Genomic DNA, 55,617 nt, shown 5'->3' on the forward strand with positions numbered 1-55,617 from the left:
GCAATAGCGCGGTGGTCCCACCTGACCCCATGCCGAACTCAGAAGTGAAACGCCGTAGCGCCGATGGTAGTGTGGGGTCTCCCCATGCGAGAGTAGGACACTGCCAGGCATCAAATAAACGTTATCAGCGTGACGACTGGTAATGCGCAAATCGCAGAGCGCGATATTGCCGGCATCGAAAGATGCAACGTAAAAGAATCGGTGGAGCGGTAGTTCAGTTGGTTAGAATACCTGCCTGTCACGCAGGGGGTCGCGGGTTCGAGCCCCGTCCGTTCCGCCACTTAATTGATAAGCCCTGAGTCTCTGACTCAGGGCTTTTTCATATGCAAAATTCATAAAGCCTCGTCGAATTTGTCGCCGTTCCTGCCGCTTTCCTCAATATTGTTGCCTGTTGATCAAAAGTCTTATGCCGAACCTGGCGTTTTTGCTCACTAAAAATATTGCCATACTCTCTCGCATCGCTATTTATCCACTAATGAGAGAGCAAATATTGTGAGCATCCCTGTATTTGGTTTAGGTACTTTTCGCCTTCAGGATCAGGTCGTTATCGACTCTGTGAGCACGGCACTGGAATTGGGCTATCGGGCTATCGATACCGCACAGATCTATGAAAACGAAGCGGCAGTCGGCCAGGCTATCGCCGCTAGCGGTGTGCCGCGTGACGAGTTGTTCATCACAACCAAGATCTGGATCGCGAATCTGGCTAAGGGCGCCTTAATTCCCAGTCTGCGAGATAGCTTGGCCAAGCTGCAGACCCCGTATGTCGATCTGACGCTGATTCACTGGCCATCGCCAAATGATGAGGTGCCTGTCGCAGAGTTTATGGCTGAACTTCTGGAAGCCAAGCGATTGGGGCTGACCCGTCAGATTGGTGTATCTAACTTCACCATCGATCTGATGCAGCAGGCGGTTGATGCGGTTGGCGCCGATCAGATTGCGACTAATCAGATCGAACTGTCACCGTTCTTGCAGAATGAAAAAGTGGTGGCGTTCGCACGGCAACATGGTATCGCCATCACCTCTTATATGACGCTGGCGTATGGCAAAGCGTTGCAGGATGAGACGATCAAAAGCATTGCCGCCCGTCACAATGCGACGCCGGCACAGGTGGTTCTGGCCTGGGCGTTGAAGCTGGGCTACGCGGTGATCCCTTCTTCGACCAAGCGCGAAAACCTGGAAAGCAACCTGTTAGCGCAGCAACTGACGCTGAGTGACGAAGATATGGCGCAGATTGCGGCGCTTGAAAGCAACGGCCGATTGGTCAGCCCGGAAGGCCTGGCCCCTAACTGGGATTAATCTCTGGACATCATGATGCTAGGCGCCCCAAGAGGGCGCCTTTTTATCGCTTTAGCCGCTCGCTGATAAAATCGATAAAGCTGCGCAGGCGATTACTGACAGCGCTATCGCTGTAGTACACCGCGTTGATCGGCATTTCGAGTGGCAGCGTGTCTCCTACCAGAAGGGGAACCAGGTTCCCGCGTTTGACGTCTTCATCACTCATAAAGTCCGACAGGCAGGCGATACCGTTGCCGTGCAGGCACAGGTGGCGCTGGGTTTCACCGCTGTTGGTGGTCAGCCCCGGAACGATCTCCAGTTGTCGACCATCGGCACAGGTCAGCGGCCAGCGGTTCAGATTGGGCAGATCGTTAAAGCCGATGCAGCAATGATGCTCCAGGTCGGCTACCGTCTTTGGCGCGCCATATTGCGCCAGGTAGGCGGGGGAGGCCAGGATGCGTCGATAGCTGGCCATCAGCTTGCGCGCTTTCAGCGTAGAGTCCGTCAGCTCGCCGACGCGGATTGCGATATCCACTTTTCGTTCGATCAAATTGATGAAGTTTTCCGAAGAGACCAGCGACAGGGACATTTCCGGATAGCGTTCACGAAACTCGGCGACCAGCGGCGTCAACAGATGCAAGACGACCGGCGTTGCGGCATCGACGCGCAGCAGCCCCTGCGGGCGTTGACGGCTTTCCATCAACGCATTTTCCGCTGCGGCCATATCGCTCAACACTTTCTGCACCTGCCGAAAGTAGTTTTCGCCTTCTTGGGTCAGACTGATTTGGCGTGTCGTGCGGTTGAGCAGGGTTACCCCCAGCTTGCTCTCCAGCTTTTTTACCGTTCGACTGACCACGGAGTTGGCCTGCTGCAGGCGCTCCGCCGCCCGGCTGAAGCTGCCGCTTTCCACTACGGTGACGAAGGTGATGAGCTCGTCCGAATTCGCTTTCATTTTTGCTCCAAAGGCAAACTCTGTTCTAAATTTTTAGCGATTTCGTCATTTAAACACGTCGGAGCATCGTCGTCACCCACAGGAATCTGATTGCGCATATTCCTGTTTCCCCGTCTGCATTTTGCTGGCCCTTTCGCATTTTTCACCTCTGCTGCATCACCTTTACACTGCTATACCCTCAGAAGATTGAAATCGCCGCAGGCGACCCCTATAACTGAAAAGATTATGCCTGTAAAAGCCATGCCCTCTGTGCGGGGCAGGCGTATAATCAATTCACCGTTGGCGAAGTCTTCATCGCCAGTTTCATGCTAATGGGTTATAGGCGAATCGCGTGCCGAAACGAACTTATGCAATGAGGTATGTTGCAGGCCAGCCAGTTGAGCGAATCTTTCCTGGCGCCGTTAATCAGCCGTTGCCGCCAGGGGCGGCGCTGCCGACGACCGGCGCCTTGCGCGTTATGGTGTGGAATATTTTCAAACAGCAGCGAGCCGACTGGCTTTCGGTGCTGAAAAACCATGGCAAAGATGCGCAGCTGGTGCTGTTGCAAGAAGCGCAAACTACGCCGGAGCTGGTGAGCTACGCTACCGCCAACTATCTGGCGGCCGATCAGGTGCCGGCCTTTGTGTTGCCGCAGCACCCTTCCGGCGTGATGACGCTGGCGGCCGCTCATCCGGTTTACTGCTGCCCGCTGCGCGAGCGAGAGCCGCTGCTGCGGCTGTCCAAGTCGGCCCTGATCACCGTTTATCCGCTGTACAACGGTGAGCTGTTGATGGTGGTGAACATCCATGCGGTGAACTTTAGTCTGGGAGTCGACGTCTACAGCAAGCAGCTGGGGCCGATCGGCGAGCAGATCGCCAGCCACCGGGGGCCGGTGATCATGGCCGGGGACTTCAACGCCTGGAGCCGCAAACGTATCAATGCCTTGTATGACTTTGCCGGTGAGATGGCGCTGCGCGAAGTGAGCTTCGCCGACGATCACCGCCGTAAGGCTTTTGGCCGCCCGCTGGACTTTGTGTTTTATCGCAATCTTGGGGTCGTAGAGGCGTCGGTACTGGTGACCAGCGCGTCGGATCACAATCCGCTGTTGGTGGAGTTCCACCCGGAAAAAGATTCTCCCGTCTGGTGAATCGCAGGCAATAAAAAAGCACCCCGAAGGGTGCTTTTTTTGTGCCGGAAACTTAGGTGTCCGGCGTCAGCTTGTTGCCGACAAACAGGGTTAACTTCAGACCGGGTTGAAGGCTGTTGCCTTTACCGAGCGTTGAATTCCAACGCATCACGTCGTTAATATCGACGCCGTGACGACGTGCGATACTGGCAAGCGAATCACCTTTACGAACCTGATAGGTAATACTGCTGTTACCGCCAGTATTGCTGGCCACTTGCAGGGTTTGCCCAACTTTTATGGCGCTCTTGGCGCGTAAGTTGTTCCAACTCTGCAAATCGCTGGTCTTAACGTTCAGCCGCTTGGCAATGCCCGATAAGGTGTCGCCGGAGCGCACTTTATACGAACTGCCACCGGTCAAACCGCTGTTCTTCGCCAACTGCGTCGTTGGCTGAGTCACGGCGATCTGGCCATCGGCCAGCGAGTCTTTCAGTTGCTCGGCATGTCCTTTGGGAACCATGATGTAATGGGGCCCGTTGGGTGCCGTAACGCCTTTTTTGTAGCCTGGGTTATACGCTTTCATCTTGGTGACTGAAAGCCCCGCCATCTCAGCCGCCTGAGTCAGCTGGATCTGCTGCCCGACATCGATACGCGCCAGCGCACGGGTTTCATCCGTTTTCGGGAGTTTCACGCCGTACTTCTTGCTGTTCTTGATGATGTCGCTCAGCGCCAGCATTTTCGGGACATAGATTGACGTTTCACGCGGAAGCGACAATGCCCAGAAATTGGTTGGCTTACCCTGGCGTTTGTTTGCCTTCACCGCTTGCATCACGCGGCCTTCACCACTGTTATAGGCGGCTACGGTCAGTAACCAGTCGCCGTTAAACATACGGTTCAAGCGCTGCATCATGTTAAGCGCAGCGGTTGTCGAGGCGACGACATCGCGTCGACCGTCATACCACTGATTGTTTTTCAAACCATAATTGCGACCCGTTTGCGGCACGATTTGCCATAGCCCTGCGGCGTTGGCACTTGACGTGGCGTGGGGGTCAAAAGCGCTCTCCACTATGGGTAGCAGTACCAGTTCCATCGGCATATTACGTTTCTTAATCTGCCCGACTATCCAGTACATGTACGGCTCTGCCCGTAATGTTACATCGTGGAGATAGCTCTTACTTTTTAAGTACTTTCTTTTCTGATCACGGATCCGGGAATTTTCCGGAACCTCCATCTTCAGCTCGTCGCTAATGAAGTTCCACAGGTCCTGTTGCGTGGCGGGACTGTTGTTATCCAACCACCGCGCCGAGCTCGCTCGGCCATTTGCTGTGTACTCTCCTGCTTCACCATCTTGACCAGCTGAAGACAAACTCTGTGCATGCTGTTCTGGCGCCGGTGCGTCCTGCCTGGACGACTGGCAACCCACTAGCAAGACTGAGGCGAGAAATATCGCTTTAGCCTTCATGTGTGTGTCAATGTAGTTGCTTAAAAGACGAGCAATAATACTTTGCTTCGCCAAATAACACAACTAAAAGCTCAGAAGTTATCTTTCCGCAGGCGTAATTCGGAAAAAACTGAATGAAGGCTTTCCGGTGGTGAATTAAAGCCTAATTTCTTTTGTAAATCAGTGTCATGGCAACGTAAAAACAGGTTAATTTTGCGCTCTAATTGCAATGTGGTTGGCACGCTGGCTTGGCCTTTTGCCCTTAACGCTTCAACATGTTGTTGATATGTTTCAATCTCTCGATCTTCCGGCAAAATTACCCGCGCAAACTTAAGATTTGAAAGAGTATATTCATGCGCGCAGCAAATTAAGGTGTTATCGGGAAGTTGCGCGAGTTGTTGAAATGAGTCGTACATTTGTTTGGCGCTGCCTTCAAACAGCCTGCCGCAGCCGGCGGAGAAAATTGTGTCGCCGCAGAACAGATAAGGGGCACTATAGAATGCCACATGGCCCAACGTATGGCCGGGGACGGCGATAGTCTTGTATTGGCGGCCATCGATGGCAAAGGTGTCGCCGTCGCGTACGATGTGGTTGGCGCCTTTGTCCGCGGTTTCTTGCGGCCCATAGACAGCCAGGCCGGGATATTGCGCCACGATCTGCGCCACACCGCCGACGTGATCGTGATGATGGTGGGTCAGCAGGATCGCCGCCGGCGTCAGCTGCAGGCGCTGCAGCGCTTCGAGCACCGGCTGCGCCTCACCCGGATCGACGATAATGCAGCGCCCCTGCCGGTCATCCAATAACCAAATGTAATTGTCCTGGAAGGCGGGAATGCTGATAAGATTCATGGTGTACCTCTCGTTGGCAACGGCTTGAAAGAAGATAATAAATCATGAAACCAGCCCATACTCTACAAAAGCTCACCGGCCCGCAGTCTTGGGCGGAGCTGCCGTGGGGGGAATACTATCGTGAAGCCCTCGAGCGGCAGTTGCAACCCTGGTGGCCAAAGCTGTTCGGTTTCCATCTGCTGAAGATGGGCATGCTCAGCGCCGAGCTGGCCACGGACAAATGCGCGATTTCCCATCAGGTCAACGTAGGGTTGGAGGGGGAAGGGCTGCAGGTGATCGCCGATGCTTATCAACTGCCGTTTGCCGCCAAGTCGGTGGATGCCTGCCTGTTGGCGCATACGTTGTCCTACGCGGACGATCCGCACCGCATGCTGCGTGAAGTAGACAGGGTGTTGATCGACGATGGCTGGTTGGTTATCAGCAGCTTCAATCCGTTCAGCCTGCTGGGATTGGGCAAACTGGTGCCCGGATTGCGTCGCCGCCAGCCCTATGTCAGCCGCATGTTTACCCAGATGCGACTGCTGGATTGGCTCAGCCTGCTGAATTATGAGGTGTTGTACCAGGCGCGTTTTCACGTGCTGCCATGGCACCGCAAGGGCGGCAAGTTTTTATGCACTCATTTGCCGGCGCTGGGCTGCATGAGCGTGATTGTGGCGCGCAAACGCACCTTGCCGCTGACGCCCACGCCGATGAAACTGGGGGCGAGAAAACCTTCTCTCAGCCGCGCGGTGGGCGCGACCAAGAGCTATCGCAAACTGCCTTAGGCTTCCGGTTGGTAACCGACGTCTTCCTGCGTCGGCTTACCGGCCGCTTCGCGCGCCAGCACGTCACAACGTTCGTTCTCCGGGTGGCCGGCGTGGCCCTTGACCCATTCCCATTTCACCTCGTGGCGCTGAATGGCCAGATCCAACCGCTGCCACAGATCGACATTTTTGACCGGCTTTTTGTCGGCGGTTTTCCAGCCGCGCTTCTTCCAGTTATGGATCCAGCTGGTGATGCCCTGGCGCACATACTGGCTGTCGGTGCTGAGCGTCACGGCGCAGGGCACGGTCAGCGCTTCCAGCGCCACGATCGCCGCCATCATTTCCATGCGGTTATTGGTGGTCAGACGAAAACCCTCGCTGAAGGTTTTTTCCGTCTGCTTATAGCGTAATATCGCGCCGTAGCCACCGGGGCCGGGGTTGCCAAGGCAGGAGCCGTCGGTGAAAATTTCTACCTGTTTGAGCATCTCTGGTAGACTCTTCCTATCAGTTTTATAAAAGCCAAGTCTGACATAAACGAGCGCTGTGAGCACTGCAATATGATCTCTACAACCACCAGACAGATTGTCCTCGATACCGAAACCACCGGTATGAACAAGCTTGGGGTGCACTACGAAGGGCACCGCATTATCGAAATCGGTGCGGTGGAGGTGATTAACCGCCGCCTGACCGGGCGCAATTTCCACGTTTACATCAAGCCGGACAGGCTGGTGGATCCGGAAGCCTACGGCGTACACGGCATCAGCGACGACTTCCTGGCCGATAAGCCGAACTTCGATCAGGTTGCCGAGGAATTCCTCGACTTTATCCGCGGCGGCGAACTGGTGATCCATAACGCGGCGTTCGATATCGGCTTTATGGATCACGAATTCCGCATGCTGCAGCAGGGCATCCCGAAGACAGAGACCTTCTGCACCATCACCGACAGCCTGCTGATGGCGCGCCGCCTGTTCCCGGGCAAGCGCAACAACCTCGATGCCTTGTGCAGCCGTTATGAGATAGACAACAGCAAGCGTACGCTGCACGGCGCATTGCTCGATGCCGAGATCCTGGCGGAAGTCTATCTGGCGATGACCGGCGGTCAGACCTCGATAGCCTTCCAGATGGAGGGGGATACCCAGCAAAACGACGCCGCGCAAGAGATTCAGCGCATCGTCCGTCCGGCGACGGCGATGAAAGTGGTCTACGCCAGCGACGAAGAAGTGAAGGCGCACGAGGCGCGTCTGGATCTGGTGGCGAAGAAGGGCGGCAGCTGCCTGTGGCGCGGAGCGCCGGCCGAATAACGGCGTTTTTGCGTGAAAAAACCTCACCGGATGAACCTTCGTTGAAAAACTGTGCAAACGGTTCATTTGGTGAGAAAAAGGCGTTGACGGAACCGAAAGGCGTCCGTAATATGCGCCTCGTTCCCCCGCAAGAGGGAATGGCGCGGAGCGGTAGTTCAGTTGGTTAGAATACCTGCCTGTCACGCAGGGGGTCGCGGGTTCGAGCCCCGTCCGTTCCGCCACTATTCAGAAGCCCTGAGTTAGCGATAACTCAGGGCTTCGTCGTTTCTGCTCTCTGAAAAACGGTGCGGCTCAATGAACGGGGCCGGCAGACCGGCCCCTTATCCTCAGAATAACACCGAGTAGTTCAAGCCGAAGGTGCGTCCACGGCCTTTATAGCTGTACAGCTCAGGCGAACCGTAGGTTGGGCTGTACAGTATCGGCGCGCGTTGGCCCCAAACGGTGGTGTACTCCTTGTCCAGCAGGTTTTCCACGCTGAAGCTGATTTTCCCCACCGGCAGGGCATAGCTGCCGAGGAAGTCGAGGGTGTTGTAGCCATCGATCTTGCGGCCCTGAGTGGAATTGGCCTTGGTGTAATCACCGTCGTCCGACACGTCGAAGGTCTGCTGCGACTGTAAGCGCAGATTCCAGTCGCCCGGCGCCCAGCCGACATAGGCGGTGACTTTCGATGGGCTGGCGGTATCCACCACCAGCTTCTTCCATTCGCCGTTGACCTTGGTTTCGGAACGGATAACGTTGAAGTTGGTGCCGGCGCTCCAGTCGCTGTCTTCAAAGAAATAATCCACCGCACCTTCTACCCCGTAGATGCGGCGCTTATCCGCATTGACGTTGATGGTCATGTCGGTTTTGTTGATGGCGATGCTCTTGTCGGACAGCGAGTAGTAGGCGGCGATTTGCGTGCGCAGGTTATCGCCGGTATAGCGCCAGCCCAGCTCGTAAGCATTGACCTTGATGCCTTCCAGCCTGGAATCGCCGACGTTAACGCTTTTCAGCAGTTGGTAGTGGCCGCCGTTCAGCGCGTAGGTGCCGTTGCCGTAATACTTGCCCGGATCCGGGATCTCGAAGCCCTGAGAGAAGTTGAACCAGGTTTGCTGGCGCTCGGTCAGGTGCGCCAACAGGCCGGCGTTGAACAGCGCATTGTTGTAGTCGGTTTTCCCTCCCGGAATGGCGTCGGCGGAGGCGGCGGCGCCGGTAGCGATCGCCTGCTGCTGGTTATAGCCGACGAAGTCGTCGATTTTGTTTTCGGTGTACTGGTAACGCACGCCGCCGCTCAGGGTGAAGATCGGGTTGATGTCGTAACTGGCCTGCAGGAACGACGCCAGATTGCTGGTGGTATAGCTCGGGTAGCGGCCGGTGCTGTAGGCGTTCTCCAGCGTCATGCCGCCGGACTGTTGCGCCTTCGCCAGGTTAAAGAACTGTTGGTTGGCGTTGAAGCTCTCATGCTCGGCGTCGATGCCGTAAGTCAGCGTCAGCGCGTCGACAGGTTTGCTGTTTAACGTCAGTTTGCCGCCGTAGAAATCGGTTTTTTGCTGCGAAGCGCCAATGCTGCTGACGTAATAGTTCGGCGCTTTGCCCGCCAGCGTTGGGAACGGGTAGAAGGTCAGGGTTTCGTCGCGGTAATAGACCTGCGCCACCAGATCCTGGCCGAGGAAATCGGTGTTGGAATATTGCAGGTTGATCAGATGGCGTTCGGTGCCGGGGATGCGGTCGGAATCTAAGCTACCGCTGTTGTAGGCCTTGGCGTTGCCGGTCACCGCCGCGAAGTTTTCTCCCAGGAACAGGCCGTGGTCGCCGTCGGACTGGCTTTTGTAGTATTGGGTGGTCAGCTGCAACTGTTGATGATCGTCGATGTTGAGGGTGCCGGTGCCCATCACGTCGAGGCGATCGGAATACTGCAGGCTGGTTTGGGTGTTGTCGATCAGTACCTCATTGCCTTTGCCGTCGTACCAGCCGCCATAGCGTTGGTAAGAAACGGACAGGCGCCCCGAGGCGTTGTCGTTGCCGCCGCTGACCGCCGCCGCCACGTTCTCGTCGTGATCGTTATGGCCGCCAAAGCCGGTTTTACCGCCGATCTGTAATTCGACCTGCTGTTCCGGTTGCCCCTTTTTGGTGACGATGTTGATCAGGCCGCCGGTGCTGCCGCCGCCGTACAGCGAGGTCGCGCCGGAAATCACCTCAATATGATCGATATTGAACGGATCGATAGAATCCAATTGGCGGCTGTCGCTGCGCGATGAGTTCAGGCGTACGCCGTCGATCATCACCATCATCGAACGGCCGCGTATATTCATGCCATAGTTGGTGCGGCCCTGGCCGCTGACGTCCATGCCGGGGATCAGCTGCGCCAACATGTCTTTGATCTCTTTGCCGCCCTGGACCTGCTGTTCGATCTCCTGGCTTTCGATGACCCAAGTGGTCTGCGCCATTTCCGCCACGCTGCGGTGCGAACGGCTGGCGGAGACCACCAACTGCTCTTCGTTGCCGGTTTTCTGATCTTCTGCCCAAGCCGCCGGCGCAAGCATTGCCAGCAGACAAGGGTTCAATACCCAAAGGTGTTTGCGTTTCATCGTTATTTCCCAGGTGATTTTGTTATTACTCTATTTTTGAGAATGCTTCTTTTATCAATAACGTTTCTTGTTATCAATAAAATCATGATATGATTTTTTGCGATACATTAACGTAATTAATTAGTTTTATTAACATTTTACCCACTGCGCGATCGAGCACCCCACGCCGTCAACACGGCAGCCGATCGGCCATACGCGCAAGCGACAGCGTTGCCGGAGAATCGAGAACATGTCCGCCAGCTACAGAATTTTTGATATCACCCTGAAAAGCAAAACGCTGATTTCACCTTCGCTGGTGCGCTGCGTGTTTGAAGGTGCAGATATTCATCGGATGAAGCTTGAAGCGCCGGATCAGCGCATCAAACTGTTGTTCCCGGCGGCGGACGGCCAGAGCCCGCAGTTGGTCAACGGCCCGGACTGGTACGGCGATTACATGGCGATCCCCAAAGAACAACGGCCGGTGATGCGCACCTATACACTGCGTGCGCTGCGCCGTGAGCAGAATCAGATGGACGTCGAATTCGTGCTGCATGGTGTGAACGGCCCGGCTTCCGCCTGGGCGACCCACGCCGAGCCGGGTGACGCCATTCAGACGGTCGCGCCCAACGGCGAGTTCGGCGGCGACAGCGGCGGCTACGAATGGGCGCCGCCGGCGCAGTTGCAGCAGGCGCTGTTGATCGCCGATGAGACGGCGGTGCCGGCGGCGATGGGCATTCTGGAGCAGCTGGCGCAGCAGGCCAATCCGCCGCGGGTGCAGGCGTTCTTCGAAGTGCCGGTGGCGGGGGATTGCCTGGATTTGGCCCGTTTCCCGTTCGCCGAGGTTTACTGGCTGCCGCGCGACGTGGGCCGCCAGTTGGCGCACGGTACGCTGCTGGTGGAGGTGGTGCGCCAGCGGGTCGATATCCCCGCGTCGGCGTGTGCGCAGGCGCAGTCCCTGGCGGAAAGCAGCCTGAGCGATGAGGTGCTTTGGGAGCGGGCGGCCGGCGGTAACGCTTTTTATGCCTGGGTGGCGGCCGAGTCTTCTACGGTGAAAACGCTGCGGCGTTATCTGATCGGCGAACGCGATCTGGATCGCGCTACCGTCAACTTCATGGCCTATTGGTGCTGAACCCGCGGCCCTTTTCCGGCATTGACGCTGGAGCAGGGCATGCCGCTGCCATTCCCCACCAACGAATAATCGCTTGCCAGCGGGTAGTTCGACCGTGTTATGTTCCGCTGAAACGAAGGTTACAGCGAGAACGATAATGCAACGGTTCGACGAACGCCTGCGCCGCGACTACCCACAGCTGACGCCGCAGGAGCAGCGGGTGGCCGACTTCATCTTCGATCACTATGACGATTTGATCGGCTACAACAGCGCCGAGCTGGCGCGCCTGAGCGGCGTTTCCAAAGCCACGGTCAGCCGCTTGTTCAAACGGCTGGGCTACCCCAACTACCGCGCCATGCGCGATGAGCTGCGCACCCTGCGCCAGAGCGGCATGCCGCTGACCGACAGCCGCGATGCGGTGCAGGGCGATACGCTATTGGCGCGGCACTGTAAGCAGGAAATGGCCAACCTCACCCGCTGGGTAAAGCAGATCGATGCGGTACAGTTCAGCGCGGCGATCGCCGCACTGGCGCAGGCGCGAAGCGTGATGCTGCTGGGGCTGCGCAACAGCTATCCGGTGGCGATGCACCTGCGCCAGCAGCTGATGCAGGTGCGGGAGCAGGTGCTGCTGGCGCCGCAGCCGGGGCAGACGCTGGCGGAAGATCTGGCGGGGCTGACGCCGCAGGACATGGCGGTGGTGGTGGCGTTCCGTCGCCGGCCGCGCCAGATAAAGGCGCTGCTGGCGCTGTTGCAAAGCCGCGGGGTGCCGACGCTGCTGATCTGCGAACCGCAGGCGCAGGCGTTGTTCCCACTGGCCAACTGGCACTTGACCGTGCCGCTCGACAGCGTGTCGGCGTTCGACAGCTATGCCGCCGCCATGAGCCTGGCCAGCCTGCTCAGCAATGCGTTGCTGCATGAGCGGCTGGCGCAGGGGCGGCAGCGCATTCACCACGTCGCCGAACTGTTCCAGGCGCTGGACGAACTGGAGTTGCGTTAAGCGCGGCAGGTCATTTCCCTTCCTGCACCTTCCGCCGTTTAAGGCGGATCGGTCATCTCATCGTGTTACTTTGGTTTCATTAATTGATCATAAGAATCTTTTGTTTCAACTGAATCCCTATCGGGAGTAGGCTGTTGGGCAGCAAACAAACGTCATGTCGACGCTGACGGCATAACTCAATAACTTACTAAGCTGACAGGGAATGAACATGTTGGATATCTCGCAATTCGATCAGATTAACCCGCCGGCACGCCTGCTGATGGGGCCGGGGCCGATCAACGCCGATCCGCGCGTGCTGCGCGCCATGTCGAGTCAGCTGATCGGCCAGTACGATCCGGCGATGACCGGTTACATGAATCAGGTCATGGCGCTGTACCGCGCGCTGTTCCGCACCGAAAACCGCTGGACGATGCTGGTGGACGGCACCTCGCGCGCCGGTATCGAGGCGCTGCTGGTTTCCGCCATTCGGCCGGGCGATAAGGTGCTGGTGCCGGTCTTCGGCCGTTTCGGGCATCTGCTGTGCGAGATTGCCCGCCGCTGCCGTGCCGAGGTGCACACGATCGAGGTACCGTGGGGCGAGGTGTTCAGCGCCGATCGCATCGAAGACGCGATTAAGCGAGTGCGCCCGCGCCTGCTGCTGACGGTGCAGGGCGACACCTCCACCACCATGCTGCAGCCGCTGCATGAGCTGGGTGATATCTGCCGCCGCCACGGCGTGTTGTTCTACACCGACGCGACGGCTTCCTTCGGCGGCAATCCATTGGAGACCGATGCCTGGGGGCTGGATGCGGTCTCCGCCGGGCTGCAGAAGTGCCTGGGCGGCCCCTCCGGCAGCTCGCCGGTCACTCTCAGCCCGCAGTTTGAAGAGGCGGTGCGCCGCCGTAAATGCGTGGAGGCGGGGATCCGCACCGCCGAGCATGCCGACGGCGACGACGAGATGATTTACTCCAACTATTTCGACATCGGCATGATCATGGATTATTGGGGACCGGAACGGCTCAATCACCATACCGAAGCCACCAGCATGCTGTTCGCAGCGCGCGAATGTGCGCGGGTGATCCTTGAAGAAGGGCTGGATCAGGCCATCGCCCGCCACCGGCTGCATGGCGCGGCGATGCTGGCGGGCATCCGGGGCATGGGGCTGGCGGTGTTCGGCGATCTCGAACACCGCATGAATAACGTGCTCGGCGTGATGATCCCGCCGCAGGTACAGGGTGAACAGGTGCGGCAGATGATGCTGAACGACTTTGGCATCGAAATCGGCACCTCGTTCGGCCCGCTGCAGGGCAAGATCTGGCGCATCGGCACCATGGGCTACAACGCGCGCAAAGATTGCGTGCTGCAAACCCTGGCGGCGCTGGAGGCGGTGCTGAACCGCCTCGGTTTCGCCAGCAAGCAGGGCGAGGCGTTGCAGGCCGCCTGGAACGTTTATGACGCAGGCAAGCGTGGATGACACCGCTGGAGGCGCAGCAGGCTGCCGCACGGGTGATGGCGCGCTGTGACGAGCTGGCGGCGATCAGCGCAGAGCCCGATCGGCTGACGCGTCTTTATCTCTCTGCCGAACATCGGCGCGCCAACGCTCTGGTGGGTGAATGGATGCGCGAGAGTGGCATGCAGGTTTGGCAGGACAGCGTCGGTAATATCTGCGGCCGTTATGAAGGGCTCACGCCCGCTGCCCCTGCGCTGCTGCTCGGTTCGCATCTGGACACGGTGCGTAACGCCGGGCGTTATGACGGCATGCTCGGCGTGCTCACGGCGCTGGAGACGGTGGCGCACTATCACCGCCAGGGGCGCCGTTTGCCGCTGGCGCTGGAGGTGATCGGTTTTGCCGACGAAGAGGGCGCGCGCTTTGGCGTCACGCTGCTCGGCAGCCGCGGGCTGACCGGCCAATGGCCGCAGGAGTGGCTGGCGCAGACGGATGCCGACGGGGTGAGCATCGCGCAGGCCATGCGCGACTTTGGGCTGGATCCGGCGGCGATCGCACAGGCGCGTCGCGCGCCAAACGAAATTCGCGCCTATCTCGAATTGCATATCGAACAGGGGCCGTGCCTGGAGGCGGCCGATTTGGCGCTGGGCGTGGTGACGGCGATCAATGGCGCGCGCCGGCTTACCTGCACTTTCAGCGGTGAAGCGGGCCACGCCGGCACGGTGCCTATGGTGCAGCGCAAAGACGCGTTGGCGGCCGCGGCGGAATGGATAACGGCGGTCGAAACGCTGACCCGCGCCGCCGATCCGCATTTGGTGGCCACCGTGGGGTGTATTGAATGTCTGCCGGGCGCGGTCAACGTGATCCCCGGCGAAGTGCGATTGACGCTCGACGTCCGCGGCCCGCAGGATGCGCAACTGGCGCCGCTGTTGACGGCGTTGCTGGCGCAGGCGCAGGCGATCTGCGTACGCCGCGGCGTGCGCTTCGCCAGCGAGGAGTTTTACCGCATTGACGCCACTGCCTGCGATAGCGAGCTGCAGCAATGCTGGCAGGCGGCCGTCGAGCAGGTACAGGGGCGCAGCCTGGCGCTGCCGAGCGGCGCCGGGCATGACGCCATCGCCGTGGCGGCGCACTGGCCGGTCGGCATGCTGTTCGTGCGTTGCGCCGGCGGCGTCAGCCATCATCCGGCCGAAGCGGTGCGGCAGGCGGACGTGGCGCTGGCGATCCAGGCCTATTGCCTGACGATCGCCGGCTGGGAAAAGGGGGAGTCAGTCTAAACGCAGAAAGCTGTCGGCGTCGCGCCAGGCCGGGAAGGCGCTGCGGTAACTCTGCAGGGTTTCCAGCGACAGCTCGGCGTCCAGCCGCGTGGCCGCGCCTGGCTCCGCATCCGCCAGGATCTCGCCCTGAGGGCTGATGATCAGGCTGTCGCCGCTGTAGCTCAGGCCGTTGGGATCGTCGCCCACCCGGTTGCAGCCCGCCACATACACCTGGTTTTCAATCGCCCGCGCCGCCAGCAGCGTTTGCCAATGGTGACTGCGCGGCGCCGGCCAGTTGGCGACGTATAGCGCCAGATCGTAATCCTGCTGATAGCGCGCCCAAACCGGGAAACGCAGGTCGTAGCAGATCTGCGGCAGGATGCGCCAGCCGCGCCATTCGAAGATTTCACGCCGGTTGCCGGCTTGGTAGTGCAGGTGTTCGCCGGCCATGCGGAACAGGTGGCGTTTGTCATAGGCGTGTACCTGGCCACCCGGCTCCACCAGCAGGAAACGGTTGACCGCGCCCTCGTCGGTTTTCAGCGCCACGCTGCCGCCGATTAACGCGTGGCTTTTCACCGCCCAACCGTGCAGCCAGTCGATCACCTGCTGTTCGGGCAGGGCGCTCTCGCCGGCATCCATGGCGAAGCCGGTGGTGAACATCTCCGGCAAGACGATGAGATCGCGGCCGACGATCGGCGCCAGCAACGCGTCGAAGGCGGCCAGATTGGCGAGGCCGTCGCGCCAGACCAAAGGTTGCTGCAACAGGGTAATTTTTAAAGTCGACATAACCGCTCCGCAGCTGCATCCAGCGTGGCGTCCTGTTTAGCGAAGCACAGCCGGATCAATTTATGGGGGAAAGGATCGGCACAGAAGACCGACAGCGGAATGGCCGCCACGCCCACGTGCTCGGTTAACCAATGGCAGAACGCCACATCGTCCAGATCGGAGATGGCGCCGTAGTCCGCCAGCAAGAAGTATGTACCCGCGCAGGGTAAAATTTCCAGTCGGCTGCTCGCCAGCGCCTGCACAAAGCGGTCGCGTTTGGCGCGATAGAACGCCGGCAGCTGTCGCCAGTGCTCCGGCTCGGCGCGCAGGCTATCCGCCAGCGCCAGCTGGGCCGGGGTATTGACCGAAAAGGTCAGGTATTGATGCACTTTGCGCACCTCGGCGCTCAGCGCGGCGGGTGCCACGCAATAGCCCACTTTCCAACCGGTCATGTGGAAGGTTTTACCGAAAGAGGACACCGCGATCGCGCGTTGGCGCAGCTGCGGGTGGGCCAGCACGCTGGCGTGGCCGCCTTTGGCGAAGCAGATGTGTTCGTAAACCTCATCGCTGAGCACGTAGATTTCGCGTTCGGCGATAGCGTGCCACAGCTGCTGCATGTCTTCCGCCTGCCAGGCGGTGGCGGACGGGTTGTGCGGCGTGTTGACGATCACCAGGCGGGTGCGCGGCGACAGCGCGGCGGCGAACGCTGGCCAATCCACGGCAAACGCGGGCGGCTGCAGGGCGATGCGTTTGAGTATGCCGCCGGCCAACGTCACCGCCGGCGCATAGCTGTCGTAGCTGGGATCGAAACAGACCACCTCGTCGCCGGGGCGCACCAGCGCGCTGATGGCGGCGAACAGCGCTTCGGTGGCGCCGGCGGTGACAGTCACTTCGCTGCCGGCGTCCGGCTGCCAGCCATACAGCTCGGCGGTTTTGTCGGCGATGGCTTCGCGCAGCGGCGCCACGCCGGTCATCGGCGCATATTGGTTGGCGCCCTGGGCGACGTGCCAGGCCAAGCGTTCTTTCAGGTAGTCCGGGCCGTCGAAATCGGGGAAGCCCTGCGACAGGTTGATCGCCTGGTGCTGCTGCGCCAGCGCGCTCATCTGGGTAAAGATGGTGGTGCCCAGCGAGGGCAGTTTGCTTTCGGGAATCAATGCGGAAGTGCTCATAGCGGGTGAATACTCCTGGCGCTTATATTGCCGTCAATATAACACGATGCTAGTATTTGGCAATCAAGACGCTTAGATGGCTAAATGCGAAAAAGTGCTTAGCCCGCCACGCGGCAGGCCAAGCCTCATCTGCCGGCCGCCTTACCGAACGGGAAACGATAATAATGACGGAGAATCCGCAACTTACCGCATTGCTGGCGGCCTGCCACTGGATTGGCAACAAAGGCTGGTGCCCGGCGACCGGCGGCAACATGTCGCTGCGCCTGGACGAACGTCAGTGCCTGGTCACCGAGTCCGGCAAAGACAAGGGTAGCCTGAGCGCCGCCGATTTTCTGCGGGTGGATATTGCCGACAATCATGTGCCGAGCGGCCGCACGCCGTCGGCGGAGACCGGGCTGCATACGCTGCTCTATCGCCTGTCTGCGCATATCGGCGCGGTGCTGCATACCCATTCCGTCAACGCTACCGTCCTGTCGCGGGTGGAACGCGGCGATGCGCTGGTGCTGCAGGGGTACGAAATGCAGAAGTCGCTGGCCGGCCAGCGCAGCCACCTGGACCGCGTGGCGATCCCCATATTCGACAACGATCAGGATATCCCTCGGCTGGCGGCGCGCGTGGCGGCCTATGCCGAGGCCACGCCGCTGCAATACGGCTTTCTGGTGCGCGGCCACGGTCTGTATTGTTGGGGAAGCCAGGTGGCGGAAGCTCGCCGCCATCTTGAAGGGCTGGAATTCTTGTTCCAGTGTGAACTGCAACGCCGCTTACTGGAGGCGAAATGATCCGCGCCATCGTGACCGATATAGAAGGCACCACCAGCGATATTCGCTTCGTGCATCAGGTACTGTTTCCTTATGCCCGCGAACGGCTGGCGGATTTTGTACGCCGCCATGCCGCTGAGAGCGAAGTCGCCGCACCGCTGGCGGCGCTGCGCGCTGAAATTGGCCAACCGCAGGCCGATCTCGACGTGCTGATCGCCGCGCTGTACCGCTTTATGGATGAAGACCGCAAATCCACCGCACTCAAGGCGCTGCAGGGCATCATCTGGCGCAGCGGCTACCGCGAGGGTGATTTCCGCGGGCATCTGTATCCGGAAGTCGCCGGGCAGTTGGCCGCCTGGCAGCGGCAGGGGGTGAAGCTCTACGTCTATTCCTCCGGGTCGGTGGAGGCGCAGAAGCTGCTGTTCGGCCACAGCGACGCGGGCGATCTGCAGCCGCTGTTCAGTGGCTATTTCGATACGCACGTCGGCGCCAAGCGTGAAACCGCGTCGTACAGCAACATCGCGCAGGCTATCGGCATCGCGCCCGACGAGCTGCTGTTTTTGTCCGACATCCGCCAGGAGCTGGATGCGGCGCAGGCCGCCGGCTGGCATACCTGCCAGCTGATCCGCGATGAGGCGGACGTGCAGAGCCGACATCCGCAGGTTAACCGTTTTGATCGCATCGATTTAGGGGAGTTCGTCTCATGAGTGGATTGACCATTTTCAGCGATACAGCGCCGCAGCAACCGCTGTGGCAGAGCCGTGATGCGCAGGAGATCCAGCGGCAGTTGGCGCAGATCGGCGTGCGCTTTGAGCGCTGGCAGGCGGATCGCGAGCTGGGCGACAATCCGCAGCCGGAGGCGGTGATCGCGGCCTACCAGCATGAGATCGACCGGCTGGTGGCGGAAAAGGGTTACCAGAGCTGGGACGTGATCAGCATGCGGCCGGACCATGAGCAGCGCCAGGCGCTGCGTGAAAAATTCCTGTCCGAACATACGCACGGCGAAGATGAAGTGCGCTTTTTCGTCGAGGGCGCAGGGCTGTTTTGCCTGCATCTGGACGGCAAGATCTTTCAGATCTTGTGTGAAAAGAACGATCTGATCTCGGTGCCGGCCAATACCCGGCACTGGTTCGATATGGGATCGGCGCCGCACTTTACCGCGATCCGGGTGTTCGACAACCCGGAAGGCTGGGTGGCGCATTTCACCGGCGACAAGATCGCCGATGCTTATCCGCGTTTGGACTGAGTGCCGATGGGCGGGCGTTAACCCAACGCCCGCTGGAAAATCCCCGCTTCAACCTGCTGCGGCGTAATCACGCCGCTGTCGAATATCCATCCGCTGATGAGCTTCGCCGGCGTGACGTCGAACGCCGGATTGTAGACCGGCGCATCGTTCGGCGCCCACTGGCAGGCGCCGAAGCTACCTGAAACGCCGGTGACTTCGGCCGCCGCGCGCTGCTCGATCGGGATGGCTGCGCCGTCCGGGCAGTGCGGATCGTGGGTGGTGTGCGGGGCGGCCACGTAGAACGGGATGCCGTGATAGTGCGCCAGCACCGCCAGGCTGTAGGTGCCAATCTTGTTGGCGACGTCGCCGTTGGCGGCGATGCGATCCGCGCCGACCCATACCGCATCGACCTGGCCCTGCGCCATCAGGCTGGCGGCCATCGAATCGCAGATCAGGCGATAGGGAATGCCCAGCTCGCCCAATTCCCAGGCGGTCAGACGGCCGCCCTGCAGCAGCGGCCGGGTTTCATCGACCCATACCTGTTGCACTTTGCCCTGCCGGTGGGCGTGCAGCAGCACGCCGATGGCGGTGCCGACGCCGGCGGTGGCCAATCCGCCGGTATTGCAGTGGGTCAGCAGGCGGCTGCCGGGCTTGACCAGCCCAGCGCCGTGATCGGCGATGCGATCGCACAGCCGGCGATCCTCTTCCACCAACCGCAGCGCTTCGTTCACCATCGCCGGCGCCCAATCAGGCTCCGCCAGCGCCAGCTTCATGCGATCCAGATTATTCATCAGGTTGACCGCCGTCGGGCGAGCGGCACGCAGTGTGTGCAGCGCCCGCTCCAGCTCGGCGCGCGGCAGACCGCGTTCCGCCAGCAGCGCCAACAGCAGGCTGGCGGACAGCCCGATCAGCGGCGCGCCGCGCACCCGCAGGCTGTGAATGTGTCCGACCAGTTCCTCCACGCTGTCGCAGGCGCGCCACCGCTTTTCCTGCGGCAGGGCTTGCTGATCGAGGATCCAAAGGCGGTTGTCCTGCAGGGTCAAGCTGGTGGTGTTAAGCGCTTGCATCGGCGGTTAATTCCTTGTTGCGTGGTTATTGCATCTGAAACGCTATTCTGCCAACATGACTTCCAGATGTATAGACGTCCAAATGCTTTTACGTCTAAATAAACAGAATCTCTGGGGTCAGTGAGAGAGAACAGAGGGGTTGGGGAATGTCGCTTTATCGTACGTTTACGGCTGCCGATGCCGTTGAATATGCCCGCCAATACGGGCAGGTGGCCGATCCGCAGGCGCTGGTGAGCGCCGACGAGATCGGTGACGGCAACCTGAACCTGGTGTTCAAGATCCGCGATCGCGAAGGCGTGAGCCGGGTGATCGTCAAACAGGCGCTGCCCTACGTGCGCTGCGTGGGCGAATCCTGGCCGCTGACGCTGGATCGGGCGCGCATCGAAGCGGAAACGCTGCGGGTTCACGGCGGTTTCTGCCCGCGGCATACGGTAAAAGTCTTGCATCACGATCCCGAATTGGCGGTAATGGTGCAGGAAGATCTCTCCGATCATCGCATCTGGCGCAGTGAGCTGGTGCAGGGCAACTATCACCCGCTGGCGGCCGGGCAGTTGGCGGAATACCTGGCGCAGACGCTGTTCCACACCTCCGATTTTTATCAGTCGGCGCAGCAGAAGAAAGCGGAAGTCAGACGTTTCACCAATCCCGAACTGTGCCAGATCACCGAAGACCTGTTCTTTACCGATCCCTATATCGACCATGAGCGCAATCAGTTCGAGGCGGCGCTGTTGCCGCAGGTGCAGGCGCTGCGTGAGGATGCGCCGCTGAAGCTGGCGGTCGCCGGCCTGAAACATCGCTTCCTCACCAAGGCAGAGGCGCTGTTGCACGGGGATATTCACAGCGGTTCGATCTTCGTGGCGGAAGGCCGGTTGAAAGCGATCGACGCCGAATTCGGCTTCTACGGCCCGATCGGTTTCGATATCGGTACTGCGTTAGGCAACCTGCTGCTCAACTATTGCGGGCTGCCGGGGCTGTTCGGGCCGCGCGACGCCGCCGCCGGGCGCGAGCAGCGCTTGCAGGATGTGCGCGAGCTGTGGCTGATCTTCGCCGATCGCTTTTTGACTTTGTGCCATCAGCAAAGCCGGGATGCGGCGCTGGCGACGCCGGGTTACGCCGAGCTGTTCCTGCAACAGGTCTGGGCCGATGCGGTCGGGTACTGCGGCACCGAACTGATTCGGCGCACCATCGGCCTGGCGCACGTCGCCGATCTGGACAGCATCGCCGACGCTGATATGCGCCTCGACTGTCAGCGCCATGCGCTGGGATTGGGGCGCACGCTGATTGTCAATGCGCCGCAGATCGAGCATATTGACGCGCTGTTGGCGCGCATTCGTCAGCAGGGCTGAAAAGGCGGGTGCTCGTGGATCTTGCCTGACACCATCAGCCAACGGGCGGGGCGAACCCCGCCGTTGGGTTGCCTTACCGTTCGGATTCGTAAGCCAAAGTGGCCGCAACCTCCGAGTCTCCCAGCCTGATGCGCAGTTCGCACAGCGAACCGCGGGTTAGCCAGATGAACGCGATCAGCGTCATACAGACGATCACCAGCTTAAGTACGACCCGTTTTTGCTGCATTTTTGACCTCCCTATCCTTGCCTTGCGGCGGGTAAGAGGCTAACCTGATGTTGCTAGGCATCAGAGTGGCCTCGGGTTGATAATATCGACTCGGGGCCTTTCTCTTTCTCTCCTTTGCCAAGGCTCCGGACAGAAAGATCCAGAGCACCCGCTGCGCAGTCTACTCGAACTTCCTTCCCGTGAAATCCGCTGCTGCGCCAACCTGCGGCGCGGTGCGCAGTTTGTCATGAAAGCAAAAGAAAAAGGGGCGATGATGATCGCCCCTTGGATGCGTGAAGTGAACGTTAAGCCGCTTCGGTTTGCTGTTGGCGCTTAGACTGCGCCGCCGGCTTTTCCGGCTTGGCGGCCGCCAGCGCATCCGGCGCAAAGTCGTCCACGTTGATGGAGCGCAGACGGCTCTCTTCGGCTTTCACCAGAATTTTCGCTTCGTCGGCGCTGATCTTGCCTTCTTCCAGCGCGCGCTCCGCCAAACGATCCAGACGGGTGAACGGCAGGTTTTTGCCGGCCGCCTTGCACAGACGCTCGTGAATCGGCTCGGCGGCCATCACGTCGGCCAGCGCCGCTTCCAGCAGGCCGATTGGGTTATGCTCGCTCGGCGTCAGGTACTGACCGCGCCCCAGACGGCTGCGGGTGGCGGAAGGCACCTGCAGGATCTTGGCCAACTGGTGATCCAGACGGTCGGACGGTGCGGTATGCACGCGGCCAAACGGGAAGACCACGAAGCGCAGCGCGCCGGCGATAAAGCGGTTCGGGAAGTTGCGCAGCAGGTCATCCAGCGCCTGTTCGGCTTTATGCAGGCTGTCTTGCACGCCCCAATGCACCAGCGGCAGATCTTCTTTCTGACGGCCTTCGTCGTCAAAGCGTTTCAGCACGGCGGAAGCCAAATACATCTGGCTGAGGATGTCCCCCAGACGAGCGGAGATGCGCTCGCGGCGCTTCAGGCTGCCGCCCAGCACGCCCATGGAAACGTCCGACAGCAACGCCAGGTTGGCGCTCAGGCGGTTCAACTGCTGATAGTAACGACGGGTCGCGTCCTTGGTCGGCGTGGCGCTGGTGCGGCCGTTGGTCAGGCCCAGCCAGAAGCTACGTACCTTGTTGCTGCCGACGTGGCCCAGATGGCCGAACAGCGATTTATCGAAGGCGTTCAGATCGTTGCTCTGCGCCGCCGCCATTTCATCCAGCACATAAGGATGGCAGCGGATCGCGCCCTGGCCGAAGATCATCATGGTGCGAGTCAGGATGTTCGCGCCTTCCACCGTAATGGCGATCGGTGCGCCCTGATAGGCGCGAGCCAGGAAGTTGGATTCGCCCAGCATGATGCCTTTACCGCCGGCGATGTCCATGGCGTCAACGATCGACTGCTGGCCGCGGTGCGTACAGTGGTATTTGACGATGGCCGACAGCACGGCCGGCTTCTCGCCCTGCACCAGCGCATAGGTGATCAGCGAAGCGGCGGCGTCCATCACATAGGTGTTGCCGGCGATGCGCGCCAACGGCTCTTCGATACCTTCCATCTTGCCGATGGAGATCTTGAACTGACGGCGAATGTGCGCGTAGGCACCGGTCGCCAGGGCGATGGATTTCAGGCTGCCGGTAGAGTTGGACGGCAGGGTGATGCCACGACCGACCGACAGACACTCAACCAGCATCCGCCAGCCCTGGCCGGCCATTTTCGGGCCGCCGATGATGTAATCGATCGGGACGAACACGTCGGTGCCGCGGGTCGGGCCGTTCTGGAACGGCACGTTCAGCGGGAAGTGGCGGTTGCCGATTTCCACGCCCGGCGTGCTGGTCGGGATCAGCGCGCAGGTGATGCCCGGGGATTCGTTGTCGCTCAGCAGGCGGTTCGGGTCATGCAGTTTGAACGCCAGGCCCAGTACGGTGGCGACCGGCGCCAGCGTGATGTAGCGCTTGTTCCAGGTCAGGCGCATGCCCAGCACCTGCTTGCCTTGCCAGTCGCCCATGCACACGGTGCCCACGTCCGGAATGGCGCCGGCATCGGAACCCGCTTCCGGGCTGGTCAGCGCGAAGCAAGGGATCTCGTCGCCGCGCGCCAGGCCCGGCAGATAGTGGTTTTTCTGTTCTTCGGTACCGTAGTGCTGCAGCAGTTCGCCCGGGCCGAGGGAATTCGGCACGCCGACGGTGATCGCCAGGATGCCGGAAACGCCGGCCAGTTTTTGCAGCACCATCGCCTGAGCGTAAGGGGAGAATTCCAGACCGCCGTACTCTTTCTTGATGATCATCGCGAAGAAACGGTGTTCTTTCAGGTACGCCCAGAGTTCAGGCGGCAGATCGGCCAGTTCGTGGGTGATCTGGAAGTCGTTGGCCATGCGGCAGGCTTCTTCCACCGGGCCGTCGATAAACGCCTGCTCTTCTTCCGTCAGGCGCGGTTTCGGGTAGCTGTGCAGCTTGTTCCAGTCCGGCGCGCCGCGGAACAGATCGCCTTCCCACCAAGTGGTGCCGGCGTCGATCGCTTCCTTCTCGGTGGTGGACATCGGCGGCATCACCTTGCGGAAGGCGCGCAGCGCCGGCGCGGAGAGCAGGGAACGGCGCACAGAGGAAAGGTTCAGCGGCAGCAGCACGATAGCCAGCGGCAGCAACAGCCAGAAGCTCCACAGGCCGATAGCGCCCATGGCGGCGGTGTACGCCACCAGGATCAGGCTGCTGAGGGTAAGGTTCACTCGGTGGTAGAACACCACGCCGAGGAGAGCCAGGAAAACGACGATACTAAGAACCATCATAAGAAGCTCCGAAGTAGTAAGAGGTCTGACCTGTTGTGTGTATGTAATAGGTTTTAGTACAAGGCAGAATTTTTATCAATGCGTTTACAGTTTAATTACAACTCAGGTCACAAACTGACAGCACCAATCATCAAAAACCTCTCCGCTTCCTTAACCGGCGCGCTGTTTGGCTGAGAATGCTTCTCGCTGTTTCCGCGATCCGGTACACTGCGGAGCGGAAGATTTGACGATAACAAGAGGTTCCTCATGTACCACGACCTTATTCGCAGTGAACTGAACGAAGCGGCTGATACCCTGGCGAAATTTATCAATGACGACGCCAACATCGACGCCATCCAACGCGCCGCGGTGCTGCTGGCGGATTCCTTCAAAGCCGGCGGTAAAGTGATTTCCTGCGGCAACGGCGGTTCCCATTGCGACGCGATGCACTTCGCCGAAGAGCTGACCGGCCGCTACCGTGAAAACCGCCCGGGCTACCCGGCGATTGCCATCTCGGACGTGAGCCACCTGTCCTGCGTCAGCAACGACTTCGGCTATGAGTACGTGTTCTCTCGCTATGTGGAAGCGGTAGGCCGCGAAGGCGACGTGCTGCTGGGCATTTCCACCTCCGGCAATTCCGGCAACATCATCAAGGCCATCGACGCGGCGCGCGCCAAGGGGATGAAAGTGATCACCCTGACCGGCAAGGACGGCGGCAAGATGGCAGGTTCCGCCGATGTGGAAATTCGCGTGCCGCACTTCGGCTACGCCGACCGCATTCAGGAAATCCACATTAAAGCGATTCACATCTTGATTCAGCTGATCGAAAAAGAGATGGTTAAGGCTTGATAGCCTTCGGGGAGCTGCGGCTCCCCATGAATAAGACGGCGGGCGCCGCATGCTGCGCCCGCACAGCCTGTGTCAGTGTGGTTAAGGAGTGCTGGCGATGTGTGAACTGCTCGGGATGAGCGCAAACGTACCGACCGATATCTGCTTCAGCTTTACCGGCCTGGTACAGCGCGGCGGCCGCACCGGGCCGCATAAGGATGGCTGGGGCATTACCTTCTATGAAGGGAACGGCTGCCGCACATTCAAGGATCCGCAGCCGAGCTTCAACTCGCCGATCGCCCGCCTGGTGCAGGACTATCCGATCAAGTCCTGCGCGGTGGTGTCCCATATTCGCCAGGCCAATCGCGGCGAGGTGGCGCTGGAAAACACCCACCCGTTCACCCGCGAACTGTGGGGCCGCAACTGGACCTACGCGCACAACGGCCAATTGAAAGGCTATCGTCAGCTGGATACCGGCACGTTTCGCCCGGTCGGCCAGACCGACAGCGAATACGCGTTCTGCTGGCTGCTGCATCAGCTGGCGCTGAAATACCCGCGCACCCCGAGCCAATGGCCGGCGGTTTTCCGCTATATCGGCCTGTTGGCGAGCCAGCTGCGCAAGAAGGGGGTGTTCAACATGCTGTTGTCGGACGGGCGCTTCGTGATGGCCTATTGTTCCACCAACCTGTATTGGATCACGCGCCGCGCGCCGTTCGGCAAGGCGACGCTGCTCGATCAGGACGTGGAAATCGATTTTCAGCAGCAGACCACACCGAACGATGTGGTCACGGTGATCGCCACCCAACCGCTGACCGCCAACGAAACCTGGCACAAGATTGAGCCAGGCGAGTTCGCGTTATTTCACTTCGGTGAGCGGCTTGTTCTGAGCGAAGGGATTGGTGTTGGGCGTCGGGCTGGCTGACGCGTACTGCGTCATCATGCCGCCGCTACTCATCAACGGTTGACCCAAGACGTACTGGCCATTGACCACGCCCATTGTCGGCGGCTGGTGGTTCTTCGCGAAGTAATCGTAGCCCGGCTTCAGCTGGCGCCAGAAGGCGATATAGCTGGATGACGCATGGCGCTTGAGGTTTTGCTCGGTCATGCGGAACGGGTAAATGCTGATGTTGACGCGGCTTTGGCCATAGGCGAAGGCGGCTTCGACGTAGCGATAGATCTCGTCCATATAGGTGTTGGTCATCGCGTAACAGCCAATCGATTTACATTCGCCGTGGATCATCAGATAAGCGCCGGAATAGCCCTGCGACTTATCGTAATCATTAGGGAAACCGATATTGATCGCCCGATAATACTTGCTGTCGGGTTTCAGATGGCGCGCGTCAACGCTATAAAAGCCTTCCGGACTTTTAAAGTCGCCTTCACGGCGTTTAGGACCCAGCCCGCCGGAGAAATTACAGATCGGGAACGTGTTGACCAGGCGGAATTCATTGCCCATTTTGGCATACAATTCCAGCTTGCGTTCCTCTTTGAAGATCTGAATATAGACCGGCGAACCCAATAATTGCTGTTTAACTACCGGCGCTTCGGGTACCTGCTCGCTGGCGCTGCAGGCCGTGATCATCGGCATAGAAACAAGCATCGCAAACAACAGCGCGATTTTGCTCATTATTATTCCTGCTTATATTTATTTGCCGGCGCAATGACGTTGGTCGGCATGCCACTGATATTGTTTTTACTGCTGCAAAACACCGCCAGATTACCAGCGCGTTTATTTTTAGCAATACGTGATATGTATAAAAAAACGACAAAGCTCGATAAAAGTGAAATGACCGGCAGATTTTAACGATAAGTAGTGAAAAACAGGCGAAATTTAATTGCGTTTGCTTGACCCAAGTCACGACGGAACGCAGAACAATGTTGCGAACAATGTTAATATTCCCCCTTCAATTTAACGCGCTGTGGCGATTGAAGCGGCAGGAGTTATGGCATATAACCCGGCCATTTTGATGGTTATTTGGCTACAGGCCGTTAACATATCGACCGTCGCGCTAACAACGGAAAGGGGGAATCAAGGGAATGCGCGTTACCCCAGTTTTTCACTGCGAGAAAGTTCATGTTGGGCGTGCCGCCATGCGCACTGCCCGGCAATCCTGGCATCGTCAGCACCCGCCTCTGGGGCCGGGCAGACGTGTAAACCAAACTACATCGTATAAATCCTATGATTAAGATCAGAAAAGGGTTAGATCTGCCGATAGCCGGAGCCCCGGTTCAGGCGATCCAAGACGGCCCGAACATTCAGCATGTTGCCCTGCTTGGGGAAGAGTATGTCGGAATGCGTCCCTCCATGCTGGTGCAGGAAGGCGATACCGTTAAGAAAGGCCAGGCGTTGTTCGAAGATAAGAAAAACCCCGGGGTTTTCTTCACGGCTCCCGCCAGCGGCCGCATCGCCGCGATTAACCGCGGCGAGCGGCGCGTATTGCAATCGGTGGTGATTGCGCTGGAAAACGGCGGCGATGACCAGCTCGAGTTTGCGCATTACCCGCTGGGTGAACTGGCCCAGCTGCCGCGCGAACAGGTCGAGAGCGAACTGATCGCCAGCGGCCTGTGGACCGCGCTGCGCACCCGTCCGTTCAGCAAAACGCCGAGCCCCGGCAGCGAACCGCGCGCCATTTTCGTCACCGCGATGGATACCCGGCCGTTGGCCGCCGATCCGCAGGTGATCATCGCCGAGCAGCAGGCGGCGTTCAACGCCGGGCTGGTGGTGTTGGCGCGCCTGACGGCAGGCAAGGTGCACGTATGCCACGCCGCCGGCGCCTCCGTTGGCCAGCAGAGCGGCCCGCAGATTGCCTACAGCGAATTCACCGGCCCGCATCCCGCCGGGCTGGTGGGCACCCACATTCACTTCCTCGAACCGGTCAGCCTGAAGAAAACCGTTTGGCACATCGGCTATCAGGACGTCATCGCCATCGGCACGCTGTTCACCACCGGTCAGCTCGATACCCGCCGGGTCGTGGCGCTGGCCGGGCCGCAGGTGGCGCAGCCGGCGCTGCTGCGCACCCGCCTGGGGGCCAGCCTCGATGAGCTGACCGCCGGCCGCCTGAAAAACGGCGAGAATCGGGTGATCTCTGGTTCGGTGCTGAACGGCATGCACGCCACCGGGCCGAACGCCTGGCTCGGCCGCTTCCACTCGCAGGTGTCGGTGCTGGAAGAAGGGCGCGACAAAGAGCTGTTCGGTTGGATCGTGCCTTCGCCGAACAAGTTCTCCATTACCCGCACCACGCTGGGCCACTTCCTGAAGAACAAACTGTTCGCCTTCTCGACCACCACTAACGGCGGCGAACGCGCCATGGTGCCGATCGGCAACTACGAGCGGGTGATGCCGCTGGATATTTTGCCGACGCTGCTGCTGCGCGATCTGCTGGCGGGCGACAGCGACAGCGCGCAGGCGCTGGGCTGTCTGGAGCTGGACGAGGAAGATCTGGCGCTGTGCACCTTCGTTTGCCCCGGCAAGTATGAGTACGCGCCGGTGCTGCGCGAGGTGCTGACCAAGATTGAGCAGGAAGGATAACCGATGGGCCTGAAGAATTATTTTGAGAAGATAGAGCATCACTTCACGCCGGGCGGCAAACTGGAAAAGTGGTACCCGCTGTATGAAGCGACTACCACGGTGTTTTACACCCCCGGCACGGTGACGCGCGGCGCTTCGCACGTGCGCGACGCCATCGATTTGAAACGCATGATGATCCTGGTGTGGCTGGCGGTGTTCCCGGCGATGTTCTGGGGCATGTACAACGTCGGCCAACAGGCGATCCCGGCGCTGCACCATCTGTACAGCGGCGACGAGCTGCAACAGGTGCTGGCGGGCGACTGGCATTATCGCCTGGCGCAGTGGCTCGGCGCCTCGCTGGCGGCCGACGCCGGCTGGGTCAGCAAGATGGTGCTGGGCGCCTGTTACTTCCTGCCGATCTACGCCGTGGTGTTTGTCGTCGGCGGTTTCTGGGAAGTGCTGTTCGCCATTATCCGCAAGCATGAGGTCAACGAAGGCTTCTTCGTCACCTCTATCCTGTTCGCGCTGATCGTGCCGCCGACCCTGCCGCTGTGGCAGGCCGCGCTGGGCATCACCTTCGGCGTGGTGGTGGCCAAAGAGATCTTCGGCGGCACCGGGCGCAACTTCCTCAACCCGGCGTTGGCCGGCCGCGCCTTCCTGTTCTTCGCCTACCCGGCGCAGATCTCCGGCGATCTGGTGTGGACTTCCGCGGACGGTTTCTCCGGCGCGACGCCGCTGGCGCAGTGGAGCGCAGGCGGGGCGCACAGCCTGAGCAACGTGGCTACCGGCCAGTCCATCAGCTGGATGGACGCCTTCCTCGGCAACATTCCCGGCTCCGTCGGTGAAGTCTCCACGCTGATGATCCTGATCGGCGGAGCGATTATCCTGTTCGGCCGCGTGGCCTCCTGGCGCATCGTCGCCGGCGTGATGCTCGGCATGGTGGCTTCCGCCCTGTTGTTCAACGCCATCGGTTCCGATACCAACCCGATGTTCGCCATGCCGTGGTACTGGCATCTGGTGCTGGGCGGTTTCGCCTTTGGCATGATCTTTATGGCGACCGACCCGGTTTCCGCCTCCTTCACCAACAAGGGGAAATGGTGGTACGGCATTCTGATCGGCGTGATGTGCGTGCTGATCCGGGTGGTCAACCCCGCCTATCCGGAAGGCATGATGCTGGCGATCCTGTTCGCCAACCTGTTCGCACCGCTGTTCGATTATCTGGTGGTGCAGGCCAACATCAAGCGGAGAAAAGCCCGTGGCGAATGAAGCGAAAAACGACGGCATCGGTAAAACGCTGCTGGTAGTGCTGCTGCTGTGTCTGGTGTGTTCAGTGGTGGTGGCGGGCTCCGCCGTCGGCCTGAAGTCCAAACAGCAGGAGCAAAAGCTGCTCGACAAGCAGCGCAATATTCTCGATGTAGCCGGCCTGTTGCAGCCGAAAATGGAGAGCGAACAGGTCAAGCGCCTGTACAGCGAGCGCATCGAACCGCGCCTGGTGGATCTGAACAGCGGCGAGTTTGTCGCCGGCAAGGCGGCGGCGTTCGATCTGGGCGCCGCACTGCGCGACGACGCCAAAAGCGTGGCGCTGGCGGCGGGCGACGATCCGGCCGGCATCAAGCGCCGCAGCAACCAGGCGGAAATCTACCTGGTGCGCGACGAAAGCGGCCAGGTGAACAAGATTGTGCTGCCGGTATACGGCACCGGTCTGTGGTCGATGATGTACGCCTTCGTGGCGTTGGATAACGACGGCAACACGGTCAAGGGCATCACCTACTACGACCAGGGGGAAACCCCGGGGCTGGGCGGCGAGGTCGAGAACCCGTCCTGGCGCCAGCAGTGGGTCGGCAAACAGCTGTTCGACGACAACGGCCAGCCGGCGATCCGCGTGGTGAAAGGCGGCGCGCGTCAGGGGGATGTGCATGGGGTGGACGGCCTGTCCGGCGCTACGCTGACCTCCAACGGCGTGCAGCATACGTTTGATTTCTGGTTGGGCGAGCACGGCTTCGGCCCGTTCCTGAAAAAAGTTCGTGAAGGAGCGCTGAAAAATGGCTGATTCCAAAGAGATAAAGCGGGTCCTGCTGGGGCCGCTGTTCGACAATAACCCGATCGCCCTGCAGGTGTTGGGCGTCTGTTCTGCGTTGGCGGTGACCACCAAGCTGGAGACGGCGGTGGTGATGACCATTGCGGTGACGCTGGTCACGGCGTTCTCCAGCTTCTTCATCTCGCTGATCCGTCACCATATTCCCAACAGCGTGCGCATTATCGTGCAGATGGCGATCATCGCCTCGCTGGTGATCGTGGTCGATCAGCTGCTGCGCGCCTACGCGTTCGAGATCTCCAAGCAGCTGTCGGTGTTCGTAGGCCTCATCATCACCAACTGTATCGTGATGGGGCGCGCCGAGGCTTACGCCATGAAGTCGCCGCCGATCGAGAGCTTTATGGACGGCATCGGCAACGGGCTGGGCTACGGGGTGATCCTGGTGCTGGTCGGTTTCCTGCGCGAGCTGATTGGTTCCGGCAAGCTGTTCGGCGTCCCGGTGCTGGAAACGGTGCAGAACGGCGGCTGGTTCCAGCCGAACGGCCTGTTCCTGCTGGCGCCGAGCGCGTTCTTCATCATCGGCCTGCTGATCTGGGTGCTGCGCACCCTGAAGCCGGCGCAGATCGAAAAGGAGTAAAGGCCGATGGAACACTATATCAGCCTGTTTGTGCGCGCGGTGTTCGTCGAGAACATGGCGCTGGCGTTCTTCCTCGGGATGTGTACCTTCCTGGCGGTCTCGAAGAAGGTCTCGACCGCCTTTGGCCTGGGCATCGCGGTGACCATCGTGCTCGGCATTTCGGTGCCGGTGAACAACCTGGTCTACAACCTGATCCTGCGCGACGGCGCGCTGGTGGAAGGCGTCGATCTGAGCTTCCTCAACTTCATCACCTTTATCGGCGTGATCGCGGCGCTGGTGCAGATTTTGGAGATGATCCTCGATCGCTTCTTCCCGTCGCTGTATAACGCGCTCGGCATCTTCCTGCCGCTCATCACCGTGAACTGCGCCATCTTCGGCGGCGTGTCCTTCATGGTGCAGCGCGACTACAACTTCGCCGAATCGGTGGTGTACGGCTTCGGCTCCGGCACCGGCTGGATGCTGGCGATCGTCGCCATGGCGGGGATCCGCGAGAAACTCAAGTATGCCAACGTGCCGGCGGGGCTGCGCGGCCTGGGCATTACCTTTATCACCACCGGACTGATGGCGCTGGGCTTCATGTCCTTCTCCGGTGTTCAGTTGTAAAGGCGGGAAGAATTTATGGAAATTATTTTAGGCGTAGCAATGTTCACCACCATCGTGATGGTGCTGGTGTTGCTGATCCTGTTCGCCAAATCGAAGCTGGTGAACACCGGCGACATCGCGGTGGAGATCAACGGCGATCTGGATAAGAGCTTCCATGCGCCGGCGGGCGACAAGCTGCTCAACGTGCTCTCCAGCCAGGGGATCTTCGTCTCCTCGGCCTGCGGCGGCGGCGGTTCCTGCGGCCAGTGCCGGGTGGTGATCAAAGAGGGCGGCGGCGATATCCTGCCGACCGAGCTCTCGCACATCAACAAGCGCGAAGCGAAAGAGGGTTGCCGCCTGGCGTGCCAGGTGAACGTGAAGCAGAACCTGAAGATCGAGCTGCCGGAAGAGATCTTCGGCGTGAAGAAATGGGAGTGCGAGGTTATCTCCAACGATAACAAAGCCACCTTTATCAAAGAGCTGAAGCTGAAGATCCCGGATGGCGAAGACGTGCCGTTCCGCGCGGGCGGCTTCATCCAGATCGAAGCGCCGGCGCACGACATCAGCTACGCCGACTTCGACGTGCCGCAGGAGTATCGCGGCGACTGGGACAAGTTCAACCTGTTCCGCTACCGCTCGACGGTGAACGACACCACGGTGCGCGCCTACTCGATGGCCAACTACCCGGAAGAGAAGGGCATCATCATGCTCAACGTGCGTATCGCCACGCCGCCGCCGAACAACCCGGACGTGCCGCCGGGCATCATGTCTTCCTATATCTGGTCGCTGAAGCCGGGTGACAAGGTGACCATCTCCGGGCCGTTCGGCGAATTCTTCGCCAAGGAGACCGACGCCGAAATGATCTTCATCGGCGGCGGCGCGGGCATGGCGCCGATGCGTTCTCACATCTTCGATCAGCTCAAACGCCTGAACTCGAAGCGCAAGATCACTTTCTGGTACGGCGCGCGTTCGCTGCGCGAGATGTTCTATGAAGACGACTTCAACCAGCTGCAGGCGGAGAACGACAACTTCACCTGGCACGTGGCGCTGTCGGATCCGCAGCCGGAAGATAACTGGACCGGCTACACCGGCTTTATCCATAATGTTCTGCTGGAGAACTATCTGAGGAATCACCCGGCGCCGGAGGACTGCGAGTTTTACATGTGCGGGCCGCCGATGATGAACGCCGCGGTGATCAAGATGCTCAAAGATCTGGGCGTCGAAGACGAGAACATCATGCTGGATGACTTTGGTGGCTAAATGCGCGCATTGGCGATGAAGAACTGGCTGACGGGCGTGGCGCTGAGCGCCACCCTGCTGCTGACCGGCTGCGGGCCGGAACAGGTGGATCTGACGGGTAAAACCATGGGCACCTCGTATTCGATCCGTTACGTGGCCGGCGACGATACGCCGTCGGCGCGCGAGATGCAGGCGGAGATCGACAAACGGCTGGAACAGGTGAACGACCAGATGTCCACCTACCGGCCGGACTCCGAGCTGAGCCGCTTCAACGCCAGCCGCGATATTGACCGGCCGTTCCCGGTTTCGCCGGCGACCGCCAAGGTGGTGCGCGAAGCGCTGCGCATCAACCGCGTGACCGATGGCGCGCTGGACGTGACCGTCGGGCCGCTGGTCAACCTGTGGGGCTTCGGCCCGGAAGGGCGGCCGGATAAAGTGCCGAGCGAGACGGAGCTGGCGCACCGCCGCGCCTGGACCGGCGCCGAAAAACTGTCGGTGCAGGGCAGCGCGCTGGTGAAAAGCATCCCCGAGCTGTATGTCGACCTGTCGTCGATCGCCAAAGGGTACGGCGTGGACGTGGTGGCGGAGTATCTGCAATCGCAACACGTGAAAGACTACATGGTGGATATCGGCGGCGAAGTCCGCACCCGCGGGCGCAATGGCGAGCAAAAGCCGTGGCGCATCGCCATCGAGCGCCCGACCGCCGGTACGCAGCAGCAGGCGCAGCTGGTGATCCAGCCGGGGGAGATGTCGATCGCCACCTCGGGTGACTATCGCAACTACTTCGAGCAGGACGGGGTGCGCTATTCGCATACCATCGATCCGATCACCGGCCGGCCGATCAACCACCGTTTGGTGTCGATCACCGTGCTGAGCCCGGCCTGCATGACCGCCGACGGCCTGTCCACCGGCCTGAACGTTATGGGGCCGGAGCGCGGCATGGCGTTGGCCAATCTGCTCGGTATTCCGGTGTTCATGATCGTGAAAACCGCCGACGGGTTTGAGGAGCGCTATTCCGACGCGTTCAAACCCTATATGAAAAAGCGTTCGTGAGGTTGCTATGTTGACGGTATTCGCCGCCACCTTCGTGTTGTTCCTGCTGATCGTCGGCGGGATGTCGTTGGGTTACGTGTTCAAACGCAAAAGCCTGCAGGGCAGCTGCGGCGGCATCACCGCATTGGGGATGGAGAAAGTTTGCGACTGCCCGGAGCCTTGCGATGCGCGCAAAAAGCGCGAAGCCAAAGCGGCACAGCGGCGCGAGCAGCTGGACAAGCACCGCATTCTGTAGCTGTAGCGAAAACCCGGCCTTGGCCGGGTTTTTTACTTCGCCTTGCGGAAGCTTTTTGCCTCGGCCGGTGAGTTGACCATCACGCCGTCGGCGCCCAGCGCCAACGCCTGCTGATAATCCTGCGGCGAGTTGACGCCGAACAGGATGATGTGCGCCGGGCCCTGCGAGCGGAAACAGTCCATCGACTCTTTATCCCAGGTGAGAAATGCCTTCGAACGTCCTTCGCCGAGGGTATATTTCTCCACCACTTCCACCTCGCGCTTCAGCTCCAGCCCGTACCAGCGCGGCTGGCGGTTGTCCGGTTTGACATCGCACTGGTGCGCCATGGTGACGTTGGCCAGCAGCGTGCGGGTCTCGTCGCGGCTTTCGAAGCGCGGGATGGTCGGCGGCAGCGCCTGCAGGTATTTGGCGTCGGTAGAGTAGACGCGGATGCGGTTCAGGCTGTCGGTGCTTTCCAGCGTCGCCAGCAGCGCCCGGCCAAACTGCGCCGGATCGGCGTCCGGGGATTTGATGTCCAGATAGAAAGTCACGCGCGGGAAGGCCTTCAACACCTCATCCAGCCGCGGAATGCCGATGCTCTGGCCGCGGAACGGGTGCGCATCCCCCTTGGCGAAAGCCCAGCCGGCGTCGGTCTCGGCCAGCTGCGCGGCGGTATAGGTAGAGACCGGGCCCTGTCGGTTGGTCAACGTTTTCAGATCCGAAGGGCGATACAGCACGATGACGCCGTCTTTGGATTCTTGCAGGGTGATCCAGATGGCGTCGGCGCCGTTTTTCAACGCGGTTTCGATGGCGATGCGGGTGTTTTCCGGCGCATCGGCGGTGCCGCCGCGGTGGGCGACGATCGCCGGCGCGTGACCGGCGACGGCGCTGGCCGCCAGCGCGCTCAGCGACAGCGCGGAAGCCAGCAGCAAATGAGAAAATCTGATCATGTAGGGTACCTTTTCGTTGTCGTTGTGGTGAGCCGCACGGGATGGCGGAAATCATACTATTGAAAAATTAAGCTTTTTTAACAACGCGGAAATATCTGGCGGAAACGGCGCTTTCGTCGAACCCTGCGGCCTTGAGCTTTCGGTATCTGACTGTATACTTATACAGTGTTACTGGAGGGTGCGATGCGTAAAATCATTCATGTCGATATGGACTGTTTCTTCGCGGCGGTGGAAATGCGCGACGATCCCAGCCTGCGCGATATCCCGCTGGCGATTGGCGGCAGCGCCAATCGGCGCGGGGTGATCAGCACCGCCAACTACCCGGCGCGGCGCTACGGCGTGCACAGCGCCATGTCGACGGCGATGGCGCTCAAGCTGTGCCCGCACCTCACCCTGCTGCCGGGGCGCATAGCGGCTTACAAAGAGGCCTCGCTGCACATCCGTGAAATCTTCGCTCGCTATACGCCGCTCATCGAGCCGCTGTCGCTCGATGAAGCCTACCTCGACGTGACCGACAGCCCGCAATGCAACGGTTCGGCGACGCTGATCGCCCTGGAGATCCGCCAGGCGATCGCCGACGAGCTGAACCTCACCGCGTCGGCCGGCGTCGCGCCAATCAAGTTTCTCGCCAAAATCGCCTCCGAGATGAACAAGCCGAACGGGCAGTACGTGATCACGCCGGCGCAGGTGCCGGCGTTTTTGCAGCAGCTGCCGCTCAGCAAGATCCCCGGCGTCGGCAAGGTGACCGCCAAGCGCTTGGAAGAGGTGGGGCTTATCACCTGCGCCGACGTGCAGCAATACGATTTGGCGCAGCTGCTCAAGCGCTTCGGCAAGTTCGGCCGGGTGCTGTGGGAGCGGTGTCAGGGCATCGATCGGCGCGAAATCTCTCCTGAGCGGCTGCGCAAATCGGTGGGGGTGGAGCGCACGCTGGCGGAAGACATTCACGACTGGGAAGATTGCGAAACGCTGATTATCGACAAACTCTACCCCGAGCTGGAGATGCGGCTGCGCAAGGTGAAGCCGGATCTGCACATCGCCCGGCAGGGCGTGAAGCTGAAGTTTCAGGATTTTCAGCAAACCACCCAGGAGCACGTGTTCCCGGTGCTGAACCGGCAGGATTTGCTGGAGGTGGCGCGGCAGGCGTGGCGCGAGCGGCGCGAAGGGCGCGGCGTGCGGCTGGTGGGGCTGCACGTGACGCTGCTCGATCCGCAGCTGGAGCGGCAGCTGGCGCTGCCTTGGGAATAAAAAAGCCGGCAAGTCGCCGGCTTTTTGCGTTAAGCGCGCGGCTTATGCGCGCTCAGGGATCGCTTTCAGCAGCGAGGTCAGCAGCTTCCAGTACAGACCGACGCTTTCGATATGCACCTGCTCATCCGGCGAGTGCGGGCCGGTGATGGTTGGCCCGATCGATACCATGTCCATGTTTGGATACGGCTTTTTGAACAGACCGCATTCCAGGCCGGCGTGGATCACCATGATGTTCGGCGTCTTGTCGAACAGCTCCTGATACAGCTCGCGCACCAGGTGCATCACCGGCGAGTCGGCGTCCGGCTGCCAGCCTGGGTAGCCGCCCTTCGGCGCCACCTTGGCGCCGGCCAGCTGGCCCAGCGCGGTCAGCATCTCGACCACGTAGTCTTTGCCGCTGTCGATCAGCGAGCGGATCAGGCAGATGATTTCCGCTTCGTTTTCGCTGGTGGTGACCACACCGACGTTCAGCGAGGTTTCCACCACGCCTTTTACCGCGTCGCTCATGCGGATCACGCCGTTCGGCGTGCCGTTCAGCAGCGCCAGGAAGCGCTGCTGGCTGTCGGCGCTCAGCGCCTGCGAAGCGCTGGTGGTCGGCTCCAGCAGCACGGTGATGTTCTTCTCTTTGGCGGAGAGTTCGTTCTGCAGCACCGTCAGGAACTCCTGGCTCAGCGCTTTCAGCACGTCGGCCTTGTCCGCCGGCACCGCAACCACCGCAGAGGCTTCACGCGGGATGGCGTTGCGCAGGGTGCCGCCGTTCAGATCCAGCACGCGCAGGTTCAGCGCCGCCGCATGGGCGAACAGGAAGCGCGCCAGCAGCTTGTTGGCGTTGCCCAGACCGACGTGGATCTCGGCGCCGGAGTGGCCGCCTTTCAGGCCCTTGAGGGTCAGCTTCAGGGTTTGATAACCGGCCGGCACCGCTTCGCGCTGCAGCGGCAGGGTAGTGATGAAGTCGATACCGCCGGCGCAACCCATGTAGATTTCGCCTTCTTCTTCGGAGTCGGTATTGATCAGGATATCCGCCTGCAGCCAGTTCGGCTGCAGCCCGAAGGCGCCGTCCATGCCGGCCTCTTCGGTCATGGTCAGCAGCACTTCCAGCGGGCCGTGCTCAACGCTGTCGTCGGCCAGCACCGCCAGGGCAGAGGCCATGCCGATGCCGTTGTCGGCGCCCAGCGTGGTGCCGCGCGCTTTCACCCACTCGCCGGCGATATAAGGCTGGATCGGATCCTTGGCAAAGTCGTGCACGGTGTCGTTATTCTTTTGCGGCACCATGTCCAGGTGCGCCTGCAGCGCGACCGGCTTGCGATTTTCCATGCCTTTGGTGGCCGGCTTGCGCAGCAGGATATTGCCGACCCGATCGCGCTCGGCGTGCAGGTTCTTTTCTTTGGCCCAGGTGAGGATGTGCTGCGCCAGCGCTTCTTCATGATAAGAAGGGTGCGGGATAGAACAGATCTTGGCGAAAATATCCCACAGCGGCTGTGGCGAAAGCTGAGACAATTCAGACACTATAAGTCTCCTGTGACGGCAGGCTCCGACAGGACGGGCGTGCCGCGCGGTTAAGGTGAGCGGGTATCTGTGCGTCGTGGCACGATCACCAGAGAATATCACTTTATTTCCGGCGGTGCGCGCACCGTATTGTGCGGTTTAAGCGCTTGATCACACGGCTTCGCTGCGGGAACGTTCGCTTTTTCAGCATCAATCACCGAAAAGCCGCACGTCGGAAATCGCGAGGTTTTCCTCGGTACAACTGGAATTCAACGCGGCCAGTCTCTATAATCTCGCGCAACCTTTTTTCCCCTGAACTATAAAGTAAGCCGCTTCACCAGCCGGCTGGGACACGATTCTATGAGCGAAAAATACGTTGTTACCTGGGATATGCTGCAAATGCACGCACGCAAGCTGGCGCACCGCCTGCTGCCTGCCGACAAATGGACGGGCATCATTGCCGTAAGCCGCGGCGGCCTGGTGCCGGCGGCTCTGCTGGCGCGCGAACTGGGCATCCGTCATGTGGATACCGTCTGCATTTCCAGCTACGACCATGACAACCAACGCGAAATGAAAGTGCTCAAGCGCGCCGAAGGCGACGGTGAAGGCTTCATCGTGGTGGATGATTTGGTGGATACCGGCGGCACCGCGAAAGCGATCCGCGATATGTACCCGAAAGCGCATTTCGTCACCATCTTCGCCAAACCGGCGGGCCGTCCGCTGGTGGACGACTACGTGGTCGACATCCCGCAGGACACCTGGATCGAACAGCCGTGGGATATGGGCGTCAGCTTCGTTCCACCGATCGGCGGCCGCTAAGCCCAGCCAGTTCCAAGCAAACGCCCGGTTATGCCGGGCGTTTGCGTTATTTTGGTTTATCCCGCCAGAGTTAGGTACACTACCTCCAGTTAAGTAGGCCTTTTGCGGCCTATCGCCAGATTTACGGAGGCTGTTGTTACCATGGCACAGGCCAACCTTTCTGAAATTCTTTTCAAGCCCAAATTCAAACACCCTGAAACCTCGACGCTGGTGCTGCGCGCGCGCAACAAAGTGAGCGCCGCCATGCATTCCGCATTGGAAGGCGACACCACCGGCAGCTGGTACCGCATGCTGAATCCGCTGCTGTGGGCCTGGCGTGGCGTCAGCCCGATCGAAATCCACGAAGTGCTGGCGCGCATCGCCGCCTCCGACGCCGAACGCAGCAATCCGCAGCGGCTGGATACCGTGGTGGGCTACCGCAACGGCAACTGGATCTACGAGTGGATCCATCAGGGCATGCAGTGGCAGCAGCGGGCGACGGAGCAGCAGGATCCGCTGCTCGGCGGCCAATACTGGCTGAAGGCCGCGAGCCTGTACAGCATCGCCGGTTACCCGCACCTGAAGGGCGACGAGCTGGCCGAACAGGCGGAGATGCTCGCCAACCGCGCGTACGAAGAGGCGGCGCTACTGCTGCCGTATCAGTTGAAAGAGCTGGAGTTCCGCATCGAGGGCGGCGCCAGCGTCACCGGCTTCCTGCACATGCCGGAGAAGGGCGAAGCGCCGTTCCCGACGGTGCTGATGTGCGGCAGCCTCGATACGCTGCAGACCGACTATCATCGCCTGTTCCGCGACTACCTGGCGCCGCACGGCATCGCCATGCTGACGCTCGACATGCCGTCGATCGGCTCCTCCTGCAAATGGAAGCTGACGCAGGATTCCAGCTACCTGCACCAGCAGGTGCTGATCCAGCTGGCCTCGGTGCCGTGGGTGGATCATCAGCGGGTGAGCGCCTTCGGCTTCCGCTTCGGCGCCAACGTGGCGGTGCGGCTGGCCTACCTGGAGCCGCAGCGGCTGCGCGGCGTAGCCTGCCTGGGGCCGGTGGTGCATCGCCTGCTGTGCGACAGCAGCACCCAGTTGAACGTACCGGACATGTATATGGACGTGCTGGCCAGCCGCATGGGCATGGCCAACGCCTCGGACAACGTGCTGAAGGTGGAGCTGAACAGCTACTCGCTGAAAATGCAGGGGCTGCTGGGGCGCCGTTGCCCGACGCCGATGATCTCCGGCTACTGGGAGCGCGATACGCTCAGCCCGAAAGAGGAGTCGCAGCTGATCGTCACCTCCTCGGTGAGCGGCAAGCTGGTCGCCATCCCGCGCACCCCGGTTTACGACAGTTTCCACCGGGCGCTGCTGCAAATGTCCGGCTGGCTGAAGGACAAAATGCGTTAATTAGTTGCTAAATTTTAACAGTTTGTTAAAAAGAGTGGTCTACATTGAGGAGGTTAGAGAATGACGTTACCGAGTGGTCACCCTAAAAGCCGACTAATGAAACGTTTTGCCAGCTTGGGGCCGTACCTGCGTGAAGGGCAATGTGAAAACGACCGTTTTTTCTTTGATTGTTTGGCCGTCTGCGTCAATGTAAAGCCCGCTCCGGAGAAGCGCGAGTTCTGGGGCTGGTGGATGGAGCTGCAGGCGGAAGAGGCGCGCTTCACCTATTCGTACCAATTCGGCCTGTTCGACAAAGAAGGCGACTGGACGGCGCAAAACATTAAGGATGATGAAGTGAACGCCAAGCTGGAAGACACCCTGCGCGACTTCCATCGCCGCCTGGGCGAGCTGCTGGCGACCATGGAACTGGGGCTGGAACCCGCCGACGATTTCAAAGAAAAACTGATCAAACTCTCCGCCTGACCCCGTTTGACCACGTATTGTGCTGATTTCGCGTTGTGCCTGTTGGCATAACGCGTCTCTCCTGTTACAAAGACCTTGCACTCTTCTTCTCATCATTACACACGGCAGAAATACTATGAACGGCAGCCAGACATTGGTTGTGAAATTGGGCACCAGCGTGTTGACCGGCGGATCGCTGCGTCTGAACCGCGCCCACATCGTCGAATTGGTGCGCCAGTGCGCGCAGCAACACGCCGCGGGCCACCGCATCGTCATCGTCACCTCCGGCGCCATCGCCGCCGGGCGCGAACACCTGGGCTACCCCGAGCTGCCCGCCACTATCGCTTCCAAGCAGCTGCTGGCGGCGGTGGGGCAGAGCCGGCTGATCCAGCTGTGGGAACAGCTGTTTTCCATTTACGGCATCCACGTCGGGCAGATGCTGCTGACGCGCGCCGATCTGGAAGACCGCGAGCGCTTCCTCAACGCGCGCGACACCATGACGGCGCTGCTGGACAACCGCATCGTGCCGGTAATCAATGAGAACGACGCCGTCGCCACCGCCGAAATCAAGGTGGGCGACAACGATAACCTGTCGGCGCTGGCGGCCATTCTGGCCGGGGCCGACAAACTGCTGCTGCTGACCGATCAGCAGGGCCTCTACACCGCCGATCCGCGCAACAACCCGCAGGCCGAACTGATCCGTGAAGTGCACGGCATCGATGACGCGCTGCGCGCCATCGCCGGCGACAGCGTCTCCGGCCTGGGCACAGGCGGCATGGGCACCAAGCTGCAGGCGGCCGACGTGGCCTGCCGCGCCGGCATCGACGTGGTGATCGCCGCGGGCAGCAAACTGGGCGTGGTGGCGGACGTGATCGAAGGCAAACCGGTGGGCACCCGTTTCCACGCGCTGGAAACCCCGCTGGAAAACCGCAAACGCTGGATCTTCGGCGCGCCGCCGGCCGGCGAGATCACCGTCGACGACGGCGCGGTGGAAGCGATGATGGCGCGCGGCAGCTCGCTGCTGCCGAAGGGTATCCGCGACGTGAAGGGCGACTTCTCGCGCGGCGAAGTGATCCGCATCCGCAACCTGGCGGGGCGCGATCTGGCGCACGGCGTCAGCCGCTACAACAGCGACGCGATGCGCATGATCGCCGGGCACCACTCGCAGGAAATCAGCGAAATCCTCGGTTATGAATACGGTCCGGTGGCAGTGCACCGCGACGATATGATTGTCAGTTAAGGAGTGAGCATGCTGGAGCAGATGGGGAAGGCCGCCAAGCAGGCCTCCTGGCAGCTGGCGGTGCTGAGCACGGCGAAGAAGAATCAGGTGCTGTCGGTGATGGCCGACAGGCTGGAGGCCAACAGCGAAGCGATCCTGTTGGCGAACGAACAAGACATGGCGCAGGCGCGCGCCACCGGCATGAGCGAAGCGCTGCTCGATCGCCTGCTGCTGACCCCGGCGCGGCTGGCGGCGATCGCCAACGACGTGCGCCAGGTGTGCCGCCTGAACGATCCGGTCGGTCACGTGCTGGACGGCAACCTGCTGGACAGCGGGCTGAAGCTGGAGCGCCGCCGGGTGCCGCTCGGCGTGATCGGCGTGATTTACGAGGCGCGGCCGAACGTCACCATCGACGTCGCCAGCCTGTGCCTGAAAACCGGCAACGCGGTGATCCTGCGCGGCGGTAAAGAGACGCATAACACCAACCAGGCGACGGTGAAAGTGATCCAGCAGGCGCTGGAACAGTGCGGCCTGCCGGCGGCGGCGGTACAGGCGATCGACAGCCCGGATCGCGCGCTGGTGAACGAGCTGCTGCGCCTGGATCGCTATGTCGACATGCTGATCCCGCGCGGTGGCGCCGGCCTGCACAAGCTGTGCCGCGAGCAATCGACCATCCCGGTGATCACCGGCGGCATCGGCGTGTGCCACACCTACGTGGATGCCGACGTCGATTTCGACAAGGCGCTGACGGTGATTGAAAACGCCAAGATCCAGCGCCCGAGCGCCTGTAACTCGCTGGAAACGCTGCTGGTGAACCGCAGCATCGCCGCCGAGTTCCTGCCGGCGCTGAGCGCCAAAATGGCGGCGGCGGGCGTGACGCTGCACGCGGCGGAAAACGCGCTGCCGCTGCTGCAGGGCGGCCCGGCGACGGTGGTGCCGGTGAACGCGGAGGATTACGACGACGAATGGCTGTCGCTGGATCTGAACGTGTTGCTGGTGGACGATATCGATCAGGCCATCGACCACATCCGCACCCACGGCACCAACCACTCCGACGCGATCCTCACCCGTTCGCTGAGCAGCGCCGAGCACTTCGTGCGCGCGGTGGACTCTTCGGCGGTGTACGTCAACGCCAGCACCCGCTTCACCGACGGCGGCCAGTTCGGCCTGGGCGCGGAAGTGGCGGTGAGCACCCAGAAACTGCACGCCCGCGGCCCGATGGGCCTGGACGCGCTGACCACCTACAAGTGGATTGGCTACGGCGACGATCTGGTGCGCAGCTAAGGCCGGATTGCGGTCATAAAGACGTCAGGGCGCAGCGTGCTGCGCCCTGAGTGTTTTTGGGGGCACGGCAGTATCACTGCTTGCAAAACAACCAAACGCCCCGGCGGCTATTGACTCATTTCGCGCGCAGGTCTACCTTGTTCAACGCACTTCCGGCTTGCCCCGCAGGCCCGGTTCGATGCCGATATAGCTCAGTTGGTAGAGCAGCGCATTCGTAATGCGAAGGTCGTAGGTTCGACTCCTATTATCGGCACCATCCTTTCTTCCTATGACATCCGTATTCATCCATAACCACTCTGTTTTATAAAGGTATTTGTGATTTTTTAATCCGTATTAGTCCGTAATGTTCCAGTGGAATCCGGTATCTAATATGTATAGGATTGCGTATATGTTCCTGTTCGGTCTTGGATTCCTATACACATGCCTTTAAACGATATGCAGATTCGCCGCGCTAAGCCTGAAGCTAAAACCTATACACTTGGAGATGGGCAAGGGCTGTCATTGCTTATAGAACCTAATGGAAGCAAGAGCTGGCGGTTCCGCTATCGTTATGCCGGTAAACCCAAAATGATCTCACTTGGCGTGTACCCAACGATCACACTTGCTGATGCTCGAGCCCGTCGTGACGATGCCCGCAAACTGGTCGCGGAGGGAAAAAACCCCAGTGAGGTTCGCAAACAACAAAAACTTGCTTTGCAAATTGAGTCTGAAAACGCCTTCGAAAAGATAGCCAGAGAATGGCATCAGCTTAAGTCTACTAAATGGTCGTCGGGATATGCCTCAGATATCATCGAAGCGTTTCAGAACGATATTTTCCCTTACATGGGGGCGAGACCAGTAGGCGAAATTAAACCGTTAGAGCTGCTGAATGTGCTGCGTAAAATTGAGAATCGTGGTGCTTTAGAGAAAATGCGCAAAGTGCGACAGCGCTGCTCGGAAGTTTTTCGCTATGCCATTGCTACGGGGAGAGCTGAGTTTAATCCCGCCGCAGATCTCTCAAGCGCCCTAGAAGTACATAAATCTAATCACTTCCCGTTCTTAAAAGCTGAGGAGATACCTGATTTTCTGCGTGCTTTAGACAGTTACACAGGGAGTCGGCTTGTACAGATTGCTACTAAATTACTGATGATTACGGGGGTAAGAACCATTGAACTACGTGCTGCATTATGGTCGGAATTTGATCTAGATAACGCTATTTGGGAAATTCCTGCTGAGAGGATGAAAATGCGTAGGTCCCATCTTGTGCCATTATCTACCCAAGCGTTAAAGTTACTAAATGAGCTCAAGATGATGACAGGAAACTATCGCTATGTTTTTCCGGGGCGGAACGATCCGAACAAGCCGATGAGCGAGGCCAGCATAAATCAACTGATTAAGCGCATAGGTTATGCAGGACGTGTTACAGGTCATGGGTTTAGACATACCATGTCGACTATACTGCATGAAAATGGATTCGACTCAAAATGGATTGAAGTACAACTGGCACATGTTGATAAAAATGCTATTCGTGGAACATATAATCATGCAAATTATCTATCTCCACGCATCAAAATGATGGTCTTCTATTCAAGTTATATATTCTCTGAGGGGGAGTGATGTATATATCTGGTGTTTATTTAAAAGGGTACCGAAATTACTCAGACGCATATGTAAAATTAAATAAAGCAACTCTTATTATTGGTGCGAATGATGTTGGAAAAACTAACCTAATTCATGCGATACGATTGCTACTAGATAAGAGCTTTTCTGAGTTAGACTTAGAGCCAAAAAACAATGACTTTCATATTGATTCTAGTGGGAATCAATCTGATGAGATCGAGATAACTTTGCATTTTAGCGATGTTGAGGAAGACGCGGTACTCTCAAGACTTGCGGGGAGTGTGAGTGACGCAGGTAGAACAGTAATAAGATATGTTGCCTATAGAACAACGTTAGAATATAAAATATTTATCGGATTTAATGTAAAGCATATGGAAGAGGTGTCGAGTCGATTTTATCTTAAATATCTAAATATGAGATATATTAAATCGCAAAGAGATCTGGATAAATATATAAATGTTGAAAAAAGACATTTGTTGAAATTGGCACAGGATAGTCGCACTCAAGAGCAGATAGAAAGTGATAAGGGTATCCTTAATGAATTAGATGATTTATTAGTTGGCGTGAATAACAAAGTTAAGGCGATTAGCTATGTAACTACAGCGACAGATGAACTTAATGATGAGTTAAAGAAACTTTCTTATTCGAATGATAGATATAATGTGCAGTTAGACTCTGGAGCTATAGGTACAGATCAATTTATAGAAAAGCTGGAGTTAAGCTCTAACGCAAATGGTTCAAAAGTAATGTTGGGAGGTGATGGATTTAATAACCAAATACTTTTAGCTTTGTGGAAGACTAAAAGTGTAAGAGAGCATGATGTCGAGAATGAAGTGGTCATATATTGCATCGAAGAGCCAGAGGCGCACTTGTATCCTCACCAACAGAGAAAAGTTTCAAGTTATCTAATTAATGATTTACCAGGGCAATCAATAGTTACTACCCATTCCCCTCAGATTGCTGTAAATTACTCCCCAGACTCGATAGTGAAAATTCATTCTTACAATGGTTCTTCAGAGGCTGCTAGTGAAGGATGCTCAGAATGTATTAGTGACGCATGGGATGGCATGGGATACAGAATGAGTATCATTCCTGCAGAAGCATTTTTTGCTAACGTTGTCTTTTTGGTTGAAGGTCCTTCTGAAGTTTTGTTTTATGAACAGCTGGCTAATACACTTAAAATTGATTTGGATTTCTATAATATCAGTATTATATCTGTTGATGGTGTCCAGTTTGATGTTTATAAAAAAATACTCGATGCTTTTAATATTAGCTGGGTAGCAAGAACAGATAATGATGGTTCTAAAGTTCCTAAAAAACAGGAGTGGCAATATGCTGGAATAAATAGAGCTTTGAAATTGTGTAATTTGGCAAGTAAAGATAATCAACAATCAGAAATAACTTTGCCAGAGTTGATTACAGCTTGGGGAGATTATTCTCCAATAGTAAATAGACATGGGGTTTATTTATCGTTTAGTGATCTTGAAGGTGATTTAAGCAATGAGTTTACTCTCGAGGTTATGGATTATAGTGGAAAGGATGATATCGATTCTGCAGCTAACTACTTGAGATCAAAAAAAGCAATAAGGATGCGTGAGTTACTTAAACTCTACAAACAAAACCTGATTAAACTGGAAAGTGGCGATCTTGCGAGGCCACTCTATCATTGCGAGAGATTAGCTAGAGGTGAGGAATGAAGCTCACAGAGGAACAAAAGGATGCTATAAATTATGACGGGAACATGGTTTTAACCGCGTGTCCTGGTAGTGGGAAAACAACAGTAATAGTCAATAAGGTTGCTAAAATATTAAGTGAGTGTAAATCATATCAAGGTGTTATCGCTATATCATATACAAATAAATCTAGCGATGAATTAAAGAAAAGATGTGCTAAAGTTGTGGCAGATACGAAATCTAGTTTTTTTGGTACGATTGATAAATTTTACATGTCAGAGTTAATAATTAAATTCATGCCTCATTTGTGGGGAGGGATTCCTAACAACTTTATAACTATTAAATATAATGGGTTAAGTACTGAAAAAAAGGAAGAGATAGCACATCTTTTTTCAAACGAACTTGTATCTTATAATATAGATGAAGATAAGTTCTCTTCTCTAAGAGATCTGTACATTTCAGGTGTCGTTGTTATGGAGTTGATACCTTTAATGTCTTTGTATGTTTTAAAAAAATCAAAATCATGTTTGCGATATTTAACCTCAAGATATAAATCAATTTTTATTGATGAGTATCAAGATTCAGGTCATTTGCAGCATCTTATTTTCCTATTTCTTTCTAAGTCTGGGATTGTATCGACAGCTGTAGGTGATATAGATCAGTCAATTTATGGGTATTCAGGTCGCAGTGAAAAATATCTGCTCGATCTAAGGGATAATCATATTGAATTTAAACCTTTTACAATTAATATTAATCATAGGTGTCATCCTTCAATTGTTAACTATGCAAATAGATTAAAAAACCCAAACTGTGAGTTATTAAAGGCTGAAAAGATACATGTGTTTAGAAAATGCATTAAAGGCTCGCAAAAAGAAATTGCGGATTGGATTGATGCACAAATACCCTTAATTGTATCTCGAGGTTATGCGAAAAGACCAAAAGATATCGCAATCTTAACTCGTGCTAACAAAAGTGCTGAAATTATATCTTCTTCGTTAACTTTTCCTAACCGTGTTTTCCTTGACGATAAATTATCTAAGTTGGATGGTCGTGAGTCACAGCTTTTAAAGAAGCTAATTTTGTTAAAATTCACCCCGAAAAATACAGCGCAATCTTTAATTGATGAGTTTGGTGGCAAGACAATAAAAAAATCAAATCTTGTTGAATTAAGAAAAATGATTTGTGCAGTGAAATCAGTTGAATATGATGGGTGTATAGCATTGTTTAATGCAATACTTTATAGGTTTGGATTGAAAAATCTAAGCGCTAATCATATAGATGCAATTCAAGAGGTTTTTTTAAATATAGGGGTTCAAAACAACTATAGGCCGACTAATGATGATGAGGTTCAAGTTTTGACTTTGCATAAATCCAAAGGTTTGGAGTTTGATTTTGTATTTCATGTAGATCTGTATGACTGGATTTTACCGCAAAGAGAGTATATTGAGGGCTCATTTGATGAGGTGTTTACAAATATTCAACAATGTCTGAATCTACATTATGTAGGGGTTACTAGAGCTAAAAACTTTACAGTTCTTATGACCTCAACTCAGCGCTTTAACACCCAGGGTCAATTGAAAAAAGGAAAACCATCCCAGTTCTTTCTACTGGATGGCCTTGAAGGGCTTTATACGATGATTGATAACTGAAATCCTATGTTTTATCTCTGCGCGCAATACTTCCCCCGCCTCGCCTGCGCACTTCATGTGTCGCTTTTCATGCAGTTGCATGAACGGCCGCAGGCCGCGCCAGTACTGGTGCGGCAGGGGATGAAAAGTGCATTTTCTTGCATGCAAAATCATGCACCCTATGCATGCACGCGCAATTTGAGGCTGGCTAGCCAGGAAAAAGGCTGTTTTTGGCGAGGTGAAAAGGGTAATGCCCCGCGATGCTGGCGAGAGCGACGGGGCTGAGGAGGGCGCTTAGTGCAGGGTTGGATTGCTGTTGTAGCGGCGATAACGGTTCAATGTCCGTTTCTCCGGCGGTGGCAGGGCGTTCTCATCGGCCGGTTGTGCCTGTATCGGCTGGCACAGGATTTTATCGACGCTTTCCACCGTCTTGAATGTGCAAGAACAGGTCAGGCTCTGACATTGGTAATACGCCTCTTTTGTCCGCTCCGTGATATAGCGACTGGTGCGAGTATAGGACGCATGGGTGCACAGCGGGCAGCGCATCATGATTTGGCTCCTTTTTCTTGCAGCAGACGGCGTTTTTCCGCCAGTTCTCTTGCCCCACGCATCTGGCGCATTGGGCATCTTTGTCGCTCCCGCAATACGCCGGTTTCTTCCGGTATCGTCAGGCCAATCTCATTAAGCACCGGGTGGTCGATATTTTGCGTAGCCATGGTAGCGCGAATGCGGCCTTGTAGTGCGCCCTGTACCTGTAGCTCAATCATCCTCATCGGATTGTCCGCATAGACGCCGTAAGCCCGTGAAGCCAGTGCACACGCCTTGATAACGTCAGGGCTGATTAGCGCCTTGCTCAGCGCATCCACGGCCTGATGCATCGCGTGAGCTGCAAAGGTCGTGAGGGCGTCTTTGTGCGCGCTCACCACCTTCGGGGCTGTGCCGCCGCAGTTGAGGTGAAGCTGCATTTTGTCCAGCTCCATCTCCTCAATCAGTCCGTCGAACTCTTTCGCCAGCTCCCGCTTGGAAATCCGGCTGTGGTGTTGCGCTTGCGGTTCCGGCGTCATTTCTCCGCGCAGTTTACGAAACAGGGGGCGCCACTGGCTTTCTGCCTCCTGGCTCTGCACTTCGGTGTCTTTCTTCTGTTGGTGGCAGCGGGCAATACCGGTTACGACGTCGGTCAACGCCTGATAGTTTTTGTCGTGGGCGGCGCGAGCGTCACGCAGGGCTTGCAGTTTATCGGTGATGTATTTCGGTAAGGCGGTGGTGCTCATGGTCATGTCTCCGGTGTCAGTCAATGTGAAGCTATTCTGCTGACCGCCGTACAACATCGCCATTCATCCCGGTTGGACTGTCCCCAGGACAACAGCCTTGGGCGCTGATGAGAAAACCATCAAGCCGTTTTTAGTTTTACCTAAAACTATTCACTACTGTTCACCTAAAGAAAAAATATAGATAAATCAGTAAATAATAGGGTGAACAGTTCTCACTAAACTCTTCACCCGGTGTTCACCACTGTTCACCCAGTCCAAAACAGCCTTTTCCCTGGCTAGCGGTGGTTAGTCTGTTTATACCTATTTATTAGCAATGAATTCATTGTTGAAAACTATGGGGTAATGTTGAGGAAGGGGGAGGAGTAGTGAGGATTGCTGAGCTATTATAATTTGTTGTTTTTATAACCATTTCTTGACGAGCCACACAACAACACCTTGTTGCCACCCCGGTAAATATTCACATAATAGGGCGCTACCGAAGTTCACACAGTCCCGGCCAGCGTTGGCCGGACACAAAGAGGTAGCGTTTTATGTTGACCGTTTCCACCCCCGCCCCATCCACTCTGTCGCCGGTGCTTCCTGGCGGTTACACCCCACGCGAGCGCTTTATCCGCCTACCGGAAGTGCTCTACACCACCGGCCTGTCCCGCTCCACCGTGTACGAGATGATGAGCCGCCGGCAGTTCCCGGCCCAGGTCTCCCTCGGCGGTAAAAACGTCGCCTGGCTGGCCTCCGAGGTCGAGCAGTGGATGGATGAACGTATCGCTAACCGTCACCAGGGGGCCGCCGTATGATGCAGCTAACCTTTGGTCGCCAGCATTTCACCCTTGATGAGCGCGACGCGCTGTTTGTGGCGGAAGCTATCCTGTTGCAGCGTAAAGAGCCTGGCGTCGTCTTACCGGAGCACCGCAGTGAAAAACACGGCGTTATTCGTCTGGCGAGTCGCCAGGCGCAGCCGCGCCTGTTCAGTGCCGGGCCGGTGCCGCTGACCTGCGCGGCGGCCGATACCCGCAACGACCCGCTTACCGACTGTTGATCACTATGCGATCGATTGAACGTCCGGGGGCGTCTTACGGCTTGCCCCCACGTCCGGCCCTGCGTTATAGTCCTCCCGCTGCCGCAAAATCGGCAGCCGGGCGTAGGAACCCGTGTATCTCTAAGGCGACACAACACGCGCCAGGCGTGTTTTTTTATGTCGCAGCCTTTGCTTGCTCATTTTTTGCGCGGTGGATGTTATGCTATCGCAGCAGTCAATCAATGGTGGCTCAGGCGGGGCAGCCTTCGGGCTGGCCGGTATTCTTAGAGGCCGGTATTCCTACCCCCGTCTGGGCTACCACCCATAAGTGTAGGAACTTCGGTGGTAGCAATAACCTTTACTCTAAGGAGGCTGCCACCATGGCTACGACCCTCACCCCGACTCACCCTACATTCTGCTATTTGTTTGCGGCCGTACGCCGTTCTGCGCTGACCGCTTCACCGCGTATCGTGCGCACCGTGGCGGATACCGAACGCAACGCCCGCCGCGTGCTGGCCCGTGATTATGTGTTGTCCTTTGCCGGTCGTCTGCCGGTTAAGGCGGCAGCATGAACACCCTGGCCGACCGTTACTACCGTGACACCCATTACCCTATCCCGCACGCCGATTTTCTGCGTCTCCAGCATGCGCACGCCACCGGCGTGCTGTTCCTCGACCTGCTGGACACCCTCGACCTCGGCGGGCAGCGCCCCGATGCCGTGCAACAGGCATCGTTTGCCTCGGTCATTGCCTTGCTGACCGACCAGCTCGGCCACGTCGTCAACACCTGTGAATCCCAAATTCTTGCCCGCATGGAGGCCACCGCCGCATGAATACTGCATCCTGTTTACCGATTGAAGTCCGTACCGCCGTTTTCCGCCGCGCCGTGGCGCAAGCCTATCTGGACACCTGCGCCTTTTACCGGGTGAGCCTGGGTTACACGCTGGACGAGCTGCAGATGACGATTGCCCTGCGTCTGGAAGGGCATTTTGTGCGTCAGTACGGTGCGGAGGATGGCATGGACATGGCGTGCACGATGTTGAGCGACATGGTGCAGCCGGACGTTCTGGTGGCCGCACTGCGCCTGACCGCGCTGGGGCAAAAGATGATGGACGAGCTGTGCTGCGAGCGCCTGTCGGCGGCACAGCACGCTACCGTACACTGAGGAGAAGAGCATGAGCGCCCACTTCGTTTCCCAGACCGTACGCACCGCCACCGGCCACTGGTCGGTGATACTCCCGGCCCTCGGCATTGCCTTGCAGCCAAACGGCAAGCCGCAGCCGTGCCCGACCTGCGGCGGTAAAGACCGCTTCCGTTTCGACAACCAGGACGGCCGTGGCACCTGGTTCTGCAATCAGTGTGGGGCCGGTGACGGCCTCAACCTGGTGGAAAAGGCCCTGTCACTGTCTGCCAGGGCCGCCGCCGAACAGGTGGCCGCCGTGATGGGAGAAAACGCCAACGCTTTGCCACCGGCCGCTGAGGCCGGTCATTCACCACAAGACAAAGCCGAGGCCCAGCGCAAGGCCGCGCGACAGGCACAGGCTCTGGTGGCTGCCGCGCAACCTCAGACCGACAATGCCTATCTGAGCGCCAAAGGCTGGCCGGAGGTGGACGCCCTGACCTTGCAGGGCCAGCCGCTGCGCGTTGGCGGAATAACCTTCCAGCCCGGTGACCTGCTGCTGCCGCTGTACAATGCCGGGGGAGAAGTGGTTAACGTACAGCTGATTAACGCCGCCGGTGACAAGCGTATGCTGGCAGGCGGGCAGGTGAAAGCCGCCTGCCACACTCTCTGCGGCCCGGACAACGCGGTTATCTGGCTCACCGAAGGCTACGCCACCGGCCTCACCGTGCATCGCCTGACCGGCGAAACGGTGTGCGTGGCGCTCAGCGCCAACAATCTGGCGGCGGTGGCAGAGCAGCTGCGCAGCCATTACCCGGATGCACGGTTGCTGCTGGCGGCCGATAATGACCGCAGCGGCACCGGGCAGGCACGCGCCGCCGAGGCGGCCACACTCACCGGCGGTATCCCTGCACTACCGCCTTCGGAAGGCGACTGGAACGACGTCTACTGCCAGCAGGGCGCTGAGTCCACGCGTGCCCAGCTACAGGCATTTAGCCAGCCGCCGCAGCCCAGCCCGTTCGACACGCTGAGCGATGCCGACCTCAAAGCCATGAGCGCCAGCGAGAAGGCCGAGCTGCTAGCCGAACACTACGGCAACACCCTGGCGGTGCCGCCGGTGGGAGAGGAGCTGTGCCGCTATACGCGTGGCGCCTGGCAGGTGCTGCCGCACCGGCAGCTGAGCCGGGAGATTGCCGCGTTGTTCCAGAAGGTGCGCGCGCCGTTCTCCGCCGCCGGTATCAACAGCATTTTGGATACCCTCAAGCTGATGGTGCCGCAGATGGGCGACCCGGCCCGGCGGTTGATAGGTTTTCGTAACGGGGTATTTGATACCGTCAGCGGGCAGTTTAGCGCCCACCGGCAAGAGCACTGGCTGCGCACCGTCAACAGCGTGGACTACACGCCGCCGCGCGCCGGGGAGAACCTAGCCGACCATGCACCGCACTTCTGGCAGTGGCTGACGCGGGCCGCCGGGGGGAGTCACGACAAGCAGGAGCGTATTCTCGCGGCGCTCTTTATGGTGCTGGCCAACCGCTATGACTGGCAGCTGTTCCTCGAAGTGACCGGCCCCGGCGGCAGCGGCAAGAGCGTAATGGCGGCCATCGCCCGGCTGTTGGCCGGGGCGGACAACACCACCTCCGCCACCATCGATAACCTGGAGTCGGCGCGCGAGCGAGCCAGCGTGGTCGGCTTCTCGCTGATTATTCTGCCCGACCAGGAGAAGTGGAGCGGTGACGGCGCCGGTATCAAGGCCATCACCGGCGGCGATGCGGTCGCCATCGACCCGAAATACCGCGACGCCTACGCGGCGCACATCCCGGCGGTGATTTTGGCGGTCAACAACAACCCGATGCAGTTCAGCGACCGCAGCGGCGGCATCTCGCGCCGCCGCGTTATTTTGCCGTTCCCGGAAGCTATTGCCCCCGAGGAGCGCGACCCGTTGCTGCTGGCGAAGATCACCGAAGAGCTGGCGGTTATCGTGCGTCACCTGATGCAGCGCTTCGCCAACCCGAATGACGCCCGCGTACTGCTTCAGGCGCAGCAGAGTTCGGCGGAAGCCCTGGAAATCAAACGGCATGCCGATCCGCTGGTTGATTTTTGTGGTTACCTGACGGTGCTGGGCACCCCGGAAGGGATGATGATCGGCAATGCCAACATCACCCCGCCGAATCCGCGCCGCTACCTGTATCACGCCTACCTGTCGTTTATGGCGGCACGGGGTTATCAGCACGTGATGAACCTGACGGCGTTCGGCCAGGCAGTGCCGCAGACGCTGAAAGAGTATGAGCATACGCTGCTCAAACGCCGCACCAAGCAGGGAATACAGACCAACCTGATATTGAGTGACGAGTGCGAAGCGGACTGGCTGCCTAAGTGCGGGGCGGTGTGACGATGAGCGGGTCGATCGGCCGAGCCGATCAATAGGCCATTATTGATCTGCCGAACCCATTGGACGCTCAATCGCCACGCCGCCTATAGTGGAATTGACCCAAACACATGCAGCAACACCAGGGCATCCTATCGGCCGCTGAACGGCCAATATCATAACGACAAGCGCTCCCCAAACCGGCTCAGGCCGGTTTTTTTGTGTCTGCGATTCAGACTGTTCACTCAGTAGGTGGGTAGTGGTGCGTACTGAAATGGGAACAGCACACCTATCAATGCATTGAAAGAAAAGGAGAGAACTAAAAGGTGTATAAGGTGAACAATGCTCCTATCCCTTCTCAAACCCAGTAAAATCATAATGTAATTAAGAGAGCTGAAGCTAAAATTGGAGCTAAGCGAATATAAGTGCGTATGAATTTCTTTTCGCTGGGGATTTTATGCACGTATGCGTCAATGATGGATATACGTTGTGCCGAGCCATAGATGCGCGTTTGATATAAAACCAGGGTATAGCCCCTATCATACGCTGTATGGCGAACGATAGAAGAACGTCGTTGATTGTATAATTATGGAAAATTTATTCGTTCAAAAATAAAGGATGTTGTCTTACTGAGCGTTTTTGGCTAATGAATTGGCTAAAATAATAATAGGCCATTGAATTTCTCATCACAAACATGCGCTGATTAATCATATCCTATTTTTCTTCATCGCTGACAACATGTTGTAACTTCGTTACGTCCTCGATTTCATTTCCCATCGTTTGTGAGTTTTACAAGCACTGTTTTCGCCGATATCCAAATATCCTCACGTGGCTTATTCATTTTGCGAAACATCGTAGGGGAAACGCCATAGTGGTTTTTAAAGATGCGACAGAAGGCCTGCTGTTCCAGATAACCATATTCAAGTGCAATATCTATAATCTTTCTGTCTGTAGATAAAATCATTTTTGCCGCCTCTGTCATTTTTCTTGATCTGATGTAAGACTTCATCGATATGCCGGCCAAAGCACAGAATTTACGTTGAACATACCATCTGGAATATCCAGTTTTATCAATCAGGTTTATGATGTTTACCGGTTGCCTGAGATGCATTTCCAACAGATTGATAACGCTATTAATAAATATTCTGGACTGTTCAACTTTGCTCATTTCCATTGCATCGGCTCCCGATATCTTCACCTGTTGGTGCTATTGAAATCTCGATTATTGCTTAACTTTGTCAAGATGTTATCAATTTCTGTTTTTTTATTTTTGGGTTAATGCTGTTTCGTTGATAACTATTTGAATTTTAATGTTATTGCATCGTGTTTTTTGTCTTGCTGGTTTTGAATGAAGTCGTGCTGACTTTATTTTTAATCGCCTGATATGTACTATCTTCGTTTTTTGTTTATTCTTTAAATAAAAAAGTGCTAAACTTTATTATATTATTTTTACTTGATTAGCGTGACTGAATAGCAGGTTAATATATGGAAGAAAGAAGAATTTTAATCATCGAGGACGATATGCATGCTGCAGAAGTCCTGGAAGCTTATCTAAAAAGAGAGTGCTTTGCCGTTGCTAAGGTAGGCGATGGTGTTAAAGGGCTTGAGATGGTTTTTTCCTGGCAACCTGATTTGGTTTTATTAGACGTCATGCTGCCGGGAATAAATGGCAATGAAATATTGGCACGTGTGCGTAGAAAGAGCGATGTGCCGGTCATCATGGTGACGGCAATCGGCGAGATTCAGGATAA

54 protein-coding genes, 3 tRNA genes and 1 rRNA gene (1 of these 58 only partly in view) are annotated in these 55,617 nt (G+C 57.9%); 42 read left to right on the plus strand and 16 right to left on the minus strand.

Annotation, left to right across the window (positions count from 1 at the left end):
- The 3 genes from rrf to dkgB all read left to right on the plus strand — a co-directional run.
- Nucleotides 1-109, plus strand: a 5S ribosomal RNA gene (gene rrf / locus ACJ8HB_RS23835); the annotation flags it as partial.
- Nucleotides 110-203: 94 nt separating this feature from the next.
- Nucleotides 204-280: transfer RNA gene (locus ACJ8HB_RS23840), tRNA-Asp, on the plus strand.
- A gap of 212 nt (nt 281-492) precedes the next feature.
- A complete protein-coding gene (gene dkgB, locus ACJ8HB_RS23845) occupies nt 493-1,296 on the plus strand; it encodes a 2,5-didehydrogluconate reductase DkgB (RefSeq protein ID WP_047569214.1) in 804 nt (267 codons plus the stop codon).
- A gap of 43 nt (nt 1,297-1,339) precedes the next feature.
- Here the strand turns inward: dkgB and yafC are convergent, their stop codons facing one another.
- The gene (gene yafC, locus ACJ8HB_RS23850) at nt 1,340-2,227 is read right to left on the minus strand and encodes a DNA-binding transcriptional regulator YafC (protein WP_033637190.1); all 888 of its coding nucleotides are present in this window, start codon (nt 2,225-2,227) and stop codon (nt 1,340-1,342) included.
- Nucleotides 2,228-2,558: 331 nt separating this feature from the next.
- Here yafC and ACJ8HB_RS23855 point away from each other — a divergent pair, with 331 nt between their 5' ends.
- A complete protein-coding gene (locus tag ACJ8HB_RS23855; protein WP_028127832.1) occupies nt 2,559-3,353 on the plus strand; it encodes an endonuclease/exonuclease/phosphatase family protein in 795 nt (264 codons plus the stop codon).
- A 52-nt stretch (nt 3,354-3,405) separates the two neighbouring features.
- Here the strand turns inward: ACJ8HB_RS23855 and mltD are convergent, their stop codons facing one another.
- Nucleotides 3,406-4,791, minus strand: coding sequence for a murein transglycosylase D (gene mltD / locus ACJ8HB_RS23860; RefSeq protein ID WP_047569211.1), 1,386 nt, complete (start codon nt 4,789-4,791; stop codon nt 3,406-3,408).
- 71 nt (nt 4,792-4,862) lie between these two features.
- Entirely contained in the window at nt 4,863-5,618 is a 756-nt protein-coding gene (gene gloB / locus ACJ8HB_RS23865; RefSeq protein ID WP_047569209.1) for a hydroxyacylglutathione hydrolase, read from the minus strand.
- Nucleotides 5,619-5,662: 44 nt separating this feature from the next.
- Between gloB and ACJ8HB_RS23870 the strand changes: the two genes are divergently transcribed.
- Nucleotides 5,663-6,382, plus strand: coding sequence for a class I SAM-dependent methyltransferase (locus tag ACJ8HB_RS23870; protein ID WP_033637192.1), 720 nt, complete (start codon nt 5,663-5,665; stop codon nt 6,380-6,382).
- Here the strand turns inward: ACJ8HB_RS23870 and rnhA are convergent.
- Nucleotides 6,379-6,846: a ribonuclease HI gene (rnhA, locus tag ACJ8HB_RS23875; protein WP_033649910.1), complete on the minus strand. Its 468-nt coding sequence runs from the start codon at nt 6,844-6,846 to the stop codon at nt 6,379-6,381. The two genes, ACJ8HB_RS23870 and rnhA, sit on opposite strands and share 4 nt — an antisense overlap.
- 72 nt (nt 6,847-6,918) lie before the next feature.
- On the opposite strand from rnhA, the gene dnaQ reads away from it, so the two are divergent.
- Both dnaQ and ACJ8HB_RS23885 read left to right on the plus strand, forming a co-directional pair.
- Entirely contained in the window at nt 6,919-7,662 is a 744-nt protein-coding gene (dnaQ, locus tag ACJ8HB_RS23880) for a DNA polymerase III subunit epsilon (RefSeq protein ID WP_047569206.1), read from the plus strand.
- 144 nt (nt 7,663-7,806) lie between these two features.
- A tRNA-Asp gene (locus ACJ8HB_RS23885) sits at nt 7,807-7,883 on the plus strand.
- A 105-nt stretch (nt 7,884-7,988) separates the two neighbouring features.
- Here the strand turns inward: ACJ8HB_RS23885 and ACJ8HB_RS23890 are convergent.
- Nucleotides 7,989-10,229, minus strand: coding sequence for a TonB-dependent siderophore receptor (locus tag ACJ8HB_RS23890; protein ID WP_047569204.1), 2,241 nt, complete (start codon nt 10,227-10,229; stop codon nt 7,989-7,991).
- 229 nt (nt 10,230-10,458) lie between these two features.
- Between ACJ8HB_RS23890 and ACJ8HB_RS23895 the strand changes: the two genes are divergently transcribed.
- The 4 genes from ACJ8HB_RS23895 to hpxK all read left to right on the plus strand — a co-directional run bounded on the left by ACJ8HB_RS23895 (nt 10,459) and on the right by hpxK (nt 15,016).
- Nucleotides 10,459-11,337 (plus strand): siderophore-interacting protein, encoded by an 879-nt coding sequence (locus ACJ8HB_RS23895; protein ID WP_047569202.1) that lies wholly within the window; start codon nt 10,459-10,461, stop codon nt 11,335-11,337.
- A gap of 136 nt (nt 11,338-11,473) precedes the next feature.
- On the plus strand, nt 11,474-12,313 hold the full coding sequence (locus ACJ8HB_RS23900; RefSeq protein ID WP_033653349.1) for a MurR/RpiR family transcriptional regulator: 840 nt from the start codon (nt 11,474-11,476) through the stop codon (nt 12,311-12,313).
- Between the two features lie 208 nt (nt 12,314-12,521).
- A complete protein-coding gene (locus ACJ8HB_RS23905; protein ID WP_047571687.1) occupies nt 12,522-13,766 on the plus strand; it encodes a pyridoxal-phosphate-dependent aminotransferase family protein in 1,245 nt (414 codons plus the stop codon).
- Nucleotides 13,763-15,016: an allantoate amidohydrolase gene (gene hpxK, locus ACJ8HB_RS23910; RefSeq protein WP_047569200.1), complete on the plus strand. Its 1,254-nt coding sequence runs from the start codon at nt 13,763-13,765 to the stop codon at nt 15,014-15,016. Before ACJ8HB_RS23905 ends, hpxK begins: the two co-directional genes overlap by 4 nt.
- On the opposite strand, the gene ACJ8HB_RS23915 is transcribed toward hpxK, so the two are convergent.
- Nucleotides 15,008-15,781: an amidohydrolase gene (locus tag ACJ8HB_RS23915; protein ID WP_047569199.1), complete on the minus strand. Its 774-nt coding sequence runs from the start codon at nt 15,779-15,781 to the stop codon at nt 15,008-15,010. The two genes, hpxK and ACJ8HB_RS23915, sit on opposite strands and share 9 nt — an antisense overlap.
- Entirely contained in the window at nt 15,769-16,929 is a 1,161-nt protein-coding gene (locus tag ACJ8HB_RS23920) for a pyridoxal phosphate-dependent aminotransferase (RefSeq protein WP_039567062.1), read from the minus strand. The genes ACJ8HB_RS23915 and ACJ8HB_RS23920 overlap by 13 nt, the downstream gene beginning before the upstream one ends.
- Nucleotides 16,930-17,093: 164 nt before the next feature.
- Here ACJ8HB_RS23920 and ACJ8HB_RS23925 point away from each other — a divergent pair, with 164 nt between their 5' ends.
- Genes ACJ8HB_RS23925 through ACJ8HB_RS23935 form a run of 3 tightly spaced genes read left to right on the plus strand, consistent with a single transcriptional unit; the run spans nt 17,094 to nt 18,933 of the window.
- The gene (locus tag ACJ8HB_RS23925; RefSeq protein ID WP_033649918.1) at nt 17,094-17,708 is read left to right on the plus strand and encodes a methylthioribulose 1-phosphate dehydratase; all 615 of its coding nucleotides are present in this window, start codon (nt 17,094-17,096) and stop codon (nt 17,706-17,708) included.
- Entirely contained in the window at nt 17,705-18,394 is a 690-nt protein-coding gene (mtnC, locus tag ACJ8HB_RS23930) for an acireductone synthase (protein WP_047569196.1), read from the plus strand. The genes ACJ8HB_RS23925 and mtnC overlap by 4 nt, the downstream gene beginning before the upstream one ends.
- Nucleotides 18,391-18,933, plus strand: coding sequence for a 1,2-dihydroxy-3-keto-5-methylthiopentene dioxygenase (locus ACJ8HB_RS23935; protein ID WP_015376726.1), 543 nt, complete (start codon nt 18,391-18,393; stop codon nt 18,931-18,933). Before mtnC ends, ACJ8HB_RS23935 begins: the two co-directional genes overlap by 4 nt.
- Before the next feature lie 17 nt (nt 18,934-18,950).
- Here the strand turns inward: ACJ8HB_RS23935 and mtnA are convergent, their stop codons facing one another.
- Nucleotides 18,951-19,979 (minus strand): S-methyl-5-thioribose-1-phosphate isomerase, encoded by a 1,029-nt coding sequence (gene mtnA, locus ACJ8HB_RS23940; RefSeq protein WP_047569194.1) that lies wholly within the window; start codon nt 19,977-19,979, stop codon nt 18,951-18,953.
- A 146-nt stretch (nt 19,980-20,125) separates the two neighbouring features.
- Between mtnA and mtnK the strand changes: the two genes are divergently transcribed.
- Nucleotides 20,126-21,325, plus strand: a complete 1,200-nt coding sequence (gene mtnK / locus ACJ8HB_RS23945; protein ID WP_047569193.1) for an S-methyl-5-thioribose kinase — start codon at nt 20,126-20,128, stop codon at nt 21,323-21,325.
- Nucleotides 21,326-21,398: 73 nt separating this feature from the next.
- On the opposite strand, the gene ACJ8HB_RS23950 is transcribed toward mtnK, so the two are convergent.
- A complete protein-coding gene (locus ACJ8HB_RS23950) occupies nt 21,399-21,551 on the minus strand; it encodes a Hok/Gef family protein (protein WP_004930217.1) in 153 nt (50 codons plus the stop codon).
- Between the two features lie 284 nt (nt 21,552-21,835).
- Nucleotides 21,836-24,292: an acyl-CoA dehydrogenase FadE gene (gene fadE / locus ACJ8HB_RS23955; RefSeq protein WP_047569191.1), complete on the minus strand. Its 2,457-nt coding sequence runs from the start codon at nt 24,290-24,292 to the stop codon at nt 21,836-21,838.
- Nucleotides 24,293-24,538: 246 nt separating this feature from the next.
- Between fadE and lpcA the strand changes: the two genes are divergently transcribed.
- Both lpcA and ACJ8HB_RS23965 read left to right on the plus strand, forming a co-directional pair.
- Complete coding sequence (gene lpcA / locus ACJ8HB_RS23960; RefSeq protein ID WP_004930220.1) at nt 24,539-25,120, plus strand: D-sedoheptulose 7-phosphate isomerase; 582 nt, start codon at nt 24,539-24,541, stop codon at nt 25,118-25,120.
- Between the two features lie 97 nt (nt 25,121-25,217).
- Nucleotides 25,218-26,021: a class II glutamine amidotransferase gene (locus tag ACJ8HB_RS23965; RefSeq protein WP_019454310.1), complete on the plus strand. Its 804-nt coding sequence runs from the start codon at nt 25,218-25,220 to the stop codon at nt 26,019-26,021.
- Here ACJ8HB_RS23965 and dpaA read toward each other — a convergent pair.
- Entirely contained in the window at nt 25,956-26,726 is a 771-nt protein-coding gene (dpaA, locus tag ACJ8HB_RS23970; protein ID WP_033637205.1) for a peptidoglycan meso-diaminopimelic acid protein amidase, read from the minus strand. The genes ACJ8HB_RS23965 and dpaA overlap by 66 nt on opposite strands.
- Before the next feature lie 552 nt (nt 26,727-27,278).
- Here dpaA and ACJ8HB_RS23975 point away from each other — a divergent pair.
- Genes ACJ8HB_RS23975 through nqrM form a run of 8 tightly spaced genes read left to right on the plus strand, consistent with a single transcriptional unit; the run spans nt 27,279 to nt 34,388 of the window.
- Complete coding sequence (locus ACJ8HB_RS23975; protein ID WP_033653339.1) at nt 27,279-28,628, plus strand: Na(+)-translocating NADH-quinone reductase subunit A; 1,350 nt, start codon at nt 27,279-27,281, stop codon at nt 28,626-28,628.
- 3 nt (nt 28,629-28,631) lie between these two features.
- A complete protein-coding gene (locus ACJ8HB_RS23980; RefSeq protein WP_033637208.1) occupies nt 28,632-29,873 on the plus strand; it encodes an NADH:ubiquinone reductase (Na(+)-transporting) subunit B in 1,242 nt (413 codons plus the stop codon).
- Entirely contained in the window at nt 29,863-30,657 is a 795-nt protein-coding gene (locus ACJ8HB_RS23985) for a Na(+)-translocating NADH-quinone reductase subunit C (RefSeq protein WP_015376731.1), read from the plus strand. Before ACJ8HB_RS23980 ends, ACJ8HB_RS23985 begins: the two co-directional genes overlap by 11 nt.
- Nucleotides 30,650-31,279, plus strand: coding sequence for an NADH:ubiquinone reductase (Na(+)-transporting) subunit D (locus tag ACJ8HB_RS23990; RefSeq protein ID WP_033653338.1), 630 nt, complete (start codon nt 30,650-30,652; stop codon nt 31,277-31,279). Before ACJ8HB_RS23985 ends, ACJ8HB_RS23990 begins: the two co-directional genes overlap by 8 nt.
- A gap of 6 nt (nt 31,280-31,285) precedes the next feature.
- The gene (gene nqrE, locus ACJ8HB_RS23995; RefSeq protein ID WP_004930235.1) at nt 31,286-31,882 is read left to right on the plus strand and encodes an NADH:ubiquinone reductase (Na(+)-transporting) subunit E; all 597 of its coding nucleotides are present in this window, start codon (nt 31,286-31,288) and stop codon (nt 31,880-31,882) included.
- Nucleotides 31,883-31,897: 15 nt separating this feature from the next.
- A complete protein-coding gene (nqrF, locus tag ACJ8HB_RS24000; RefSeq protein ID WP_039567058.1) occupies nt 31,898-33,121 on the plus strand; it encodes an NADH:ubiquinone reductase (Na(+)-transporting) subunit F in 1,224 nt (407 codons plus the stop codon).
- Nucleotides 33,122-34,153 (plus strand): FAD:protein FMN transferase, encoded by a 1,032-nt coding sequence (locus ACJ8HB_RS24005; protein WP_094860203.1) that lies wholly within the window; start codon nt 33,122-33,124, stop codon nt 34,151-34,153.
- 7 nt (nt 34,154-34,160) lie between these two features.
- On the plus strand, nt 34,161-34,388 hold the full coding sequence (gene nqrM / locus ACJ8HB_RS24010) for a (Na+)-NQR maturation NqrM (RefSeq protein WP_004930244.1): 228 nt from the start codon (nt 34,161-34,163) through the stop codon (nt 34,386-34,388).
- Nucleotides 34,389-34,420: 32 nt separating this feature from the next.
- On the opposite strand, the gene ACJ8HB_RS24015 is transcribed toward nqrM, so the two are convergent.
- Complete coding sequence (locus ACJ8HB_RS24015; RefSeq protein WP_047569183.1) at nt 34,421-35,317, minus strand: glycerophosphodiester phosphodiesterase family protein; 897 nt, start codon at nt 35,315-35,317, stop codon at nt 34,421-34,423.
- Nucleotides 35,318-35,500: 183 nt separating this feature from the next.
- Between ACJ8HB_RS24015 and dinB the strand changes: the two genes are divergently transcribed.
- Nucleotides 35,501-36,562 (plus strand): DNA polymerase IV, encoded by a 1,062-nt coding sequence (dinB, locus tag ACJ8HB_RS24020; RefSeq protein WP_047569180.1) that lies wholly within the window; start codon nt 35,501-35,503, stop codon nt 36,560-36,562.
- A 42-nt stretch (nt 36,563-36,604) separates the two neighbouring features.
- Here dinB and pepD read toward each other — a convergent pair whose 3' ends face one another.
- Nucleotides 36,605-38,065 carry a beta-Ala-His dipeptidase gene (gene pepD, locus ACJ8HB_RS24025; protein WP_047569178.1) on the minus strand — a complete coding sequence of 487 codons (1,461 nt, stop codon included), beginning with the start codon at nt 38,063-38,065 and terminating at the stop codon, nt 36,605-36,607.
- A gap of 339 nt (nt 38,066-38,404) precedes the next feature.
- Between pepD and gpt the strand changes: the two genes are divergently transcribed.
- The 9 genes from gpt (at nt 38,405) to ACJ8HB_RS24070 (ending at nt 48,117) form a co-directional block, all read left to right on the plus strand.
- The gene (gene gpt / locus ACJ8HB_RS24030; RefSeq protein WP_033637215.1) at nt 38,405-38,863 is read left to right on the plus strand and encodes a xanthine phosphoribosyltransferase; all 459 of its coding nucleotides are present in this window, start codon (nt 38,405-38,407) and stop codon (nt 38,861-38,863) included.
- A 141-nt stretch (nt 38,864-39,004) separates the two neighbouring features.
- Nucleotides 39,005-40,252, plus strand: a complete 1,248-nt coding sequence (gene frsA / locus ACJ8HB_RS24035) for an esterase FrsA (RefSeq protein WP_033653332.1) — start codon at nt 39,005-39,007, stop codon at nt 40,250-40,252.
- A gap of 60 nt (nt 40,253-40,312) precedes the next feature.
- Nucleotides 40,313-40,714, plus strand: a complete 402-nt coding sequence (crl, locus tag ACJ8HB_RS24040) for a sigma factor-binding protein Crl (protein WP_004930258.1) — start codon at nt 40,313-40,315, stop codon at nt 40,712-40,714.
- Between the two features lie 115 nt (nt 40,715-40,829).
- A complete protein-coding gene (gene proB / locus ACJ8HB_RS24045; RefSeq protein WP_033653331.1) occupies nt 40,830-41,933 on the plus strand; it encodes a glutamate 5-kinase in 1,104 nt (367 codons plus the stop codon).
- A gap of 9 nt (nt 41,934-41,942) precedes the next feature.
- Complete coding sequence (proA, locus tag ACJ8HB_RS24050; RefSeq protein ID WP_015376739.1) at nt 41,943-43,196, plus strand: glutamate-5-semialdehyde dehydrogenase; 1,254 nt, start codon at nt 41,943-41,945, stop codon at nt 43,194-43,196.
- A gap of 180 nt (nt 43,197-43,376) precedes the next feature.
- Nucleotides 43,377-43,452, plus strand: a tRNA-Thr gene (locus ACJ8HB_RS24055).
- 164 nt (nt 43,453-43,616) lie between these two features.
- Nucleotides 43,617-44,792 carry a tyrosine-type recombinase/integrase gene (locus ACJ8HB_RS24060; RefSeq protein WP_047569172.1) on the plus strand — a complete coding sequence of 392 codons (1,176 nt, stop codon included), beginning with the start codon at nt 43,617-43,619 and terminating at the stop codon, nt 44,790-44,792.
- Nucleotides 44,792-46,492, plus strand: a complete 1,701-nt coding sequence (locus ACJ8HB_RS24065; RefSeq protein ID WP_072021582.1) for an ATP-dependent nuclease — start codon at nt 44,792-44,794, stop codon at nt 46,490-46,492. The genes ACJ8HB_RS24060 and ACJ8HB_RS24065 overlap by 1 nt, the downstream gene beginning before the upstream one ends.
- Nucleotides 46,489-48,117 (plus strand): UvrD-helicase domain-containing protein, encoded by a 1,629-nt coding sequence (locus ACJ8HB_RS24070; RefSeq protein WP_072021581.1) that lies wholly within the window; start codon nt 46,489-46,491, stop codon nt 48,115-48,117. Before ACJ8HB_RS24065 ends, ACJ8HB_RS24070 begins: the two co-directional genes overlap by 4 nt.
- 273 nt (nt 48,118-48,390) lie before the next feature.
- Here ACJ8HB_RS24070 and ACJ8HB_RS24075 read toward each other — a convergent pair whose 3' ends face one another.
- The gene (locus tag ACJ8HB_RS24075) at nt 48,391-48,645 is read right to left on the minus strand and encodes an ogr/Delta-like zinc finger family protein (protein WP_047569171.1); all 255 of its coding nucleotides are present in this window, start codon (nt 48,643-48,645) and stop codon (nt 48,391-48,393) included.
- Entirely contained in the window at nt 48,642-49,367 is a 726-nt protein-coding gene (locus tag ACJ8HB_RS24080) for a hypothetical protein (protein WP_047571686.1), read from the minus strand. Before ACJ8HB_RS24080 ends, ACJ8HB_RS24075 begins: the two co-directional genes overlap by 4 nt.
- Nucleotides 49,368-49,897: 530 nt before the next feature.
- Here ACJ8HB_RS24080 and ACJ8HB_RS24085 point away from each other — a divergent pair.
- From ACJ8HB_RS24085 to ACJ8HB_RS24110, 6 genes are read left to right on the plus strand one after another with little or no spacing between them, the layout of a single operon-like run.
- Nucleotides 49,898-50,161: a helix-turn-helix transcriptional regulator gene (locus tag ACJ8HB_RS24085; protein ID WP_046897663.1), complete on the plus strand. Its 264-nt coding sequence runs from the start codon at nt 49,898-49,900 to the stop codon at nt 50,159-50,161.
- On the plus strand, nt 50,158-50,403 hold the full coding sequence (locus ACJ8HB_RS24090; protein WP_033635644.1) for a hypothetical protein: 246 nt from the start codon (nt 50,158-50,160) through the stop codon (nt 50,401-50,403). The genes ACJ8HB_RS24085 and ACJ8HB_RS24090 overlap by 4 nt, the downstream gene beginning before the upstream one ends.
- 5 nt (nt 50,404-50,408) lie before the next feature.
- Nucleotides 50,409-50,954, plus strand: coding sequence for a host cell division inhibitor Icd-like protein (locus ACJ8HB_RS24095; RefSeq protein ID WP_046897664.1), 546 nt, complete (start codon nt 50,409-50,411; stop codon nt 50,952-50,954).
- Nucleotides 50,951-51,214 carry a hypothetical protein gene (locus tag ACJ8HB_RS24100; RefSeq protein ID WP_015376559.1) on the plus strand — a complete coding sequence of 88 codons (264 nt, stop codon included), beginning with the start codon at nt 50,951-50,953 and terminating at the stop codon, nt 51,212-51,214. Before ACJ8HB_RS24095 ends, ACJ8HB_RS24100 begins: the two co-directional genes overlap by 4 nt.
- The gene (locus tag ACJ8HB_RS24105; RefSeq protein ID WP_047569163.1) at nt 51,211-51,546 is read left to right on the plus strand and encodes a DUF5375 family protein; all 336 of its coding nucleotides are present in this window, start codon (nt 51,211-51,213) and stop codon (nt 51,544-51,546) included. The genes ACJ8HB_RS24100 and ACJ8HB_RS24105 overlap by 4 nt, the downstream gene beginning before the upstream one ends.
- Before the next feature lie 10 nt (nt 51,547-51,556).
- Nucleotides 51,557-53,890, plus strand: a complete 2,334-nt coding sequence (locus tag ACJ8HB_RS24110; RefSeq protein ID WP_047569161.1) for a primase-helicase zinc-binding domain-containing protein — start codon at nt 51,557-51,559, stop codon at nt 53,888-53,890.
- 742 nt (nt 53,891-54,632) lie between these two features.
- Here ACJ8HB_RS24110 and ACJ8HB_RS24115 read toward each other — a convergent pair.
- Nucleotides 54,633-55,040, minus strand: a complete 408-nt coding sequence (locus ACJ8HB_RS24115; protein ID WP_052133461.1) for a helix-turn-helix domain-containing protein — start codon at nt 55,038-55,040, stop codon at nt 54,633-54,635.
- Nucleotides 55,041-55,351: 311 nt separating this feature from the next.
- On the opposite strand from ACJ8HB_RS24115, the gene ACJ8HB_RS24120 reads away from it, so the two are divergent.
- On the plus strand, nt 55,352-55,617 hold the 5' end (the start) of the coding sequence (locus ACJ8HB_RS24120) for a response regulator transcription factor (protein ID WP_047569159.1). Its footprint extends 430 nt past the window's final position; only the first 266 of its 696 coding nucleotides appear in the window; the start codon lies at nt 55,352-55,354; its stop codon lies off the right edge, out of view.

This window comes from Serratia sp. CY27727 (assembly GCF_052169275.1).
GTDB classification, from domain to species: Bacteria; Pseudomonadota; Gammaproteobacteria; order Enterobacterales; family Enterobacteriaceae; genus Serratia; species Serratia sarumanii.

Excerpts from the sequence above, each read along its gene's own strand:
- ACJ8HB_RS23895 (WP_047569202.1), top strand. The coding sequence starts at position 10,459 with ATGTCCGCCAGCTACAGAATTTTTGATATCACCCTGAAAAGCAAAACG.
- ACJ8HB_RS23870 (WP_033637192.1), top strand. The coding sequence starts at position 5,663 with ATGAAACCAGCCCATACTCTACAAAAGCTCACCGGCCCGCAGTCTTGG.
- ACJ8HB_RS24105 (WP_047569163.1), top strand. The coding sequence starts at position 51,211 with ATGAATACTGCATCCTGTTTACCGATTGAAGTCCGTACCGCCGTTTTC.
- ACJ8HB_RS24095 (WP_046897664.1), top strand. The coding sequence starts at position 50,409 with ATGCGATCGATTGAACGTCCGGGGGCGTCTTACGGCTTGCCCCCACGT.
- proB (WP_033653331.1), top strand. The coding sequence starts at position 40,830 with ATGAACGGCAGCCAGACATTGGTTGTGAAATTGGGCACCAGCGTGTTG.
- gloB (WP_047569209.1), bottom strand. The coding sequence starts at position 5,618 with ATGAATCTTATCAGCATTCCCGCCTTCCAGGACAATTACATTTGGTTA.
- lpcA (WP_004930220.1), top strand. The coding sequence starts at position 24,539 with ATGTACCACGACCTTATTCGCAGTGAACTGAACGAAGCGGCTGATACC.
- ACJ8HB_RS24090 (WP_033635644.1), top strand. The coding sequence starts at position 50,158 with ATGATGCAGCTAACCTTTGGTCGCCAGCATTTCACCCTTGATGAGCGC.
- ACJ8HB_RS24075 (WP_047569171.1), bottom strand. The coding sequence starts at position 48,645 with ATGATGCGCTGCCCGCTGTGCACCCATGCGTCCTATACTCGCACCAGT.
- ACJ8HB_RS23980 (WP_033637208.1), top strand. The coding sequence starts at position 28,632 with ATGGGCCTGAAGAATTATTTTGAGAAGATAGAGCATCACTTCACGCCG.
- ACJ8HB_RS23905 (WP_047571687.1), top strand. The coding sequence starts at position 12,522 with ATGTTGGATATCTCGCAATTCGATCAGATTAACCCGCCGGCACGCCTG.
- ACJ8HB_RS23975 (WP_033653339.1), top strand. The coding sequence starts at position 27,279 with ATGATTAAGATCAGAAAAGGGTTAGATCTGCCGATAGCCGGAGCCCCG.
- ACJ8HB_RS24080 (WP_047571686.1), bottom strand. The coding sequence starts at position 49,367 with ATGAGCACCACCGCCTTACCGAAATACATCACCGATAAACTGCAAGCC.
- rnhA (WP_033649910.1), bottom strand. The coding sequence starts at position 6,846 with ATGCTCAAACAGGTAGAAATTTTCACCGACGGCTCCTGCCTTGGCAAC.
- nqrE (WP_004930235.1), top strand. The coding sequence starts at position 31,286 with ATGGAACACTATATCAGCCTGTTTGTGCGCGCGGTGTTCGTCGAGAAC.
- ACJ8HB_RS24110 (WP_047569161.1), top strand. The coding sequence starts at position 51,557 with ATGAGCGCCCACTTCGTTTCCCAGACCGTACGCACCGCCACCGGCCAC.
- crl (WP_004930258.1), top strand. The coding sequence starts at position 40,313 with ATGACGTTACCGAGTGGTCACCCTAAAAGCCGACTAATGAAACGTTTT.
- proA (WP_015376739.1), top strand. The coding sequence starts at position 41,943 with ATGCTGGAGCAGATGGGGAAGGCCGCCAAGCAGGCCTCCTGGCAGCTG.
- ACJ8HB_RS24100 (WP_015376559.1), top strand. The coding sequence starts at position 50,951 with ATGAACACCCTGGCCGACCGTTACTACCGTGACACCCATTACCCTATC.
- ACJ8HB_RS23900 (WP_033653349.1), top strand. The coding sequence starts at position 11,474 with ATGCAACGGTTCGACGAACGCCTGCGCCGCGACTACCCACAGCTGACG.
- nqrM (WP_004930244.1), top strand. The coding sequence starts at position 34,161 with ATGTTGACGGTATTCGCCGCCACCTTCGTGTTGTTCCTGCTGATCGTC.
- hpxK (WP_047569200.1), top strand. The coding sequence starts at position 13,763 with ATGACACCGCTGGAGGCGCAGCAGGCTGCCGCACGGGTGATGGCGCGC.
- nqrF (WP_039567058.1), top strand. The coding sequence starts at position 31,898 with ATGGAAATTATTTTAGGCGTAGCAATGTTCACCACCATCGTGATGGTG.
- ACJ8HB_RS23965 (WP_019454310.1), top strand. The coding sequence starts at position 25,218 with ATGTGTGAACTGCTCGGGATGAGCGCAAACGTACCGACCGATATCTGC.
- ACJ8HB_RS24005 (WP_094860203.1), top strand. The coding sequence starts at position 33,122 with ATGCGCGCATTGGCGATGAAGAACTGGCTGACGGGCGTGGCGCTGAGC.
- ACJ8HB_RS23950 (WP_004930217.1), bottom strand. The coding sequence starts at position 21,551 with ATGCAGCAAAAACGGGTCGTACTTAAGCTGGTGATCGTCTGTATGACG.
- mtnA (WP_047569194.1), bottom strand. The coding sequence starts at position 19,979 with ATGCAAGCGCTTAACACCACCAGCTTGACCCTGCAGGACAACCGCCTT.
- ACJ8HB_RS24085 (WP_046897663.1), top strand. The coding sequence starts at position 49,898 with ATGTTGACCGTTTCCACCCCCGCCCCATCCACTCTGTCGCCGGTGCTT.
- ACJ8HB_RS23920 (WP_039567062.1), bottom strand. The coding sequence starts at position 16,929 with ATGAGCACTTCCGCATTGATTCCCGAAAGCAAACTGCCCTCGCTGGGC.
- fadE (WP_047569191.1), bottom strand. The coding sequence starts at position 24,292 with ATGATGGTTCTTAGTATCGTCGTTTTCCTGGCTCTCCTCGGCGTGGTG.
- ACJ8HB_RS23915 (WP_047569199.1), bottom strand. The coding sequence starts at position 15,781 with ATGTCGACTTTAAAAATTACCCTGTTGCAGCAACCTTTGGTCTGGCGC.
- frsA (WP_033653332.1), top strand. The coding sequence starts at position 39,005 with ATGGCACAGGCCAACCTTTCTGAAATTCTTTTCAAGCCCAAATTCAAA.
- dpaA (WP_033637205.1), bottom strand. The coding sequence starts at position 26,726 with ATGAGCAAAATCGCGCTGTTGTTTGCGATGCTTGTTTCTATGCCGATG.
- dnaQ (WP_047569206.1), top strand. The coding sequence starts at position 6,919 with ATGATCTCTACAACCACCAGACAGATTGTCCTCGATACCGAAACCACC.
- ACJ8HB_RS23935 (WP_015376726.1), top strand. The coding sequence starts at position 18,391 with ATGAGTGGATTGACCATTTTCAGCGATACAGCGCCGCAGCAACCGCTG.
- ACJ8HB_RS23890 (WP_047569204.1), bottom strand. The coding sequence starts at position 10,229 with ATGAAACGCAAACACCTTTGGGTATTGAACCCTTGTCTGCTGGCAATG.
- ACJ8HB_RS24065 (WP_072021582.1), top strand. The coding sequence starts at position 44,792 with ATGTATATATCTGGTGTTTATTTAAAAGGGTACCGAAATTACTCAGAC.
- ACJ8HB_RS24015 (WP_047569183.1), bottom strand. The coding sequence starts at position 35,317 with ATGATCAGATTTTCTCATTTGCTGCTGGCTTCCGCGCTGTCGCTGAGC.
- ACJ8HB_RS24060 (WP_047569172.1), top strand. The coding sequence starts at position 43,617 with ATGCCTTTAAACGATATGCAGATTCGCCGCGCTAAGCCTGAAGCTAAA.
- ACJ8HB_RS24070 (WP_072021581.1), top strand. The coding sequence starts at position 46,489 with ATGAAGCTCACAGAGGAACAAAAGGATGCTATAAATTATGACGGGAAC.
- ACJ8HB_RS23925 (WP_033649918.1), top strand. The coding sequence starts at position 17,094 with ATGACGGAGAATCCGCAACTTACCGCATTGCTGGCGGCCTGCCACTGG.
- mtnK (WP_047569193.1), top strand. The coding sequence starts at position 20,126 with ATGTCGCTTTATCGTACGTTTACGGCTGCCGATGCCGTTGAATATGCC.
- dinB (WP_047569180.1), top strand. The coding sequence starts at position 35,501 with ATGCGTAAAATCATTCATGTCGATATGGACTGTTTCTTCGCGGCGGTG.
- ACJ8HB_RS23990 (WP_033653338.1), top strand. The coding sequence starts at position 30,650 with ATGGCTGATTCCAAAGAGATAAAGCGGGTCCTGCTGGGGCCGCTGTTC.
- mtnC (WP_047569196.1), top strand. The coding sequence starts at position 17,705 with ATGATCCGCGCCATCGTGACCGATATAGAAGGCACCACCAGCGATATT.
- ACJ8HB_RS24115 (WP_052133461.1), bottom strand. The coding sequence starts at position 55,040 with ATGGAAATGAGCAAAGTTGAACAGTCCAGAATATTTATTAATAGCGTT.
- mltD (WP_047569211.1), bottom strand. The coding sequence starts at position 4,791 with ATGAAGGCTAAAGCGATATTTCTCGCCTCAGTCTTGCTAGTGGGTTGC.
- gpt (WP_033637215.1), top strand. The coding sequence starts at position 38,405 with ATGAGCGAAAAATACGTTGTTACCTGGGATATGCTGCAAATGCACGCA.
- yafC (WP_033637190.1), bottom strand. The coding sequence starts at position 2,227 with ATGAAAGCGAATTCGGACGAGCTCATCACCTTCGTCACCGTAGTGGAA.